Origin of the sequence: Pseudomonas sputi, assembly GCF_021603585.1 — a bacterium.
In the GTDB taxonomy this organism is placed as follows: domain Bacteria; phylum Pseudomonadota; class Gammaproteobacteria; order Pseudomonadales; family Pseudomonadaceae; genus Aquipseudomonas; species Aquipseudomonas sputi.
Genome location: NZ_BQHI01000001.1, coordinates 448840 through 503261 on the forward strand (window position 1 = coordinate 448840; position 54422 = coordinate 503261).

Annotated in this window: 59 protein-coding genes and 1 pseudogene (2 of these 60 only partly in view); 27 read left to right on the top strand and 33 right to left on the bottom strand. The window is 60.3% G+C overall.

Translation table 11 applies throughout. From position 1 onward, the window contains the following. Positions 1-245 carry the start of an MFS transporter gene (locus tag L6D81_RS02135; protein ID WP_236177716.1) on the bottom strand. The gene continues 1378 nt to the left of window position 1, outside the view, so the window shows 245 of its 1623 coding nt (coding positions 1-245); it begins with the start codon at positions 243-245; the stop codon falls past the left edge of the window. Positions 246-315: 70 nt separating this feature from the next. After that, entirely contained in the window at positions 316-1962 is a 1647-nt protein-coding gene (locus L6D81_RS02140) for a GMC family oxidoreductase (RefSeq protein ID WP_236177717.1), read from the bottom strand. Between the two features lie 133 nt (positions 1963-2095). Between L6D81_RS02140 and L6D81_RS02145 the strand changes: the two genes are divergently transcribed. Then, complete coding sequence (locus L6D81_RS02145) at positions 2096-2983, top strand: LysR family transcriptional regulator (protein ID WP_236177718.1); 888 nt, start codon at positions 2096-2098, stop codon at positions 2981-2983. Positions 2984-3082: 99 nt separating this feature from the next. Next, positions 3083-4345, top strand: a complete 1263-nt coding sequence (locus tag L6D81_RS02150; RefSeq protein WP_236177719.1) for an MFS transporter — start codon at positions 3083-3085, stop codon at positions 4343-4345. 21 nt (positions 4346-4366) lie between these two features. Here L6D81_RS02150 and L6D81_RS02155 read toward each other — a convergent pair whose 3' ends face one another. From L6D81_RS02155 to L6D81_RS02185, 7 genes are read right to left on the bottom strand one after another with little or no spacing between them, the layout of a single operon-like run. Next, entirely contained in the window at positions 4367-5734 is a 1368-nt protein-coding gene (locus L6D81_RS02155; RefSeq protein ID WP_236177720.1) for an ATP-binding protein, read from the bottom strand. Beyond that, entirely contained in the window at positions 5731-6393 is a 663-nt protein-coding gene (locus L6D81_RS02160; RefSeq protein WP_236177721.1) for a response regulator, read from the bottom strand. Before L6D81_RS02160 ends, L6D81_RS02155 begins: the two co-directional genes overlap by 4 nt. An 11-nt stretch (positions 6394-6404) precedes the next feature. Further along, complete coding sequence (locus L6D81_RS02165; RefSeq protein WP_236177722.1) at positions 6405-7049, bottom strand: tetratricopeptide repeat protein; 645 nt, start codon at positions 7047-7049, stop codon at positions 6405-6407. Continuing rightward, positions 7046-7855 carry an SDR family oxidoreductase gene (locus L6D81_RS02170; protein WP_236177723.1) on the bottom strand — a complete coding sequence of 270 codons (810 nt, stop codon included), beginning with the start codon at positions 7853-7855 and terminating at the stop codon, positions 7046-7048. The genes L6D81_RS02165 and L6D81_RS02170 overlap by 4 nt, the downstream gene beginning before the upstream one ends. After that, positions 7842-8516 carry an iron-containing redox enzyme family protein gene (locus tag L6D81_RS02175; protein ID WP_236177724.1) on the bottom strand — a complete coding sequence of 225 codons (675 nt, stop codon included), beginning with the start codon at positions 8514-8516 and terminating at the stop codon, positions 7842-7844. The genes L6D81_RS02170 and L6D81_RS02175 overlap by 14 nt, the downstream gene beginning before the upstream one ends. Then, positions 8513-9994, bottom strand: coding sequence for an AMP-binding protein (locus L6D81_RS02180; RefSeq protein ID WP_236177725.1), 1482 nt, complete (start codon positions 9992-9994; stop codon positions 8513-8515). Before L6D81_RS02180 ends, L6D81_RS02175 begins: the two co-directional genes overlap by 4 nt. Beyond that, positions 9984-10661, bottom strand: coding sequence for a thermostable hemolysin (locus L6D81_RS02185; protein WP_236177726.1), 678 nt, complete (start codon positions 10659-10661; stop codon positions 9984-9986). Before L6D81_RS02185 ends, L6D81_RS02180 begins: the two co-directional genes overlap by 11 nt. A gap of 205 nt (positions 10662-10866) precedes the next feature. On the opposite strand from L6D81_RS02185, the gene L6D81_RS02190 reads away from it, so the two are divergent. After that, on the top strand, positions 10867-11418 hold the full coding sequence (locus L6D81_RS02190; RefSeq protein WP_236177727.1) for a cytochrome b: 552 nt from the start codon (positions 10867-10869) through the stop codon (positions 11416-11418). Positions 11419-11433: 15 nt separating this feature from the next. Here L6D81_RS02190 and L6D81_RS02195 read toward each other — a convergent pair whose 3' ends face one another. After that, positions 11434-12360 (bottom strand): universal stress protein, encoded by a 927-nt coding sequence (locus L6D81_RS02195; RefSeq protein ID WP_236177728.1) that lies wholly within the window; start codon positions 12358-12360, stop codon positions 11434-11436. A gap of 220 nt (positions 12361-12580) precedes the next feature. On the opposite strand from L6D81_RS02195, the gene L6D81_RS02200 reads away from it, so the two are divergent. Then, a complete protein-coding gene (locus L6D81_RS02200) occupies positions 12581-13654 on the top strand; it encodes an NAD(P)-dependent alcohol dehydrogenase (RefSeq protein ID WP_236177729.1) in 1074 nt (357 codons plus the stop codon). A 25-nt stretch (positions 13655-13679) separates the two neighbouring features. Here L6D81_RS02200 and fnr read toward each other — a convergent pair whose 3' ends face one another. Beyond that, positions 13680-14423, bottom strand: a complete 744-nt coding sequence (gene fnr, locus L6D81_RS02205) for a fumarate/nitrate reduction transcriptional regulator Fnr (RefSeq protein WP_236177730.1) — start codon at positions 14421-14423, stop codon at positions 13680-13682. Between the two features lie 321 nt (positions 14424-14744). On the opposite strand from fnr, the gene L6D81_RS02210 reads away from it, so the two are divergent. The 3 genes from L6D81_RS02210 (at position 14745) to L6D81_RS02220 (ending at position 18112) form a co-directional block, all read left to right on the top strand. After that, entirely contained in the window at positions 14745-15665 is a 921-nt protein-coding gene (locus L6D81_RS02210) for a universal stress protein (protein ID WP_236177731.1), read from the top strand. Positions 15666-15855: 190 nt separating this feature from the next. Continuing rightward, complete coding sequence (locus L6D81_RS02215; RefSeq protein WP_236177732.1) at positions 15856-17106, top strand: MgtC/SapB family protein; 1251 nt, start codon at positions 15856-15858, stop codon at positions 17104-17106. 88 nt (positions 17107-17194) lie between these two features. Continuing rightward, a complete protein-coding gene (locus L6D81_RS02220) occupies positions 17195-18112 on the top strand; it encodes a universal stress protein (protein WP_236177733.1) in 918 nt (305 codons plus the stop codon). Between the two features lie 49 nt (positions 18113-18161). Here the strand turns inward: L6D81_RS02220 and L6D81_RS02225 are convergent, their stop codons facing one another. Continuing rightward, complete coding sequence (locus L6D81_RS02225) at positions 18162-18725, bottom strand: GNAT family N-acetyltransferase (RefSeq protein WP_236177734.1); 564 nt, start codon at positions 18723-18725, stop codon at positions 18162-18164. A 204-nt stretch (positions 18726-18929) separates the two neighbouring features. On the opposite strand from L6D81_RS02225, the gene L6D81_RS02230 reads away from it, so the two are divergent. The 6 genes from L6D81_RS02230 to L6D81_RS02255 all read left to right on the top strand — a co-directional run bounded on the left by L6D81_RS02230 (position 18930) and on the right by L6D81_RS02255 (position 23317). Next, on the top strand, positions 18930-19877 hold the full coding sequence (locus L6D81_RS02230; RefSeq protein ID WP_236177735.1) for a universal stress protein: 948 nt from the start codon (positions 18930-18932) through the stop codon (positions 19875-19877). Next, positions 19874-20758: a universal stress protein gene (locus tag L6D81_RS02235; RefSeq protein ID WP_236177736.1), complete on the top strand. Its 885-nt coding sequence runs from the start codon at positions 19874-19876 to the stop codon at positions 20756-20758. Before L6D81_RS02230 ends, L6D81_RS02235 begins: the two co-directional genes overlap by 4 nt. A gap of 89 nt (positions 20759-20847) precedes the next feature. Beyond that, the gene (locus L6D81_RS02240) at positions 20848-21150 is read left to right on the top strand and encodes an ArsR/SmtB family transcription factor (RefSeq protein WP_007950555.1); all 303 of its coding nucleotides are present in this window, start codon (positions 20848-20850) and stop codon (positions 21148-21150) included. Positions 21151-21213: 63 nt separating this feature from the next. Then, positions 21214-22209, top strand: a complete 996-nt coding sequence (locus tag L6D81_RS02245; protein WP_236177737.1) for a zinc-dependent alcohol dehydrogenase family protein — start codon at positions 21214-21216, stop codon at positions 22207-22209. After that, positions 22206-22535 carry an antibiotic biosynthesis monooxygenase family protein gene (locus tag L6D81_RS02250; protein ID WP_236177738.1) on the top strand — a complete coding sequence of 110 codons (330 nt, stop codon included), beginning with the start codon at positions 22206-22208 and terminating at the stop codon, positions 22533-22535. The genes L6D81_RS02245 and L6D81_RS02250 overlap by 4 nt, the downstream gene beginning before the upstream one ends. A 419-nt stretch (positions 22536-22954) precedes the next feature. Next, positions 22955-23317, top strand: a complete 363-nt coding sequence (locus L6D81_RS02255; protein ID WP_074688720.1) for a DUF6124 family protein — start codon at positions 22955-22957, stop codon at positions 23315-23317. Between the two features lie 67 nt (positions 23318-23384). On the opposite strand, the gene L6D81_RS02260 is transcribed toward L6D81_RS02255, so the two are convergent. Beyond that, the gene (locus L6D81_RS02260; RefSeq protein ID WP_085602888.1) at positions 23385-23741 is read right to left on the bottom strand and encodes a hypothetical protein; all 357 of its coding nucleotides are present in this window, start codon (positions 23739-23741) and stop codon (positions 23385-23387) included. A 172-nt stretch (positions 23742-23913) separates the two neighbouring features. Here L6D81_RS02260 and L6D81_RS02265 point away from each other — a divergent pair. Both L6D81_RS02265 and L6D81_RS02270 read left to right on the top strand, forming a co-directional pair. Continuing rightward, positions 23914-24225: pseudogene (locus tag L6D81_RS02265) on the top strand (DUF2235 domain-containing protein); the annotation flags it as partial. A gap of 131 nt (positions 24226-24356) precedes the next feature. Next, a complete protein-coding gene (locus tag L6D81_RS02270) occupies positions 24357-24671 on the top strand; it encodes a hypothetical protein (protein WP_236177739.1) in 315 nt (104 codons plus the stop codon). Positions 24672-24813: 142 nt separating this feature from the next. Here L6D81_RS02270 and L6D81_RS02275 read toward each other — a convergent pair whose 3' ends face one another. The 3 genes from L6D81_RS02275 to L6D81_RS02285 all read right to left on the bottom strand — a co-directional run bounded on the left by L6D81_RS02275 (position 24814) and on the right by L6D81_RS02285 (position 26829). Then, positions 24814-25053 (bottom strand): immunity 63 family protein, encoded by a 240-nt coding sequence (locus tag L6D81_RS02275; protein WP_236177740.1) that lies wholly within the window; start codon positions 25051-25053, stop codon positions 24814-24816. Between the two features lie 64 nt (positions 25054-25117). Next, the gene (locus L6D81_RS02280; RefSeq protein WP_236177741.1) at positions 25118-26221 is read right to left on the bottom strand and encodes a DNA alkylation repair protein; all 1104 of its coding nucleotides are present in this window, start codon (positions 26219-26221) and stop codon (positions 25118-25120) included. 2 nt (positions 26222-26223) lie between these two features. Then, on the bottom strand, positions 26224-26829 hold the full coding sequence (locus L6D81_RS02285; protein ID WP_236177742.1) for a glutathione S-transferase: 606 nt from the start codon (positions 26827-26829) through the stop codon (positions 26224-26226). A 355-nt stretch (positions 26830-27184) separates the two neighbouring features. Here L6D81_RS02285 and L6D81_RS02290 point away from each other — a divergent pair, with 355 nt between their 5' ends. The 4 genes from L6D81_RS02290 (at position 27185) to L6D81_RS02305 (ending at position 31388) form a co-directional block, all read left to right on the top strand. Then, positions 27185-28441 (top strand): hypothetical protein, encoded by a 1257-nt coding sequence (locus L6D81_RS02290; RefSeq protein WP_236177743.1) that lies wholly within the window; start codon positions 27185-27187, stop codon positions 28439-28441. A 392-nt stretch (positions 28442-28833) separates the two neighbouring features. Beyond that, positions 28834-29238 (top strand): TraR/DksA family transcriptional regulator, encoded by a 405-nt coding sequence (locus L6D81_RS02295; RefSeq protein ID WP_039767046.1) that lies wholly within the window; start codon positions 28834-28836, stop codon positions 29236-29238. A gap of 609 nt (positions 29239-29847) precedes the next feature. Then, a complete protein-coding gene (locus tag L6D81_RS02300; RefSeq protein ID WP_373874277.1) occupies positions 29848-31071 on the top strand; it encodes a methyl-accepting chemotaxis protein in 1224 nt (407 codons plus the stop codon). 113 nt (positions 31072-31184) lie between these two features. After that, a complete protein-coding gene (locus tag L6D81_RS02305; protein ID WP_236177745.1) occupies positions 31185-31388 on the top strand; it encodes a hypothetical protein in 204 nt (67 codons plus the stop codon). A 6-nt stretch (positions 31389-31394) separates the two neighbouring features. Here the strand turns inward: L6D81_RS02305 and L6D81_RS02310 are convergent, their stop codons facing one another. Together L6D81_RS02310 and L6D81_RS02315 are read right to left on the bottom strand one after the other, a co-directional pair. Then, positions 31395-31631 carry a DUF2789 family protein gene (locus tag L6D81_RS02310; protein ID WP_236177746.1) on the bottom strand — a complete coding sequence of 79 codons (237 nt, stop codon included), beginning with the start codon at positions 31629-31631 and terminating at the stop codon, positions 31395-31397. A 39-nt stretch (positions 31632-31670) separates the two neighbouring features. Next, a complete protein-coding gene (locus L6D81_RS02315; RefSeq protein ID WP_236177747.1) occupies positions 31671-31934 on the bottom strand; it encodes a hypothetical protein in 264 nt (87 codons plus the stop codon). Positions 31935-32343: 409 nt separating this feature from the next. Between L6D81_RS02315 and L6D81_RS02320 the strand changes: the two genes are divergently transcribed. The 3 genes from L6D81_RS02320 (at position 32344) to L6D81_RS02330 (ending at position 34150) form a co-directional block, all read left to right on the top strand. Beyond that, complete coding sequence (locus L6D81_RS02320; protein ID WP_236177748.1) at positions 32344-32814, top strand: hypothetical protein; 471 nt, start codon at positions 32344-32346, stop codon at positions 32812-32814. Next, the gene (locus L6D81_RS02325) at positions 32811-33008 is read left to right on the top strand and encodes a hypothetical protein (RefSeq protein WP_236177749.1); all 198 of its coding nucleotides are present in this window, start codon (positions 32811-32813) and stop codon (positions 33006-33008) included. The genes L6D81_RS02320 and L6D81_RS02325 overlap by 4 nt, the downstream gene beginning before the upstream one ends. A 128-nt stretch (positions 33009-33136) precedes the next feature. Further along, positions 33137-34150 (top strand): ABC transporter substrate-binding protein, encoded by a 1014-nt coding sequence (locus tag L6D81_RS02330; protein WP_236177750.1) that lies wholly within the window; start codon positions 33137-33139, stop codon positions 34148-34150. 37 nt (positions 34151-34187) lie between these two features. On the opposite strand, the gene L6D81_RS02335 is transcribed toward L6D81_RS02330, so the two are convergent. Both L6D81_RS02335 and L6D81_RS02340 read right to left on the bottom strand, forming a co-directional pair. Further along, a complete protein-coding gene (locus tag L6D81_RS02335) occupies positions 34188-36320 on the bottom strand; it encodes a TonB-dependent receptor (RefSeq protein WP_236177751.1) in 2133 nt (710 codons plus the stop codon). 93 nt (positions 36321-36413) lie between these two features. Then, positions 36414-36800, bottom strand: coding sequence for a DUF2946 domain-containing protein (locus tag L6D81_RS02340; protein WP_236177752.1), 387 nt, complete (start codon positions 36798-36800; stop codon positions 36414-36416). Positions 36801-36894: 94 nt separating this feature from the next. Between L6D81_RS02340 and L6D81_RS02345 the strand changes: the two genes are divergently transcribed. Beyond that, positions 36895-37335 carry a DUF3995 domain-containing protein gene (locus tag L6D81_RS02345; RefSeq protein ID WP_236177753.1) on the top strand — a complete coding sequence of 147 codons (441 nt, stop codon included), beginning with the start codon at positions 36895-36897 and terminating at the stop codon, positions 37333-37335. Here L6D81_RS02345 and L6D81_RS02350 read toward each other — a convergent pair. The 7 genes from L6D81_RS02350 to L6D81_RS02380 all read right to left on the bottom strand — a co-directional run bounded on the left by L6D81_RS02350 (position 37332) and on the right by L6D81_RS02380 (position 44416). Then, positions 37332-37694 (bottom strand): Na+/H+ antiporter subunit G, encoded by a 363-nt coding sequence (locus tag L6D81_RS02350; RefSeq protein WP_236177754.1) that lies wholly within the window; start codon positions 37692-37694, stop codon positions 37332-37334. The genes L6D81_RS02345 and L6D81_RS02350 overlap by 4 nt on opposite strands. Beyond that, a complete protein-coding gene (locus tag L6D81_RS02355) occupies positions 37691-37969 on the bottom strand; it encodes a K+/H+ antiporter subunit F (RefSeq protein ID WP_011334688.1) in 279 nt (92 codons plus the stop codon). The genes L6D81_RS02350 and L6D81_RS02355 overlap by 4 nt, the downstream gene beginning before the upstream one ends. After that, positions 37966-38454, bottom strand: a complete 489-nt coding sequence (locus tag L6D81_RS02360; protein ID WP_236177755.1) for a Na+/H+ antiporter subunit E — start codon at positions 38452-38454, stop codon at positions 37966-37968. The genes L6D81_RS02355 and L6D81_RS02360 overlap by 4 nt, the downstream gene beginning before the upstream one ends. Further along, on the bottom strand, positions 38451-40130 hold the full coding sequence (locus L6D81_RS02365) for a monovalent cation/H+ antiporter subunit D (protein ID WP_236177756.1): 1680 nt from the start codon (positions 40128-40130) through the stop codon (positions 38451-38453). The genes L6D81_RS02360 and L6D81_RS02365 overlap by 4 nt, the downstream gene beginning before the upstream one ends. Then, positions 40127-40471, bottom strand: a complete 345-nt coding sequence (locus tag L6D81_RS02370; RefSeq protein WP_003192163.1) for a Na+/H+ antiporter subunit C — start codon at positions 40469-40471, stop codon at positions 40127-40129. The genes L6D81_RS02365 and L6D81_RS02370 overlap by 4 nt, the downstream gene beginning before the upstream one ends. Then, complete coding sequence (locus L6D81_RS02375; RefSeq protein WP_236177757.1) at positions 40471-43371, bottom strand: monovalent cation/H+ antiporter subunit A; 2901 nt, start codon at positions 43369-43371, stop codon at positions 40471-40473. The genes L6D81_RS02370 and L6D81_RS02375 overlap by 1 nt, the downstream gene beginning before the upstream one ends. 106 nt (positions 43372-43477) lie before the next feature. Further along, positions 43478-44416 (bottom strand): DMT family transporter, encoded by a 939-nt coding sequence (locus L6D81_RS02380; protein ID WP_236177758.1) that lies wholly within the window; start codon positions 44414-44416, stop codon positions 43478-43480. 85 nt (positions 44417-44501) lie between these two features. Between L6D81_RS02380 and L6D81_RS02385 the strand changes: the two genes are divergently transcribed. Together L6D81_RS02385 and L6D81_RS02390 are read left to right on the top strand one after the other, a co-directional pair. Beyond that, the gene (locus L6D81_RS02385) at positions 44502-45065 is read left to right on the top strand and encodes a helix-turn-helix domain-containing protein (RefSeq protein ID WP_236177759.1); all 564 of its coding nucleotides are present in this window, start codon (positions 44502-44504) and stop codon (positions 45063-45065) included. Positions 45066-45269: 204 nt separating this feature from the next. Continuing rightward, positions 45270-46685, top strand: coding sequence for an FAD/NAD(P)-binding protein (locus tag L6D81_RS02390; protein ID WP_236177760.1), 1416 nt, complete (start codon positions 45270-45272; stop codon positions 46683-46685). 64 nt (positions 46686-46749) lie between these two features. Here the strand turns inward: L6D81_RS02390 and L6D81_RS02395 are convergent, their stop codons facing one another. The 3 genes from L6D81_RS02395 to L6D81_RS02405 all read right to left on the bottom strand — a co-directional run bounded on the left by L6D81_RS02395 (position 46750) and on the right by L6D81_RS02405 (position 49283). Beyond that, positions 46750-47001 carry a hypothetical protein gene (locus L6D81_RS02395; RefSeq protein ID WP_236177761.1) on the bottom strand — a complete coding sequence of 84 codons (252 nt, stop codon included), beginning with the start codon at positions 46999-47001 and terminating at the stop codon, positions 46750-46752. A 108-nt stretch (positions 47002-47109) separates the two neighbouring features. Then, positions 47110-47844 (bottom strand): substrate-binding periplasmic protein, encoded by a 735-nt coding sequence (locus L6D81_RS02400; RefSeq protein ID WP_236177762.1) that lies wholly within the window; start codon positions 47842-47844, stop codon positions 47110-47112. Between the two features lie 380 nt (positions 47845-48224). Next, on the bottom strand, positions 48225-49283 hold the full coding sequence (locus L6D81_RS02405) for a polyprenyl synthetase family protein (protein ID WP_236177763.1): 1059 nt from the start codon (positions 49281-49283) through the stop codon (positions 48225-48227). Here L6D81_RS02405 and idi point away from each other — a divergent pair. After that, complete coding sequence (idi, locus tag L6D81_RS02410) at positions 49197-51173, top strand: isopentenyl-diphosphate Delta-isomerase (RefSeq protein ID WP_236177764.1); 1977 nt, start codon at positions 49197-49199, stop codon at positions 51171-51173. The two genes, L6D81_RS02405 and idi, sit on opposite strands and share 87 nt — an antisense overlap. A gap of 131 nt (positions 51174-51304) precedes the next feature. Here idi and L6D81_RS02415 read toward each other — a convergent pair whose 3' ends face one another. Both L6D81_RS02415 and ppnN read right to left on the bottom strand, forming a co-directional pair. Beyond that, positions 51305-52042: a response regulator gene (locus L6D81_RS02415; protein WP_039766999.1), complete on the bottom strand. Its 738-nt coding sequence runs from the start codon at positions 52040-52042 to the stop codon at positions 51305-51307. Positions 52043-52103: 61 nt separating this feature from the next. Then, positions 52104-53477: a nucleotide 5'-monophosphate nucleosidase PpnN gene (gene ppnN, locus L6D81_RS02420; RefSeq protein WP_236177765.1), complete on the bottom strand. Its 1374-nt coding sequence runs from the start codon at positions 53475-53477 to the stop codon at positions 52104-52106. A 210-nt stretch (positions 53478-53687) separates the two neighbouring features. Between ppnN and L6D81_RS02425 the strand changes: the two genes are divergently transcribed. Next, positions 53688-54209, top strand: coding sequence for a DUF3087 domain-containing protein (locus L6D81_RS02425; protein ID WP_236177766.1), 522 nt, complete (start codon positions 53688-53690; stop codon positions 54207-54209). Here the strand turns inward: L6D81_RS02425 and L6D81_RS02430 are convergent. Continuing rightward, positions 54206-54422, bottom strand: partial view of a DUF2784 domain-containing protein gene (locus L6D81_RS02430; protein WP_236177767.1) — the 3' portion only. The gene runs 170 nt beyond the window's last position; 217 of the gene's 387 nt are visible here — the last part of the coding sequence; its start codon lies beyond the right edge, outside the window; the stop codon is at positions 54206-54208. The two genes, L6D81_RS02425 and L6D81_RS02430, sit on opposite strands and share 4 nt — an antisense overlap.

Here is a 54422-nt window from a genome sequence, read left to right on the forward strand (position 1 = left end):
ACCAGCGCCCCGAACGGTCGCACGATGAAGCCTGCGGCGAACGCCATCAGCGCGAAGATGAACGCGGTGGTGTCGTTGACCCCGGCGAAAAACTGCTTGCTGATGACCGCCGCCAGGGCGCCGTAGAGAAAGAAGTCATACCACTCGAACACCGTCCCCAGAGACGAGGCGAAGATGACCTTTCGGGTATCGGGGCTGGCATCCGTGCTGCGCACGGCGTCCAGAGACTGAACGTGTTCTGACATATCGGTATCCCTCACAGTGATTGTTTTTGTTGTTTCCACTGGTGTTGCGTGTCCGGGTGATGCGCGATGTCTACAGGGTGTGGGCCATTTCCGTTTTCGGTGTGATGTTCCTTGGTCCGGGGTTGAGAATCAGCTGTGCCGCTTTTTCAGCAATCATCAGCGTAGGCGAACAGGTATTACCTGAGGTAATGCGCGGCATGATCGACGCATCGGCAATCCGCAGCCCCGCCACCCCATGCACGCGTAATTGCGCATCGACCACAGCCTTCGCGTCGTTGCCCATGCGGCAGGTGCCGACCGGATGGAAAATCGTCGTGCCGATCTTCGCCGCCGCTTGGTGCAGTTGTTCTTCGGTTTGCAGGCTGGCACCGGGCAGGTATTCCACCGGGTTGAAGGCTTGCAGGGCCGGGGCGCTGACGATGCGCCGGGTCAGGCGGATCGCGTCGGCGGCCACGCGCAAGTCTTCGGGATGGCTGAGGTAATTGGGCTGGATCAGCGGCGCGGTTTGCGGATCGGCAGAACGAATCTCGACCCGGCCCCGGCTCTGCGGGCGCAAATCACACACCGACGCGGTGAACGCGGGGAAGCTGTGCAACGGTTCGCCAAAGCGCTCCAGCGACAGCGGCTGCACGTGGTATTCGAGATTGGCCGAGGTCTGTTCCGGCCCGGAGCGGGCAAACGCACCCAACTGACTCGGCGCCATCGACAACGGCCCGCTGCGGTCATACAGATAACGCAGGCCCATGCCCATCTTGCCCCACACGCTGCCGGCGATCTGGTTGAGGGTGCGGGCGTTTTCCAGTTGGTAGATCAGCCGCAGTTGCAGGTGATCCTGCAGATTGCCGCCAACGCCCGGCAGCTCATGCACCACACCGATGCCGAGCTTTTCCAGCAGTGGCCGCGGGCCGATTCCGGAGCGTTGCAGAATGCTCGGCGAGCCCACGGCGCCGGCGCACAACACGATCTCCTTGCGCGCCTTGAAGTTCTTTTGCTGACCCTGCCAACGGGTACTGACCTTCGAGGCACGGCCGTCTTCGAACAGAACACGATCCACTTCGACTTCAGTCAATACCGTGAGATTGGCCCGATTGCGAATCGGCTTCAGAAACGCCTTCGCCGCGTTCCAGCGCACGCCGGCCTTCTGATTGACCTGAAAGTAGCCGCAACCCTCGTTGTCGCCCTGGTTGAAGTCATCGATGCTGGCGATTCCACTCTGTTCGGCAGCGCTGCGAAAGGCATCGAGAATCGGCCACGACAGACGCTGGCGTTCGACGCGCCATTCGCCCTGGTCGCCATGAAACGCCGCCGCGCCGGCGAAGTGGTTTTCACTCTGCTTGAACAGCGGCAGCACATCGTTCCAGGCCCAGCCCGGATTGCCTTCGGCAGCCCAGCCGTCATAGTCGTTGGCCTGGCCGCGCATGTAGATCATGCCGTTGATCGACGAACAGCCGCCCAGGACTTTGCCGCGCGGATAACTGAGCGCGCGGCCATTGAGGCCTGGTTGTTCTTCGGTCTTGAAGCACCAGTCGGTGCGCGGATTGCCGATGCAGAACAGGTAACCCACGGGGATATGAATCCACGGATAGTTGTCGCGCCCGCCGGCCTCCAGCAACAGCACGCGCTGCCGGGGATCGGCCGACAGCCGATTGGCCAGCAAACACCCGGCCGGCCCGGCGCCGACCACGATGTAATCGAATTCATCGAGGGAAGCCTGCATTCCCTGACCTCGCTTATTGTTTTTGTTGTCGGTCATCCTAGTTGTTAGCTTTCGTCAAAAGAATGTTAGTTTTTGCGCAGCCGCTGTGCGTTTTCAAACAGCGCTCCCTGACGATAGCCGACAAGGACACGCCATGTTCGACTGGAACGACCTGCGATTCTTTCTCGAGTTGCAGCGCAGCGGCCGCTTGTTGACCGCTGCCCGCCGCTTGAACACTACGCACGCCACCGTTGCCCGGCACATCGAGGCCATCGAAAAAAGCCTCGGCACCGCGCTGTTCGTCCAGCACGCCCAGGGCTACGAAATGACCCCGGCGGGGGAGGCGCTGCTCAAACACGCCGAAGCCATGGAAAACGTCGCGCTGCTGGCTCAGGAAGAGATCACCCAGTCCACGGCGCCGCTGGGCAAGATCCGCGTTGGCGTCACCGAAGGCTTGGGCATCATGTTTCTCGCCAGTCGCATGATCGGGCTGTTCGAGCGCTATCCGGGTCTGGAAGTGGAACTGGTGGCGGTGCCGCGCTTCGTCAGCATCCTCAACCGCGAGGCGGAAATCAGCATTCATCTGGAACGGCCGGCGGCGGACATGCTGGTCACTCGCAAACTCACCGATTACCGGCTCGCGCTCTATGCCAGCCGCACCTATCTCGACAATGCGCCGCCACTGCGCAGCCGCGAAGATCTAGGCCGGCATGCGTGGATCGGCTACGTCGATGATTTGCTGTTCAGTCAGGAGCTGATGTTCCTCAACAGTTTCTGCCGCAATCCACGGGTGGTGTTTCACAGCACCAGTGTGATTGCCCAGCAGCAGGCGGCGCGCTCGGGGCTGGGGATTGCGGTACTGCCTTGCTACATGGCGGCGTCGGACCCGGAGCTGGTGGCGCTGCTGCCGGATGAAAGCATCGAGCGCAGTTACTGGATCAGTACGCGGCGCGAGTTGCACAAGTCGGTGCGTTTGCGGGTGGTCTGGGATTACGTTGTGGGGTTGTGTGAAGGCGAGCGCGAGTTATTGATGGGGCAGTAACGGACGGCTGTTTCATGCAACTAAAACGCCCGGCAAAAGGTCATTCGATTTGCGGAGGTTGAGTCATCTCGCAGAACCTCGACAACGAAGACGTTACCCGTGGCCACTCACCTCGATCGCCGTAACAACCTGTCTCTCGACAGCCTGAATTTCTTCCTCGCCGACGTGCGTGACGGGCTCGGTCCCTATCTGGCGATTTACCTGCTGGCGGTTCACCACTGGGAGCCGGCGAGCATCGGACTGGTGATGACGATGGCCGGGATCGCCGCGCTCATCACGCAGACCCCGGCAGGCGCGCTGGTCGACAGCACGCGCTTCAAACGGGCGCTGATCGCGATTGCTGCGCTGGTGGTCACCGGGAGTTGTCTGCTGCTGCCGTTTGTGACGTCGTTCAGTCTGGTGGCCCTGACGCAAGCCATCAGCGCCGTTGCCGCTTCGATCTTCGCGCCCGCCATCTGCGCGATCACGCTTGGCATCACCGGGCCGCGCGCCTTCACGCGAAGGACCGGGCGCAACGAAACCTTCAATCACGCCGGCAACGCCTGCGCCGCGTTGCTGGCCGGTTTGTCCGCGTACCTGTTCGGTCCGGTCGCGGTGTTTTATTTGATGGCGGTCATGGCGCTGGCCAGCGTGATTGCCGTCTCGTTCGTATCGGCCGACGCCATTGACCATGATCTCGCCCGAGGCCTGGAACCCAGCAAAACGGGGCAGGGCAAGCAGCCTTCGGGCTTGTCCGTATTGCTGACCAACCGGCCGCTGCTGATGTTCGCGATTTGCTGCGCACTGTTTCATCTGGCGAACGCGGCGATGTTGCCGCTGGTGAGTCAGAAACTGGCGCAGGCCAATCTGCAGATGGCCACGCCGCTCACGTCCGCCTGCATCGTCGCGGCACAACTGGTGATGGTGCCGGTCGCGCTGCTGGTGGGGGCGAAGGCCGATCTTTGGGGCCGCAAGCCGTTGCTGTTGGCGGGGTTTTTGATCCTGCCGTTGCGCGGCGTGTTGTATGTGCTGTCGAACGATCCTTGGTGGCTGGTTTCGGTGCAGTTGCTCGATGGCATCGGCGCGGGGATCTTCGGCGCGCTGTTTCCGGTGGTGGTGAAAGACCTGACACAGGGGACCGGGCATTTCAATGTCAGCCTCGGGGCGATTTCGACGGTGTTTGGTTTGGGGGCGGCGTTGAGCAACAGCCTGGCGGGTATCGTGGTTCAGGAGGCGGGATACAGCGCTGCGTTTTTGACGTTGGCGGCGGTGGCGATGGCGGCGCTGGTGCTGCTTTGGGTGGCAGTGCCGGAGACGGTGTCGGGCGCCAATGCCCATTCGATGGCACTGCAAAGCGAGGCGCCACCGATGGTTGCGCCTTGACTCAACGGTCGCAGAAGCTGTTCAGCCGACGGGAATCGACAGCGTCGCCCGCAGGCCACCCTCAACCTGGTTCTGCAGTGTGATCCGCCCACCCAGGCGGGTCGCGATGGTATTGACAATGGTCAGCCCCAGACCCGCGCCCTCGGGATTGCCCCGGCTGTAGAACCGCTCGAACAATCGCGCCCGGTCCGCTTCATCGATACCCGGGCCCTGATCGTCAACACTCAAGTGGTAAAACCCGTCGGCCCGGGTTAATTGCACGCTGATCACCCCATGCTCGGGGGAGAAGTTGGCGGCATTGGTGATGAGGTTGTTCAGGGCAATATCGATGGTGGCGACATCGGCGAGCGCAGGGAAAGGTTGGTCGCTGACGTCGAAGGCCAGTTCCAGATGCTTGCTCAGCAGCCATGGCGTGAGTTGCACCAGACTGTTGCGCACGGTTTCGCCAAGGTCGATACGCTGCCTGGCAGGCGCGTTGGCCGTGGGTTCGAGGCGCGCCATGGTCAGCAGCTGATTGACCAGACGGCTGGTGCGATCCACGCCGGCGATCAGAAACTCGAGTGACTCGCGACGTTCCTGCTCGGTGCCGGCCTCCAGCAGGTTTTGCGCATGCACCCGCAACACTGCGAGCGGGGTGCGCATTTCGTGGGCGGCGTCGGCGATGAAACGGCGTTCACGACCGAGTACTTCCTGGATCTGCGCAAGCATGCGGTTGAGCGCAGCCTGCATCGGTTCGAGCTCGCTGGGCAGGGGGGTCAATTGCAGCGGTTCGAGGGAGCCGCTGTGCCGGGCGCGCAAGGTCGCCGCCATGTTGGCCAGGGGCTTGAGCCCCCAGCCGATGGCCAGCCAGATCATCGCCGCCAGGATCAGGCTGCCGATCACGTTCGGCCACAGGGTATGACGGACGATCCGGTCAACCAGATCCGCCCGCACGTCACCGCGCTCACCCACCCAGATGCGCAAACCGTTCTGTCTGTCTTCCAGGACAAACGCTCGCCAGTGACGCTTGTTCAGATCCACCACATCGCTGAAGCCGGGCTGGATCGGCGGTGCGCTGAAAGAGGGCGCGCTGGCGGTATGCACCAGGACTTCGCCCTTGGCATTCCAGACCTGAAAGGCGAGTTTTCTTTCGTAGGGATGGCCGTCCCCCTTGGGCACGGCTTCTGCCAGTGCCGAGTTGAACGCCCGATAAAGATCCGCGTGTTCCTGCCCCGGCAACGGCATGCGCATCACGCCTTGCAGCAGACGCGCGTTCTGCGCCAGTTGCGCGTCGTAGACCTCGGCGATTTCGTGGTTGCTGTCGTGCAGGTTGAACAGGCTGAGCACCATCAGTCCGGCGAGCATCAGGCCGATGATCAGGGTCAAGGTGCGGCGCCGGATCGAGGTCATCGATGCTCCTCCACCAGATAGCCCACGCCACGGATGGTGCGGATCAGGTCGGTGGAGAATTTCTTGCGCAGGTGGTGAATGTGCACTTCCAGGGTGTTGCTTTCGGCTTCTTCGTTCCAGCCGTAGAGCAGTTGTGTCAGGTGGTCGCGGGTCATGACCCGGCCTGGCGGCGACAGCAGTTCGTGCAGCAATTGATATTCCTTGGGCGTGAGCACCACCGGCTGGCCCAGATAGCTGACTTGCTGGGTCCCGGGGTTGAGGCTGATGCCGGCGTGTTCGATCAGCATCTGCGCGCGTCCGGCACTGCGCCGCAGCAGGGCGCGCAGACGGGCCTTGAGCTCGGCCAGGTCGAAGGGCTTGATCAGGTAGTCGTCAGCGCCGGCGTCCAGCCCGGAGATGCGGTCTTCGGTGGCATCGCGGGCGGTGAGAATCAACACCGGCAGGTTCGAACCGCTGGCGCGCAGCCGACGTAACACCTCGAGCCCGTCCATGCGCGGCAGGCCGAGATCGAGCACCGCCAGATCAAAGGTCTCGCTGAGCAGGGCGTGCAGAGCGCTGCTGCCGTCCTTGAGCCAGTCGACGGTGTAGCCCTCGCGCCCCAGCGCCTGATGAATGCCCTCGCCGAGGGCCACGTCATCCTCGATCAGTAATAAACGCACACGGACTCCTGTCAGTCGAGTTTCTTGTTCACGTCCACCAGCAACGCGGCGATCTCTTTGCGACGCCCGGCATCGGCACTTTCCCGGCCTGGACGCGGCGCGGCCTGCAGGGCTTTTTGCAGCGCTGCCCTGGCTTCAGCGTAGCGTTTTTGACGGTAAAGGTGATCGCCCCAGAAGTACAGGCTGTCGATGCCTTCGGGGTTGAGTTGCAGGGCCTGTTTGAGCAGTTGCTCAGCCTTGTCGCTGTCGCCGAAACCGATCGGCCAGCCCGGCACCCGGTCGTACAGCGCAGCGAGGCTGGTGTAGGCCGAACCTTGCAGTGCCTTGGGGTCGAGGGTCAGGGATTTTTCCAGATCAGCCTTGGCGTCCTTGGCTTTGCCCAAAGCCCCCAATCCGCCCTCGGCACCGGCCCAACTGCTGGTGACGATGCCTTTCCAGATCCAGGCCTCGGCGACAGCCGGACGTTCGGTAGCAAAGTGCGTTGCCTGGGTGGCCAATTGTTCAAACGCAGCAGCCCGCTGTTTTTCCGGGGTCTCGTATTGGATGTGCGCCCAGCTCTGCTGGATGCTGTTGAGGCGTTGCTGATCGGCGGCGTCCAGCGCCCAGACACTTTGACTGAGGGCGCCCAGCAGCAGGCAGTCGAAGAGTTTTTTCATGGTTTTGGCGTCTCGTTTGCGGGTTTTTCACTCAGGCGACGGATCAACGGCAATTGTTTGCGCAGACCGCGATCCACCAGATTGGGCAGCAGGCTGTTGAGGCGCACGAAAAAACGCTCAGGCCAGCCCAGATAAAGGTCGCGTCGATCACCGGCAATCGCATGGATCACAGCGGCGGCGACAGCTTGCGGGTCGTCGACGCTAGACTTGAGCGCATCGTTCAACGCTTGGGCAGCGGGGCTGTTCATGGTCGTGCGGGTGGCGCGCGGCGCGACGTACAGCACGCCGACCCGGGTGTCCGCCAGTTCCCGGCGCAAGGCCTCGGAAAACCCGCGCAAGGCAAACTTCGTGGCGCAATAACTGGCATAGCCGGGATAACCGATCGAACCGTAGGTCGAGCCGACGTTGACCACCATGGCGCTGTCGGCCTGTTTGAGCAGTGGCAGCAACAGTTTGGTCAGGCAGATCGGTGCACTGATATTCACCGCGAGCATGGCATTGATGTCGCTGTCGTCGAGCTGTTCCAGCATCGCGAAGTGATTGACCCCGGCGGCGTTGATCAGCAGGTTGATGCCGCCGATGGCCTCGGCGGCGGCCAATACGTTGCGCCGGTCGCTGAGGAATGTCAGGTCGGCGGCGACCCAGCACAGGTTCTGCGGGTAACGTTCGAGCAGCGGACGCAGCGATTCCTGGTGCCGCGCCACCGCCAGCACCTTTGCTCCGGCGGCGCACAGGGCCTGAGTGATGGCCAAGCCGATGCCACCGCTGGCACCCGTCAGCACCACACGGGCTTCATGCAGCTGCATGGTGTGCCTCCGCGTCGCGGGGCAGGCCACGGAACATGTCGGTGTAGAGCCGATAGACGACTTTCGAGGCATGGATCACCGCCGCCTGATCGGCCGGATCTTCCAGCTGATTCATCAGCCGGCGATAGGTTTGCATGTGCTCGATGTCGAGCGAACCGTGGGAGCTGAGGTAGCTGAACGCCGTTTCCGGCAGGGCCAGACGATCGCGGATGCTGCCCGCCGCATGGGTGGCCAGCGCGATGCTGGTGCCCTCGAGCACATTGACCATGCCGAACAGGCCGACCGGGTTGCCCCGGGCGATCAGGTCATAGAGGTAGCTGACCATCAGCTCGATCGGCAGCGACGGCTGGCCGTCACGCACTGCATTCCGGTCACCACCACAGGCCTCGATGTCGTCGAGCACCCACTGCTCATGGCCGTATTCGTCCTCGATGTATTCGCACACGGCTTTGCGCAACCATTCCAGGTGCGTCGGCAGGCGCGCGCCGCAGGCCATCATCAACGGTACGGTGTGACGAACGTGGTAGTAGGCCTGGGCGAGAAACGCGCGATAGCTTTCAAGGCTGACCTTGCCTTGCAGTGCATCGAGGATGATCGGCAGGTTGAACAGCTCGTGGCGTTCCTGTTGTGTGGCTTCTTGCAGGGTGTCGAAAAAACTCATGGTGCGGATTCCTCGCAAAGGACGGATTCGGTGAGCACGGTGCGGTACTGCGCAACGATGGCATCGCGGCGCGGGCGACCGTTGGCGGTGAGCAGGCCGTTGGCGGCGGTAAAAGGTTGTTGCAGACGTGTCCAGTGATGCACCTGGGCGTAATCGGGCAAGGCCTCGTTGGCAGCGGCGACAGCGGCGGCCAGCTGTGCATCGGTGCAGTCCGGACGGTGCGGCCAGAGCAGGGCGTGGTTGTGCGGCAAGGCCTCGCCATACACAAAGGCCTGGGCAATGTGCTGGCGCTGGGTCAGTTCGGACTCGACCCATTCCGGGTTGACGTTGCGCCCGAAACTGGTGACGAACTGATGCTTCTTGCGGCCCTTGAGGTAGAGAAAACCTTCCGGGTCGAACTCCCCCAGATCGCCGCTGGGCCACCATTCATCGCTGAACGCCGGTTCGCCAAGGTAACCGAGCAGGGTCGAGCCTTTGATCAACACCTCTCCGTCTTCGGCCAGGCGCACGTCGACGTGGGGCAGGGGTCGCCCGACACTGCCCGGACGCCGGGCCCCGGGCCGGTTGAGACAGACCACCGAGGCGCACTCGGACAGGCCGTAGCCTTCGTAGACCGGCAGACCGACCCGTTGCGCGCGGTGCAGCAGATCCTCGGAAACCCGTGCGCCACCGACGGCGGCAAATCGCAGCGATTGCGGATCGAAGGCTTTCTGTTCGGCGGCGCTGACCAGCAACAACAGCAATTGCGGCACCAGAATCAGACTCTCGGGCGCTCGGTTGGCCAGGCAACCGAGCAAGCGCGGCAGATCGACGCCGCTGGCGCCCTGGATGCCCAGGGTTTTCTGGCTCGGCACGCTCAGCGTCGCGCCGGCGTACAGCGCCGCGTAACAGCCGAGGTTTTCCAGCAGGATCGCCAGCGGCAGCAACGCCACGTGATGTTGGGGCGCTGTCGGTTTGCTGGCCTCTTCCAGCTCCCGAGCGACCCGTAGCAGACTGTCGGCGCTCAGACACACGCCTTTCGGTGTGCCGGTGGTGCCGGAGGTGAACGTCAGTTTGGCGGTGCCGGCGGGCAAGCGGTCGGGCCCTTCGAAGGCGCGGCACCAGAATTCACCGCGTTGTTCATAACCGGCGGCCAGCAATTCTGGCTCCAACTCCGGTTCGGCGATCACTCGCTCGGCCTGGCTTTGCTCTAGGCAATGGGCACGCTGCGCGGGGCTGAAAAAGGGCGGGAGCGTCACGCAGGCCAGACCTTCAAACAACGCCGCCAGATCCCAGAGTATGGCTTCGATGCCGTTGTCCAGCGCCAGGGCGATAACCTTCACGTTTTCATCGCGCAAGCGCTGCTGGCGGTACATCACCTCGGCGTACAGCGTCGTGTAGCTGATTTTCAGCGTGTCGCCCCACAACGCCAGCGCGTTGTCATTGCGCCCTGCATGGCTGCGCAGGGTTTCCTGGAATCGTTGCCGTTCAAGCGACATGGCAGGCTCCTTCGACAGACGTCGGCAATCCCAGCCGGCTGAACAGACCGATGTTGCGCAGATGAATGAAACCGGCGCGGATATTGCCGACGTGCACCCAGGGTTTGCTTTCGTAGTAACTGCCCCAGTGGTGACGGTCATCGCCCAGGCGTTCCGGGTCGGCGGCGCACAGCGTTACCGGTTTCAGACCCAGGCGATGGAAGCTGTTGACCAGCCCGATATTGCCGGTGAAGGTCACCCACTCCAGGCCACCCATGGCCAGCAGGTAAGTGATGGCAATGATGCTCAGGCGTGCGCTGCCCGTGTCGCTGGCGGCGAGGTTGCCGACTTCGACAATCGCGCTGCGCTCCACCGGACGGTCGGCCGCGGCGCTGATCACCGGCTCGATCGACTCGTCCAGATAGCGTTCGAGAAACAGCGGCTCAAGGTGCGCACGGCGTACCCCGGCCACCGCGCACAGTTCGCCGCGGTCGTTGTGCACACCAAACAGTTCGGGCATGAAATGGCGGATATCGGCGCCGTGGGCCTTGCGAAAACGTTGTTGAATGAACGCTTCGAACCCCGCCCGTTGAGCGTCACCCGGCGGGGCGCTCGACAGTTGCATCTGCGGTGTTTCGCCGTGGCCAAAGCGCAGGGGCAGGGGGATGTTCCAGTCAGAATCGGGCATGGGCTGAACGCCTCCCTCAATAGGTTTGAGTGGAGTATCCGGGCCATTTCTTAACGAAGTCTGAAGGTGAAAAAAGGTTAACGAATGACGGATCTTCAGATTGTCTTAAGACTGTCACGGCAGGGTGACGTCGTCGGTTCGCCCGGCAACCGGATCGAGACAGCCGAACGAATCGGCCGTCGCTCACCACAATCACGAGGCACCTATGACCCGCGACATGGCCGCACCCCGTTATGGAAAACTGTCGATCACCTTGCACTGGCTGATGCTGGCGCTGTTCGTCGGCGTATACGCCTGCGTCGAAATCAAGGGTTTCCTGCCCCGAGGCAGCGAAGCGCGAGGCCTGTTAATGGGATTGCACGGGGTGTTCGGCGCGAGCATTTTCGTCCTGGTGTGGGTCCGCCTGCTCGGCCGCCTGACGCCGCGTCCGCCCATTACCCCGAAACCTCCCGCCTGGCAGACCGCAATCGCGCACCTGATGCACCTGGCCCTGTACGGGCTGATGATCGCTACGCCGGTGCTGGCCTGGCTGATGCTCGCCGCCGGCGACAAACCGTTTCCGTACTTCGGCTTTCATGTGCCGGCGCCGTTGGCGCTGGACACCGACATGGCCAAGCCGCTCAAGTACTGGCACGAGTCGATCGGCAATGCCGGTTACTGGCTGATTGGCCTGCACGCCGCCGCCGGACTGTTTCATCACTACTGGGTGGGCGACGACACCCTTGACCGGATGCTGGGAGGTCGCACTCGTTCCTGAGGCGCGGGAGCCTGCTCAGTCAGGCAGGTGCTCCGGCGACACCACCCAGACGCTGCACGGAATCTTGTACAGCAGGTGTTCGACCGTACTGCCGATCAACCGGCCTGCGCCACGATGGCCGACACGCCCCATGACGATCATGTCGATGTCATACCCGCTCGCATAGCTGCAGAGCACCTTCGCCGGGTTGCCCATGACCATGTGCTGACGCTCTTCTGGAATGCCGTTGCGCTCGGCCAGTTCGCGGAAAGCGTCGGCCTGGGCATCGAACAGTGATCTGGCGGCGCTGGACGAGAAGAACGCCGAGGCATTGTCGAAGCCGAATTCATTGGCGCTGATCGATGACAGATCATGGGCATAGAGCACGTCAAGTTCGGCATTGCACAGGCTGGCCAGTCGGGCGGCCTCGCGCAGGATTCGGTCGTTGAAGCCGGCGTACTGCCCGTCACGGTGGAACGGGTCCACGGCGGCCAGGATCTTGCGCGGCAGGGCATGCCCGACATGGCTGACGAAATGCAGCGGTACCGGGCATTCGCGCAGCAAGTGAATATCCAGCGGGGTGAACATCAAGCGAGACAGAAACGATTCCGGCTCCAGCGCCTTGATCAGCGCCGCCATGGGCTGTTCCCTGAGGTGAATGAGGATTTCCTGTAACGGCCGCTCCACCCACACCACTTCCGTGGTGACGGTGACCCCGAGCTTGCGCATCGAGTGTGCCCGCTCTTCGAGCCACTGACGATGACGCTCGATATAGCCGATCCGCATCTGCTCCAGTGCCTGCTCGTTGACCATGCTGGCTGTTGCCAGACCTTCCAGGTAATCGAAAGCCACGATGTGCAGGGCCGCGCCCGCCGCTTTGGCCAGTGCCGCTGCGCGATCGAAAGCCGGGCTGTTTTCCATCAGGGGTGAGGCGACCAGCATGTAACGCGGTTGTTCTGACATGACGACTCTCCTTGGGCAGGAAGCTTTGAACCGATGGTCACAGGCTGCGCCGGCCCTGGGGTGGGCGCTTGATCTTTGTCAAACAACCGGTGACTGGCAGAACCCCGACAGACGGGTGGTCAATCGGCCTGGATGTCGTCGATTGTTGATCATTGTCAAGTGCCGGTCAGACCGTGCGGCGCAGGCTGGGACACGAGTCGAATCCCTCAGGAGAATGCTCATGGCCACCATGAAAGCCGCCATTTTTGTCGAAAACAATCGCATCGTGCTGGATGACAAACCGATCCCGGAAGTCGGCCCGCTGGACGCCTTGGTCCGAATAACCACCACGACCATTTGCGGTACGGATGTGCACATCCTGCGAGGCGAGTACCCGGTGGCAAAGGGTTTGACGGTCGGTCACGAGCCGGTGGGCATCATCGAGCGTCTGGGTTCGCAGGTGCGCGGGTTCGCAGAGGGGCAGCGGGTGATTGCCGGCGCCATTACTCCCAGCGGCCAAAGTTACGCGTGCCTGTGTGGTTGTGGTTCCCAGGACGGGCCGGACACTCGCCATGGTTTCCGGGCCATCGGCGGGTGGAAATTCGGCAACACCATCGATGGCTGCCAGGCTGAATATGTGTTGGTGCCTGACGCCATGGCCAATCTGTGTCCGATACCGGACGGCCTCAGTGATGAACAAGTGCTCATGTGCCCGGACATCATGTCCACCGGCTTCTCCGGTGCCGAACGGGGCGAAGTGAGCATTGGCGACAGCGTCGCCGTGTTCGCCCTCGGCCCCATCGGACTGTGTGCGGTCGCCGGCGCCCGGCTCAAAGGCGCCAGTACGATCATCGGGGTCGATGCGGTGGCCGAGCGCATGGCGGTGGCGCGTCGATTGGGAGCCACTCATGTCGTCAACTTCCGGGACGGGGATGTGGTGGAGCAGATCATGGCCCTGACCGACGGGCGCGGCGTCGATGTGTCGATCGAGGCGCTTGGCACACAAGGCACCTTTGAGTCGGCGTTGCGCGTGCTGCGTCCGGGCGGCCGCTTGTCGAGCTTGGGTGTGTACTCGAGCGATCTGCGCATACCGCTCGATGCCTTTGCCGCAGGGTTGGGCGATTACAGCATCGTCACCACCCTGTGCCCCGGAGGGAAAGAGCGCATGCGGCGTTTGATGGCGGTGGGGCAGAGCGGCGTGGTCGACCTTTCACCGCTGGTGACCCACCGATTCAAGCTTGATGACATTGAAGCGGCCTATGACTTGTTTGCGCACCAGCGTGACGGTGTGATGAAAGTGGCAATTACACCGTGAAGCTGCGGCCAGCCTGTCGGCAGGCTCATCGCGGGTGACGATGGCAGCCGACGATCAACTGCTTGAGCCCGTCCATGTTCTCAATGGTGACGTCGCGGCCGGTAATCTGCACCAGTCCCTGGTCGCGCAGGTGGGCGATGCCGCGACAGATGGTTTCGAGGCGCAGGCCGAGGTAGGAGCCGATTTCCTCCCGACGCATCTTCAACACAAAGCTGCGCGACGAATAACCACGAGCGTTCAAGCGTTGCGACAGGTTCAACAGGAACGCCGCCAGACGTTCATCCGAGCTCATGTTGCCCAGCATCATCAGCATGTCGTGATCGCGAACGATCTCACGGCTGAGGATCTTGTTCAGGTTGTGCTGCAGTGAAGGCAGCTCCCGGGCCAGTTTTTCCAGGTGGGCAAAATGGATGGGGCAGACTTCGCTGTCCTCCAGCGCGACCGCATCGCAGGTGTGCAGATCCGAACTGATGGCGTCCAGGCCGAGCATTTCACCGGCAATCTGAAACCCGGTGACTTGTTCGCGACCGTCGATCGACAGCACGCTGGTCTTGAATGAGCCCAGCCGCACGGCATAGAGCGAGCGCAAAGGATCACCGGCACGATAGAGTGCAGCGCCTTTCTTGACCTTCAGTCGCTGGGCGATCAGCGTGTCCAGGCGCTCGATTTCCCCACCGCTCAAACCGAGCGGCAGACACAACTCCAGCACGCTGCAACTTGAGCACGCCGTTTTGAGTTGTTGATTGCGATACGAGCGAGTTTCTGCCACCGGGAAGCCCTCACTTTCAGCCTGTTGAGCATAGTTCCCGGGTCGCCATTGACACGGAAAAAGCGTTGTGAACCCTGGATAAACGACGAATGGATCCAGACTGTCAGACATTCACGCGCCTCAGAAACGAGTCATGAATCACTGTGGTGACGTATCTCTGATTCAGTTGATAAAAATCAGTGATCCAGACGTGCGCTGCCAGATACTTGAACGGCAGCATTTCCTGATTGTGGTCACACGCGGAGAAATCCCCGCTCATGTCGCTCTTCAGGAAATCAGCTTTTCAATCATCCAGGTAAACGTTTCAGGGAGAGGCACGTGGTGCTCAAACTCAAACGCATTCTATTGATAGCCCCTGGCGAAATGACCCTGACCCCGGCATTTGAACGCGCCTGTGCGCTGGCCTGTGCCACAGGCGCGCTGTTGCACATCGTCGCGTTCGATTATGTCCCGGCGCTGGCAGCGGCCGGGCTGTTTGCACCTGAGGCGATGGCTCAGGCGCGGGAAGGGTATCTGCAAGTGCATCGGCACTGGCTGGAACAGCAGGCCCGCTTCAAACGATGCATCGGTCTGCAGGTGACCACTGAAGTGGTCTGGGCCAGATCAAACCTTGCTCACGTGCTTGAGTACGTGAATGACTTTCATCCGGATCTGGTTATCAAGGATACCCATTACGTTCCGGCGCTCGACCGCGCCTTCCATCGCCCGCTGGACTGGCGCTTGCTGCGCGAATGTCCGGCACCCCTGCACCTGGTGACCCGCGCCGGGCAGGCCAGGCCAATGAAAATTCTTGCAGCGGTCGATCTGTCGCATCTGGAAGAACTGACGCAAGGGTTGAACGACCGGATACTTGACCTTGCTTGCACACTGGCGGCCGGTTGCGGCGCGGCGCTGCACCTGCTCAATGTGGGTTGCTGGGCGGTCATCGACGATGGGGCCATAAGCGTGCCGACAGGCAGCCTGGACGGCAGTCTGAAAGATGCCATCGAGGACGCCCAGCAAGAAGCGTTCGACGCACTCGCCGAACGCTATGGCATCCCGATTTCATGCAGACACTTGCTGACCGGCATCCCGCAAAAGGTCATAGGGCTGTTTGTCCGCCAGAATGCTTTTGACATGGTGGTGCTGGGCACGCTGTATCCCGACGGCAAACACCGCTACATCGGCAGTACCGTCGAGAGCGTGTTGAACCGGGCTCCTTGCAGTCTGATGATCGTCAAATCGCCGCAGCCCTCCGATTGAATGGGGGGCACTGCCGAGTTTTGCACTGGATGAGAAACAACGGTTGTTGCGGCTGGAGGAGGTATTTCAATGATGTTGTCGATCAACTCACGTCACGGATCGATGCGCCCGACACATGGCCAGCGACTGTCGATACAGCGCGGGTCAAAAAGCATCCTGGGATCACGTATGCCGATGGTTCCATCCTGTTATGAGTGACGCACTGGGCCTGGCGGGGGCCGCCGCAGCATTGGGCATCGGCATGCTGGTCGGTCTGGAGCGCGAGCGCCACAAAGGGCGGGGTGACAGCCGTGCCTGTGCCGGGTTGCGCACGTTTGCGATCACGGCGTTGCTCGGTTACGTCGCGATGCAAGTGGGCGGCGCGCTGCTGGTGGGCATTGTGGGCGGCGGTCTGGCGGTGCTGATCAGCGTGGCTTACTGGCGCAGCCTGAGCGGTGATCCGGGGGTGACCAGCGAAGTGGCCTTGCTCACGGTGCTGGTATTGGGCGCGCTGTGTGGCACCGCTCCGGAATTGGCAATCGCCATCGGCGTGGTCATGGCGGGGCTGCTGGCTTACCGGCAGAAACTCCATCACTTCGCCCGCAGCCAGTTGAGCGAAGCGGAGATGCGCGATGGGCTGGTGCTGTTGACCGCAGCGCTGGTGGTGCTGCCGCTGACGCCTGACCGGTTCATCGGTCCCTACTCGGCGCTCAACCTGCGCACGCTTTGCACATTGACCGTGTTGCTGATGGCCGTCGGCGCCATCGGGCATATCGCCGTGCGCACGCTGGGTGTGCGCTACGGCTACGCAGTCAGCGCCATCGCCTCCGGTTTCGCCTCCAGCACCATGACGATTGCCGCCATGGGGCATATCGCCCGTAAAGAACCGGAGCACCTCAAGGTCCTGAGTGCGGCGGCCCTGCTGTCGAACCTGGCTACGACTGCGCAGGTGGCGCTGATCCTCGGCACGGTCGACACCGCGCTGTTGCCGCACCTGTGGGGGCCGTTGCTGGCCGGATTCGGCGTTACGCTGCTGTTCAGCCTGGGCCTGCTGTTCCCCAGACCTGCGGCCGCTGCGAACCAGCCGATCAAGGTCGGCGGGGCGTTCAATCTCAAGCTGGCGCTGGCGGTCACGTTGACCATGGCCGGCGTGACGTTTTTGTCTTCGCTGATGCTCGACCACTTTGGCGAGGCGGGTGTGATGCTGACCGCCGTACTCAGCGGATTCGCCGATGCTCATTCTTCCACGGCTTCGATTGCCACACTTGCCAAGGGTGGGCTGCTGGATTACGGCGCCATTGCGCCGCCCGTGCTGCTGGCGGTCAGCAGCAACGCGGTGAGTAAATGCCTGATGGCCTGGATCAGTGGCGGGCGACGTTTCGCCGCGTATGTCATCCCCGGTCAGATTCTGCTGACCGCTGCCATGTGGGCCGGCCTGCTGGTGGATCAAGCGACGATTTGACCGAACACTGACAAAAATCAAAATGGTCATCGGTGGAAGGGGCACCCTGAGATCCATTCCCTGTCATCGCTCAATGCCGAGGTGCACCATGTCACAGGAACCCCGCCTGCTGCTGATCGCTCCGCCCGCCATGAACCACACGCCGGCATTCGATCGTGCCTTGGCATTGGCGCAGGCGCTGCAAAGACCGCTGCATATCGTGGCATTCGATTATCTGCAGGCGCTGGCAATGGCCGGGCTGTTTGCCCCCGAACAGGTGGCCGTGGCCCGTGACGCCTATCTGGAGAAACATCGCCACTGGCTTGAAGAACAGGCGGCCCGGATGCGTGGAAACGGGATCGTCGTCACGAGTGAGGTGGTGTGGGTTCAGGATCCGTACGCGGAGATCCTGCATTTCATCAATGAAATGCCGCTGCTGCTGATCATCAAGGATGCCCACGAAGAATCGGCCCTCAAGCGAGTGTTTTTTACCCCGCTGGACTGGCAACTGCTGCGCGACTGCCCGATCCCGGTACACCTGGTGACCAATGCCTTGAACCCGCGCCCCCGTCATGTGCTGGCGATCATCGACGTGCTGCGCAGCGAAGATCAGGATCTGGTGTTCAACGACCAGATTATCGACGCCGCATCGAAACTGGCCGAGGTGTGCAATGCCCGACTGCAGTTATTGCACGTCTACGATTGGACCGCCGCCTATGCGCAGGACTTCGGGTTTGGTGCGTTGCCGCTGGCCACCGGTATCTACGAGGCCCGGGGGACGGCGCAGCATGAGGCGTTTGCCGCGACGGCTGAGCGCCACGGCGTGTCGAACGACTGTCGCCATTTCATCGAAGGTGTGCCGGTGCCGGCCATTTGCCGATTCGTCGAAGAGCAAAATGTCGACGTGATCGTGGCAGGTACGGTGCAGCACAAAGGGATGAGCAAACGGCTGGGCACCACCGCCGAGCAACTCCTGCACCGGGCACCGTGCAGCGTGTTGGCGATCAAGCCGGGCAGGGGGCTCTAGCGCCGGTGCGTCGGCGATCGCCCGTACGGACTTTCGCCGGCAGCAGTGGCTACAAGTGCAGGCTGTGAATGACCTGGCGGGGATCGTCAGGGTCATTGTGCCGTTCGAATTCCAGCGTCCGGGCCAGATCACGCATGGGGGCATTGCTGGCGGCATCGATCGAGTACATTCGGTGCATTCCATTCTTGCGCGCCGCGCTGATCAAGTGCTCCATCAACAGTGTTCCCAGTCCCAGGTGCGTCCATTCATCAGCAACGGTAACGGCGCATTCGCACTCGTGTTCACCCGTGGCGGCATAGCGGCTAACGCCGATCTCGATCAGTTGACCGTTGTCGTGCACCAGCGCCACGTAGGCCAGGCGCCGGCGATTGTCGGTGTCCATCAATTGGTCCAGCATCGTGCCCGACGGTTCGTTGATCTGCGCCAGAAAACGCATATGCCGTGACTCCGGGGACAAGCGTTTGATGAACGCATACTCGCGTTCCCGATCCTTCTCCGAGAGGGGGCGGATCAGCACATGGCGACCGTCCTTGAGTGCTTCGATCCAGTGTTGGCCGGTGATCGAGGCATAGGCCGTGGCGGCTCGTTCGTTGTGGTCTTTGACGGTAAGCATGAGGAAATCCTCCCTGCGGTTTTAAAGACGGATGCAGGACACAGCGCCCCGCAGTCGCTTTCTTTCTACGCCGCTCGACGGGCAGGAATCTGATCTGGGTCAGAGACCGGTGATGTTGAATCGTCCGAAGTTGATGTAAATCAACTGCGCACCGGCAGCGCAGGCTCAGTCTCAAAGCCTGCGGTTGTCTTGCGGAGGTGTGTGATGGGGCAATATCAACGTTTGCTGCTGGTCGCCGACCCGACCCTGCATCAGACGCCCGCCATGCTGCGCGCGGTGGCGCTGGCCAAGGCGAGCGCAGCGGCCCTGGACATTCGGGTCTTCGCCGAACCGGCACCGGTGGTTCGTCTGTGGGAAGACAAAATCGATGAGGCCGGGTATCAGCGGTATCTGCGCCACCACCGTCGCTGGGTAGCCGATCAGCTTGAGCAATGCTCGGAACAGGGACTGAAAGTGACGGTGGACGTGGTGTTCACCACCCACGCGCAGCTGGACATCCTAAGGGCTGTCGCAGACCTCAAACCTGATTTGCTGATCAAGGACGTGACGCTCGAGCCCCTCCTTAAACGGGTTTTCATAACGCCGCTGGATTGCCATTTGCTGCGCGAGTGCCCGGTGCCCGTGCATCTGGTCAACGAGGTCCGTTACAGCCTGCCGCATCGCATCGTGGCGGCGGTGGATCCGTTCGATCCCGAGACCCAGATCAGCGGCCTGAATGACTCCATCATTCAGACCGCCAATTCGCTGGCCATGCAATGTGACGCACCGTTGCACCTGCTCTACGCTTATGACTTGTCACCGGCGTTCAATGGCGATGCGCCGCTGGTCGGTGCCGGATGGGGAGTGGATTTTGTCGAGGAGCTGCGCCAGTCCCTGCACCAGGCTTTCATCAACCTCGCCGATCGCTACGGGATTCCGCCCGAGCGACGCCATTTTGTGATGGGGTTGCCGGTGCCGGTCATCGGAGAGTTCGTCGAGCAATACCTGGCGGATGTGGTCGTGATGGGCACGGTGCACCGCACAGGTATTGATCGGTTGATGGGCAGCAATACCGAGCGGGCGCTGTATTCGCTGCCTGGAAGCATTCTGGCGGTGGGGCCGGGCGTTCGAGCCCAAGTGCAACGTCCTGCATCTGACGAGAGGTCTTCATGAGCCAGTATCAACGGTTGCTGCTGATCATCAATCCGCTCCTGCGCGAGTCCGCTGCGATCAACCATGCAGCGGCGCTGGCCAAGACCAGTGGCGCGCGCTTGCACCTATTGGCGCTGATTCCCTCGCTCGACGGTTTGTCGCTGCTTGAAACAGGTGACCGGCAACAGGCGCGCGAGGCATTGCTTCAGGATCATCGCCAGGCGCTGGAGGCCCGGGCGGTCAAGCTGCGCGACAGGCGGATCGAAGTGACCATCGAAGTGGACTGGGCCGCTGATGTTGAGCAGCGCATCCTTGCTCATGTCAACGCGTACGCGCCCGATCTGTTGATCAAGGAAATCGAACAGGTGTCGGCCCTCAGGCGCGCGTTTTACACGCCACTGGACTGGCAATTGCTGCGCGATTGTCCGGTACCTGTCTACCTGGTGGGCGGAAGCGGCTATGTGTTGCCTCGCAAAGTGCTGGCGGCGGTCGAGGTGTCGGATATCGAGTCCGCCGACAACTCGTTGAACGAACAGATCATCCGGCAGGCCAGTGCGCTGGCCATCCAGTGCGACGCCGAGTTGCACCTGCTCTATGCCTGCGACATTTCCGCCGCGTACCTGGCGAACATGGGCGAGTTGCCCCTCGCCGAACTGACCCGGTCACTGCGCGAGGACCTGCAAAAATCGTTTCTTCGACTGGCCGGGCATTTCGGTGTGGCCTCCAGTCAACGCCACTTCATTGAAGGTCGCCCAGTCACCGTGCTGAGCGAGTTCGCCGACGAGCAGCATGTCGATGTCATCGTGATGGGCAGGGTTCGCAAGCGGGGCCTGAGCAAATGGTTGGGCAGTACCACCGAGCACATTCTTTACCAGGTGCCTTGCTGCGTTCTGGCGGTTTGACGGGGTTTGCTGAGCGGTCGGCAGGCGGGAAGCTTTCCGTTGGTCAATCCGCGTATTGACATATCGAATAATCTCGATATTCTCGCGACATGGACCTGATCGAAGTATTCAAAGCACTCTCAAACCCGGTACGGCTTGAAATCCTGAAAGGCTTGAAGGACCCCGTAAAGAACTTCCCCCCGCAGGATGAGGGTGACGTTCACACGGTGGGTGTGTGTGTGAGCAGCATTCAAGAGGGCATCGGACTCTCGCAATCAACGGTGTCCGGTTATCTTGCAACGCTGCAGCGCGTGGGCCTGGTTGAAGTCAGGCGCATCGGTCAGTGGACCTACTACAAGCGCAATGAAGCCAACATCAGCGCTTTGGCCGAGGTCATAGGGAAAGAGCTGTAAAAAATTTTACCGCAGTATATCGAGATATCTCGATATCCCTTATTGTCGATACGAGGATTCACCATGAAAGCGATGCTGCTTGAATCATTTGGCAACCCTGAATCGTTCAAACTTTACGACGTACCCAAGCCCGTACCGGGCGCCGGGCAAGTCCTGGTCCGGGTACACGCCACCTCCATCAATCCGCTGGATTACCAGGTTCGACGTGGCGACTATCCGGACCTGGTGCAACTGCCGGCCATCACCGGACATGACGTCTCCGGCGTCGTCGAAGCGGTCGGCCCCGGCGTGACGGCGTTCGCCCCCGGAGATGAAGTCTGGTACACGCCGCAAATCTTCGACGGCCCTGGCAGCTATGCCGAGTACCACGTGGCGTCTGCCAGCATCATCGGCAAAAAGCCGCGCTCGCTGAGCCATCTCGAAGCGGCCAGCCTGAGCCTGGTGGGCGGGACGGCGTGGGAAGCCCTGATCGTGCGGGCAGCGCTCAGAGTCGGGGAGAGCATCTTGATCCATGGCGGCGCAGGCGGCGTCGGACACGTCGCCATCCAGCTCGCCAAAGCGATGGGCGCCAAAGTGTTCACCACCGCGCGCGAAGCAAACGCCGAGTTCGTCCGCCGCATGGGCGCCGATGTGATCATCGACTACGAAAAGCAAGACTACGTCGACGCCATCCTGCGGGAAACCAAGGGCCTCGGAGTGGATGTGGTGTTCGACACCATCGGCGGCGATACCCTGTCGCGCAGCCCCGACGTCCTCGCACAACTTGGCCGGGTGGTCTCGATCGTCGACATCGCCCAGCCACAAAACCTCGTTCAGGCCTGGGGCAAGAACGCGAGTTATCACTTCGTGTTCACCCGCCAGAATCGCGGCAAGCTCGATGAATTGAGTGCCCTGGTGGAGCGCGGTCAACTGCGGCCCCATGTTGGCGCGGTGTATTCGCTTGCGGAGATTTCGCTGGCCCATGCGCGGTTGGAGAGTCCCAACAATGGTCTTCAAGGGAAGATTGCCATTGCGGTGGCGCCCTCGCTTAGTGCGGGTTCGGTGGGGGAGGCGTCATGATTTATGAGATCGCTTTGCTACCCGTTCACGCAGAACGCGTTGATGAGTTCAGACGTGCATTTGCCGAGGTAGCGCCTTTGCTCCGCCGCGCGAAGGGTTATGGCGGGCACATGCTTGCGCAGGGGATCGAAACGCCGGAGCGGTTCAATCTGATTGTGCGGTGGGACTCGCTTGAGGCTCACACGGATTTTGAGGCGGGGGAGGATCACAGGGTCTTCATGTTGGGGCTAGAGGCGTATTTTTCGGAGGAGCCGCAGGTTTATCACATTGAGGGGGCGGCTTTTACTGCCCGCGAAGGTGATGGAGCGCTTTGGTCCGGAAACTGAAACACGCTTTTGTGGGGAAGCGAGCCGGACTGGGTGACAGTCCGGCTTTTGTCCGGAGTTAAACGCGGTGAGCATTGGTTGTTTAAATCAGTCCTACAGTCACACCCGGATGCCCACAGCGCCTTGCGCCGTCCCCTACACCTAAGACAGAATCCGCCGGCTTGTGCGTCTGGACCTCCGACCGTAACTTGATTCCCGTCACTGCCCATCAGTGATCGGGTCTGCAAGCCCGCCGGAAAAACCAGTCGCACAGCCTGCCAAAAGGACGCTCGTTCGCGTCCGCTCAATGGCGGCTTTGTGCGGGAGACCCTCGGGTCTGCCGGGTGCCTGGTTTCCCGGTCTTGCAGACCCGCACATGGCTGCCACCCATCATCTGCAAGTGATGCTGGTAGCTCCTAATCAAAATCAGGAGTTTCACCATGATCAAACCGACACCGAATCCCCCGGAAACCGATCCGGTTTCCCCCTACAAATTCCCCGACTCCCGAACCCTGAACGAGGCAGCCGAACGCGCGCTCGACCATTACCTCACTCCGCAGCAACGGGTCATGGGTAGTCACCACAAACACGATCCGATGTACCTGGCTAATCCAGCGTACGACACTGAATCCCTGCTCGCCAATGCCAGCGAATCCCTAGGCTCGGCCAGCGAAATGCTCAACAACTTTGCGGCCACGCTGGAGCCCGCTCACCGTAAGACTGCGATAGGAATTGCGCAGATTGTGATGCTCGGGGAATTGGCGGTGAATCAGGCGTTGGATAACGTCGAACTGAAGACTTAAGGCTGTCCTTCAGTAAAAAGGGAGCAGATTCAATACCTGAATCTGCTCCCTTTTTTGTTCGTTGAGCTCAACCGTTGGCGTTTGCTCTCTTTTCCGCCGTCACGATGCAAGCCTTGTAGAAATTGGAATGGAAATCGCTGATCGCTTTCTGCTGCAAGCTCTCGCTTGAGTATTGAGGAATCTCGTACGCCTCGCGGATCAACGACTTGAACACCTCACCCACATACTCGTTCTGCTTACCTGCCGCTTCGGCCAGTTCCAACACTGATGCCATGGGCACGCCTTGCTGCCTGGTTTTCATGACCTGTTTGGCCGAGTTTTCTATTCGTTGGCACTCTTCGAGCTCTTCCTGCGGTACGGGAGAGGCAAGAGCGGAAAAACTGATGGCGAAGGTTACTGCTGCTGCCAGACATTGTTTGTACACGAGGTGTCGTCCCTGGTTTTGAGGCTGAACCTTATCATTCGTGGCTCGGCGCCACCATTGCAGGCAGGGAGAAAGAGCGCCAGGTGCTGGCACGCGGCCACGCCTTGCGCCCCCCGATTTCCGCTGTCACCCTTCAGCCCGTTCTTCAAGGATCAGAAGAAGGAATCAAGGATTGAGTGGCTACATTCCCAACCCGCCTAAAAACTATCGCAACAAAGGAACCGACCCCGTCGATATTCATGCCCAGCGTTGGGCTGAGTATGAGAAACACGGGAAGGAACCGGCATCGGCTCGTGAAAAAATCGGCATTGCCCTGCGGATCGGAGTGTTCTTCGATGGGACGGGGAATAATGCCAATAATGCTGCTGCGGGTTTACTTTGCGGTGCCCATCATCCCATTGCTGCTCAAGACATTGATGCCAGTTGCAAGCCGTTCGTGAAAGATCCGGACAGCCGCTACGGTAATGACACCCGCAACGTTCAGAATGGCAGTTGGTCATTCTAGGAAAAAACGGGGGCGAATCGGAAAAGATAGGGCGGATTTTTCGATAAATAGATGCGCTCCCCATTTTCATTTTCTGCATTTCTTTAAAACGATCCTTCTATGGTGATCGAATGATGGATGCCACTTTGAAAATAATAAAAGCTACTCGCTTTGATGATGTCGACCATGACCTTGGCTATGAATACCGTGGTTATAACTACGATATACAGAGCGAAGAGGATATGTTTCTGATCAGAATTTACGATGACCAACCCGGACGGGCAACGGTAGTACGTCCGACGTCAATGTCTAAAAACAAAAAACTCAGAACGCTAGTCGAACTCCTACAGTCCGAGCTGGGAGTGACCAGGGTCTCGCTTTACATGGGGGGCATAGGGTGTTACGCCGAGATCAATCTTGACAGTTTGACATTTATTCCCGTCTGAAGCCGGCTGTGGAGGAGTGCCAAGCGTGTTTAGATACTTTTGGTCAAATCATTCAGAAAGTAAATTCGTAAATATTTGATAGGTTGCGAAGAGTTGAAAACGTCCAGCTGGATCAATCGGAATAATGAAAAGGTGTGAGGTTTTATCCCTTGTTGAACATTGCATACACCCATTTAGCCAGCTCATCTGGTGATGTCGTCTCTTTTCTCAATACTTCATAACCACGATCTCGCGCAACGATAGCCAGCTTTCCTGAATCGGAAATTTCAATATATGGCCCGCCAAACTCATCGGCTTCAGTAGTGAGGGGGAAGCTGTTGTACGGATTTCTCTGTTCAATCGCATATTTAAAAAAATAATCGATTGTATATTTAAGCTTCATGGCCAGGTCCTCTTGTTATTTTGTTGGCGTCCGAGAGCAACGTCAGAGATAAACTTTCAGTTTGTCAGCAATTGATGTCAACCGCTGTACTCCCCAACCGCTCCCCATTAACCACCACATGCACCGCATGCACCCCCGAATAATGCTTGCGCGTCGTGAAATCCTTGATCACCTGCCGCCGCGCGACAATCTCACGCCCAAACCCCGCCAACTCCAGCGTCTTCAACTTGAAAACCTTGGCCGACGTCCCGCCATTCGCCTTCACATAGTCAATCGCATAATCAATCACCAACCGCTGTTCAACTGGGACCAACGATCGAACGGTAAACGACAGAGTGATCGTCTCCCCAAGCCGCACAACCGCCGGTTCCACCTTCACATCCAGCAACTCAACCTCAGCCTTCGCCCCCGCGCCTATAACCGTAAGCGCCCGAGAATTCCCCTGTTTGATCAAGCTCCGCAACGCATGTTTGGCAATCCAAGCTGTGTGCTTGTTGTCCAGCGACCACCCCTCAATCGTATCCAGCACCCACTCCGGATGTTCTTTCGTCACGTCATTCAAATGATTCGCCACGGACTTGCGCACGTACAAACTTTCATCGGCCTTCAACCGATCAAGTATCCCGGCAGCCAACAGCGGATCAGCCTGCACTGGTTCCAGTCGAAACGACCACGGCAGGCGAGGGCGGCTGCCTTCGCTGGCGAGTCTTCGGACGTGGTGGTTTTCGTCTCGGGTCCAGTCGTGCATCAGTTCCAGCGAGCGTTCCAGGTCGCTGCGCAGGAAGTGGCGGATGGCGAATTCGGAGGAGCCGAAGGTGGTGAAGTACTTCAGGGCTTCCATGGAGGTGTCGAACGCGTGCGCGCCGTAGCGCGCGACGTAGTGCGGCAGGCACATGCTGACGAAGCCGCTGTTCAGGCGTGGGGCAAGTTCGCGCAGCACAGCGAGGGAGTCTGCGTAATCCAGCGGCAGCACCGCGTGCAGGCTTTCGCTGACGCGGGCCATGCGTTGCATGACGGAGAGGTCGGCGAGGCCGTCGTTGGCATGCCTGAGAAAGGCCTTGGCCTTGAACGCCGGGTACACGGCGCTCATTTCTGTGGCGATGTGTTGCAGGCGTTCGGCGTTGAAGATTTCTTTCAGCGCCGGCGCAGCCGTTTCAGATGCGCTCATGATCAGGTCATCGGGGTGCTGATGAACGCCTGGGTGCTTTCGGCGTACGCGGTGTACTGGGCGATGCGCGGGAAACGTTGAGCGTCGATCTGGTCGGGGACGACTAAGCTGGTGAAGCTCCAGGCGACGGCGAGGGTGATGCCGTCCTGATGGAGGGAGCCGTCGGTGGGCAGCGGGTGCTTTTCGAGTTGGTGTTCGAGGGCGGTGAAGGCGGCGGCGAGTTGGCCTTCGACGCGTTCGACCCACGGCTGGTATTGAATGTCGGCCGGGCGCAGGTTGCGTTCGTAGTAGAGCTGCACGGCTTTTTCGCAGGCGGCGAGACCGAAGCCGATCAGGCGCAGGGCTTTGGCGCGTTGCGGCAAGTCGGCGGGCAGCAGGGTTTTGCCGGACAGGGCTTCGAGGTAGTCGAGGATCAGGGTCGAATCGATCAGCACGTCGCCGTCATCAAGGACCAGGGTCGGCGCCTTGACCACCGGGTTGATCTGCTGGAAACGCTCGAAGTGGCGGAACACCGAGACCGGGTCGTGTTCCAGTTCGATCCCCAGGCATTTGGCAGAGATCGCCACGCGGCGGACATAGGGTGAGTCGAGCATTCCGATCAGTTTCATGTGCACTTCCCTTGAGGCGACGATCTGGTGATGTGGGTGACGAATGTAGCGGCAAAGTCTGTGGGCTGACTACCTCGTGACAACGGGTCGACGGTCGTTGCTGAGCGTATCACCGATGAAACACCCGAAAATAAAGGCCGGGACGGCCCTTGCGGAGGTCTTCGACGGATCTATAGTCAAAGTGCCAGCACCGACCAGGGATGGAAAAGTTAAGCGAGTTCAGGCCCTCTGACTCAGTACTCGTTTGTATTACTCCCTTGTAGTCCATGACCCCTCGATCGTTGAGGCGCCGACGTCCGCGCGCCAGTAAAAGTCAGCGGCGTAGGCCACACAGGAAGGGCACGAGGGTTTTGTCATGAATACGCTTCATCGATTGATGATCGGGATTTTGTGTATAGCGTCAGTGGGGTGCAGTAACCGTCCGGAAAGAGGTGCGGTTGTGCAGCAGTGGTCGGCCAATACGGAACAATTGAATTTCAAACCGATTTTTCCGCCGCGAGGTAACTTCGAAGTCGGCGATTTTTACGTGGTTCGGGCAGCAAAAGCCGGCGCCAAGATGAAAACCGTCGATTACTACATGGGCTCGGTCTGGTTTGACCGGATGCGGCTCGATGCAGAGTTGAAAAAAGCTGCGCCCTACATCACGGCAGCTAAAACACCGGCTGACAAGTCCGGTCTTGTGGCGACCACGAGCGTACCGGATCTTTATTTACCCAATAGCTCAGTGAAAGTAAACGCGTTGGTAGCGTTTCCCGGTTTTACCTTTGCCTCCCTGGCAGAAAGCGATATCGGATTGGGAGTCAGCAACAGTTCGATTGGTGCACTGTTGGGTGGCGCCCGTAAGTCAGCGTATTCCGTCGCCTACTCGGTCCCCGTGGCGGAAACCTACGGAGTGCTTTATGGGGATGCTCATATTGCGGCAGATAGGCACCTTGGCAAGTACACCAAGAGCCAGCGCGAAAAACTGCAGGAAGCGGTCGTTTCGTTGAAAAACGACACCAAAGCCGATGACAGGAACGACACCACTTCGGTGCTTGTGCTGGTGACGCAAGTTTATTTGGCGCGTTCATTGGATGTCGTGATTTCTTCGACCGAAAGTAACGGCGCTCAGTTTTCTGCCGTCACGCGGGCGCTGACGGATCTGGATGAGCGCAAGACGGCCATTGAAACTCAGCTTCGAGCATTGAAGCCAGCTGCCAAAGGTGAGGCTGCTACTGACGGAAAGGGTGTCGAGGCGAAGGCGGGCGATACAGCCAAAGAAGATGCCGGGAAGGCGGCGTCAGACAAGGCCGGAGCGCAGAAGCCAGAGGTTGTGCCTGCCACGAATCAGGCGATGATCAGACAGAAGGAGGCGGAACTGGCTCAGGTCAATGCCGATATCCGCAAGCGAGTGGAGTCCGTAACCCCGGCAATGCCGGGTGTAACTGGATCGGTGGTGAAATCTTCTGCGTCGGGTCTGACATTGCGGCAGGTGTTTGATACACCGGTCGCCATTGGTTACTCCGGTATCAACATTGATATCGACAAATTGATTGCGACGGGAAAAGTCGTTGAAGCGCCGAACATCGATACATACCCGCTGAAAATGCAAATCAAGATCCCACTCCAATGATTTTGCAGATCCTGTCACCAACCTGCCTGGGCGGGTTGGTGATGGGGGGAGAACCACAGCATCGAGCCACGATAGTGAAATCGTGAAATATGCGACAAAGCGCCGCTCGTCCACCGTTTGTCTTCTATATACAGCCGCTCGACTGAATTTCTTGCTATAAACGCACTCCGATGAGCGCTGTGAAGCCTGTGTCAGAGCAGTTTCCGGGCCTTGTCGGACAAATTCCCGGTATTTACAGTTGCTGAGCCCTCAAACGGGCCTTAGACTGCCGCCCCTTCGTAAATTGAGTGCCGGGTGGCGTTTGCAATAAACGATGCCTTTCCGATGACCGCAGGCGGTTCGCCGGAACGCTCCCTAATTCGCCTTAATGCACGTTTTTTATAGAGATATCAATGACAAAGGACAAGTTGCTGGCCATGCCGGCAGATGACTACATGAATGCCGAGCAACACGCTTTCTTTCAAGAGCTGTTGCAGAACATGAAAGTCGAAACCCATGAGCGCATTGAGCAGAACCGTATTGCCATCGAAAGCCTGGACACCCCGGCTGACCCGGCGGACGCCGCATCGGTGGAAGAAGAGCGCACCTGGCTGGTAAACGCGATCGATCGCGACCAGCGCATGCTGCCGCAACTCGAGCAGGCCCTTGAGCGTATCAAGGAAGACAGCTTTGGCTGGTGCGACGACAGCGGCGAGCCGATCGGCCTGAAACGCCTGCTGATCAGCCCGACCACCAAGTACTGCATTGAAGCTCAAGAGCGTCACGAGCAGATCGACAAGCACCAGCGTCAGGCCTGATTCCTGAGGCGACCCCTTCAATCCGGGTCGTCGCGAAAAGATCGCAGCCTTTTGCAGCTCCATCGGGAACTGCAAAAGGCTGCGATCTTTGCTTTTTCTCGTCTGCCGGAAAATCCCCGCACTTTTCCATTGACCTGCCACAGACCCACGACTAACGGACCATGGATAATGGCGTTGTAGTGGCGTTTAATGCAGCCACAACAATGAGAACAAGCGTGGGGTAACGAAATGACGAGAGATGGATCTCTGGTTGCGGCTCTGCCTGCACCAGTTGTTTTGCCGAAGAATCGCTGGCTGACGCCGACCTTGCAAAGCATCGCCCTGATGCTGTTGCTGGCCGGGATGAGCCTGGGCGAATGGCCCTTGTACGTCAGCATGCCGCTGGCGGTGCTGATCGTCTGGCTGCCGCGCCTGCGTTCTCGGGCAGTCCCCGATGCTCTACCGGTCGATAGCAGTACCGCGATGTCCGAGCTGACTCGCGACCTTTCCTACACCACCAGCCATAACGCGCTGTCCGCCGCCGGCGTGGCGTTTTCCGTCAAGGAACTGGCCGGCAAGCTGCAATCGCAACTCGACGCCGCCGCGCAAATTGTCAGCAACGCTGAAGTGATGATTGCTACCGAACAAGCCACCTCGCAACTCAGCCGTGAAGCCTTGGGCGCTGCCAGCGAAGCCCATCACAGCAGCGCGGCGGGGCGCACCGAATTGGTGGATTCGATTTCGCGCATGCATCAGCTCAGCCAGCGCGCCAATGCCAGCCGCGAACTGATCGAAGCCTTGAGCCAGCGCAGCGATGACATTCAGCGTGTGACGCTGGTCATTCAGTCCATCGCCAGCCAGACCAACCTTCTTGCATTGAACGCCGCGATTGAAGCGGCCCGGGCCGGTGAGCACGGGCGCGGTTTTGCGGTAGTGGCGGATGAAGTCCGTGGTCTGGCGGCGCGTACCGCGACGGCCACTGGCGAAGTCGGCGAGATGGTCGCCGACATCCAGCAACGCACGGCGCAGGTGGTGGAGCAGATCCGCCAGCTCTCCGACGATTTGCACACGGGCGTCGAGCAGGTCGAACACACCGGTCAGCACCTGGAAAACATCGCGCGACTGGCGGCCGGGGTGGAAACCCAGGTCGGCGAAATCGCCCGAGGCGCAGAAACCAACCGTGAGCAGCTCGACAGTCTGTTCACCGCCATCGAACAGATGCGCAGCGATCTGGCAATCAGCGACCAGCAGACACGGCGTCTGGCCGAGGCCGCCGTGCAGATGGAAGGGCAGGCGGAAACCATCAGCGAACGTCTGGCCGAAGTCGGGCTGGATGACTATCACCAGCGCATCTACGACCTCGCCCGTGAAGGGGCCAGCCAGATTGCCGCGCGGTTCGAGGCCGATGTCGAGCAAGGGCGCATCAGCCTCGAGGACCTGTTCGACCGCCAGTATCAGCCGATTCCCGATACCTGGCCCGCCAAGTTCCAGACCCGTTTCGACCGCTATACCGATCAGGTGCTGCCGGCGATTCAGGAGCCATTACTGCCGCGCCACGAAGGCCTGGTGTTCGCCATCGCCTGTACGCAGCAGGGTTATGTGCCGACGCACAATCAGGTGTTCAGCCAGCCACTGACTGGAGATGTGCAGGTCGATACCGTCAACAATCGCACCAAACGCAAATTCGCCGATCGCACCGGCATCCGCTGCGGCAGCCATCAGCAACCGGTGCTGTTGCAAACCTACACCCGAGATACCGGTGAGCTGATGCACGACCTGTCGGTGCCGATCATGGTCAAGGGCCGCCACTGGGGCGGGTTGCGTCTGGGCTACAAACCGGAGAATCCGCGCTGAGGTATTGTTGCCGGAACTGCAATTAAGCTGTGCAGCGGCGTCGCTGTTTCCTCTTGATCCAAATCATTAACATACCTACATAGTTAGGTTGCTAATGAAGTGGGGAGGTCAGCATGCAATGCAGAGTCGATGTCGCGGTGATGATCGGCAGCGGTGTGCCCGCCGGTCTGCGCGCGATGGGGCAAAGTGTCTGCTGGGTGGTGCTGCTCAATGGCGAACGCCGGGGCACCGCTTTTGCCAGTCGTAACGAGGCGGAAGAGTGCAGGGCCGCATGGCTGGCGCAACTGAGCGCTGAAACCGGTGACAACCTGCACTGATCAAGATTACTTGCCTCGGTGCAGGCGCACATTCAGCTCATCGACCATGATGGCTTCCTCGCCATCGGCCCGCAGCCACTCCTTGAGCATCTGCGCCTGTTGCGGGTTCCAGAAGTCGGCGTCGATCAGCTTGGTATCGGCGTCCAGCGGATGGGCTTCGATGAAGTCATCGATCGCCGTTTCCTCCGAAGGCAGCCCTAATTGGTCAAACAGGGTTGTCAGATTGTAAGCAGGCAATTCCATGGTTTACTCCTTGAAGGATGGCGGGGGCGATCACTCTCTTCATCTGAGGTGCGCGCTCGCCAGGAGTTCGATTCGCGATTCAAGTGAACGGGCAAGGGCACAGGCGGCGTTGTGATTCTCGCGGAAACCTCTGACAAGCCCCGTCGATTTTTCCCTGATATGGAAAAAGGCGTTGCCCGCCGGAATCACTTGAAACAACGGTTCCCGTCCGCAAGGCTCCCTTGTAGGAGCAGTCTCGAAGGCAGGAGCGTTCAAGTCAAAGGCGGGTTCGTGAGTCACGGCAAAATGCGTCATAGTGCACATATGAAGTCCTTTTCATGGATTGACCTGCATTTACAGGGTGTTGCGGGTAGTCGCGAACAGCATCGCTGCTCTAGAATCGCCCAAACCGGTTGACGGCATGGCGCTATCTAAAGCAATTTTTTGCGTGCGATATGTCGGAAAAGTGATTTTCTTGGCGAGTTTTTTCCCTAAAGTTCGTAGTCAGTTTTCTCTGGCCGACCTTGATGCGTTTTCCTTCAACATTTGGAGAACGTCTTTGCAAGTTTCGCGAGTGGCATTCCAGTAGTCTTGTGCAACTCGCGGTGAATGAGCACTTCGCTCGCTCAGGCGTATATTCGAGTCATTGAGCAATACCTTCGGCCGGGCCGATATTTTCTGCCGTGCGCGCTTTTCGCGTACGGCACTCTTTTTCAAGTGTGGGGATGTTTCTTTGGCAGTCAGTAACCTCGATATGCATGCTTTGTTCGTGCTGGGTGATTTGCGGGCAAAGCTGGTCAAGCAGTTTCAATCGCGTTTTGTTTACATCACCGAGCAAAACGCCGAAGGCATTTATGTTGCCGAGATCGACACCGAAAGCGCATTGGTGGTCGATGACAAACCTGGCCTCAAGCTCAAGGTCGGCGATCATTTCAGTGCGTCGGTGCTGCCGAGCCGTGAAGGCGGCAAGATGGACATCCGCTTTCGTGAAATCAAAATGACTGTGTACGGTCTGGGCGACTATGCGTTCGTCACCACGGCCGACGGCCATGCCATTGTGTTCAAGGAGGGCCACAGCGCGGTTACCGTGTTTGCCGCCCATGAACAACTGCAGGAAGGCCTGACCAAGACTTTGAAGGCCGTTACCGCCAAAGCCGCCAAGTGGCGCAAGGGCGAACTGGTGACGTTCAAGGCCAGCGAGTGAGCCGCGCCGATTTCCATTTGCAGAACCTCGACAGTGCCCGCGACGAAGCGCATCGGTTGTTCGCTGCAAAGGCCGAATTGAAAGGTGCCTGGCTGGGTTGGGTCGCCTCGCGGATCTACGCCTTGCAGCCTGCCGAGTACGCCAGCATGGTCAGGCGCGAGCTGCAGAGCTTGCAGGAAATGTCTGAAAAGTAGCCTCGTGCGTGTCATGCCCCTGAAAAAGCAGGAACCTCGTCTACAGTCAGTTGACTGAGTATTCAGAGGCTTGCGGTCTTCTGCCAGGCCATCCTGCTATTGCTGTGAACAGCACGAGGTGCAAAAGCATGAACGGATTTCGACGGTTGCTGGCCGCTGGGTTGACCACATTCGGTTTGATGACGGCGGTGCCTGCGGTGAGCGCGGCACAGGCGCCAATCCACTTTGCCGACCTGAACTGGGAAAGTGGCAGCCTGATCACCGATGTCCTGCGCATTATTGTCGAGAAGGGCTACGGCCTGCCGACCGATACCTTGCCGGGCACCACCATTACCCTGGAGACCGCATTGGCCAACAATGACATTCAGGTCATTGGCGAAGAGTGGGCCGGGCGTAGTCCGGTATGGGTCAAGGCCGAGGCCGAGGGCAAGGTCGCCAGCCTGGGCGACACGGTCAAAGGCGCCACCGAAGGCTGGTGGGTGCCGGAATACGTGATCAAGGGCGACCCGGCCAAGGGCATCAAGCCCTTGGCGCCGGATCTGCGCAGTGTCAGCGATCTGAAGAAATACAAGGATGTGTTCAAGGACCCGGAAAACCCGAGCAAGGGTCGGTTCCTCAACAGTCCTATCGGCTGGACGTCAGAGGTGGTGAATAAGCAGAAGCTCACGGCTTATGGCTTGCAGAATGACTTCACCAATTTCCGCAGCGGCTCCGGTGCGGCACTCGATGCCGAGATCAGCTCATCGATCCGTCGGGGCAAGCCGGTGTTGTTCTATTACTGGTCGCCGACGCCGTTGCTCGGCAAGTTCAAGCTGATTCAACTGCAAGAGCCGCCGTTCGACGCTGAAGCCTGGAAGACCCTGACCGACGCCGATAATCCCAATCCGAAACCGACCCGTTCGCTGGCCTCGAAGCTGTCGATCGGCGTGTCTACACCGTTCCAGAAACAGTACCCGCAGATTGCCGAGTTCTTCAGCAAGGTCGATTTTCCGATTGATGACCTGAACAAGGCATTGGCCGAGATGAGCGAGAAACACACGGCGCCCCGGGATGCGGCGGTGGCGTTCATGAAGGCGCATCCGGATGTGTGGCAGGCATGGCTGCCGAAGGATGTGGCGCAGAAGGTTCAGGCAGGTCTGTAGCGGTTTGGCGAGGGCACTTGGCCCTCGCCAAGTTGAATCAGAATCGCGTTTGCACAGCCAGCTCGAAAGTACGCGGTGTGCCGAGGTAATACGCCGGCGACACATGGGCGAACTCGGCATACACCTCATTCGTCAGGTTGCGCACCCGCCCGGTCACGGTGGTGTGCGAATCCACCTTGTAGCTCAGGAAGCTGCCAAACAGGGTGTACGACGGCACGGTCATGGTGTTGGCCGTGTCGGCGAATACCGATGCCACGTACCGGGCATCGACCCCACCTTGCCATTGCGGCGAGAAATCATAGGTCAGCCACAGATTGCCGACCCGGTCCGGCACGTTGGTCGGTGTGTTTCCCTTGCGCGAAACCACTACGCCGGCGGCGTTCTTCTCGTTGAACTCATCGTATTGCGCATCGACCCAGGCGAAGTTGCCTTCGGCCAGCAACTTGTCCGAGATCCGCAGCGAGCTGGCAATTTCGATGCCGTTGGAAGTCTGCTGACCGACCGCAATGCTGCTGGTCGGGTCCTGTGGATCCGTCACAGCGAAGTCCTTGCGCTCGATGGTGTAGGCGGCCACGGTCGCCGAGCCGCGTCCGTTCAGGTAGTCGAACTTGCTGCCGATTTCCCATTGTTTGCCGGTCGAGACATCGAAGTCCTGGGTGCCATTGGGTTGCTCGGCGGCGGTGCTGTATTGCACATACACATTGGCTGACGGAATGAACTGATACGTCAGGCCGATACGTCCGGTGACCGGCTCCCAACTGCGCCTCAAGTGACGCGGGTTGCTCGCCGTCACCGTGCGATGGTTGGTCACGTGTAGATCGATGTCGTCATAGCGCAGACCGGTGAGCAGCGAAAGCTTGTCGGTCAGCGCCAGGCGGTTTTCGGCGAACAGCGCTTTGGTCGTGACTTCGTTGGTCTTGTCGCTGACGAAACCCGGCATCGTCCCGGGAATATCATAGAAATGCCCCGGTCGGTAGCTGTTCGGGTTCACCCTGCTCGCGCCTTTGACGTTCAGCGGCGAGTTGGTGGTCTGGTTGACCTTGTACTCGAAGCCGCCGGACCAGGTGGTGTCGAGGCCGAACAGGGTGTTGTCGTGACGCAGTTCGAACTGGTTGCCGTTCTGCTCACCCTGGTGCCGCACTTGATACGCGGTGGAGCGGTTCACGGCGCTGTTGTCGGCGTTGTATTGATAGGTTTCCAGGTTGCGGTAGTCACGCTGGCTGTCGAGGTGATAGAGGGTGTTGCGCAGGGTGGTGCTGTCGTTGATCCGGTAGTCGATGATCGAGCGCGCCCAGATCGTCCGCTGCTCGTAGCGGCCGTCCTCGACGTTGTAGTTGTTGAAGCGATTGTGCTTGTCGATCCTCACTTCGCCGGCCTTGGGGTTAAGCACCGGCGTGCCCCAGTACGGGCTGTCCTCGTGTTCGTCCTGATATTCCAGGGCCAGGGTGTGCGACAGGTTCGGCGTCAGGTCGCTGAGCAGCGAGAACGCCATGCTCCAGGCATCGCGCTCCTGGCGGTCGATGTAGCCGTTGCCAGTGTTGTGGCTGACGTCGAGTCGCGCGTAATGCTGCACGTCGGCGCCGGGCTTGGTCAGCGCGTGGTTGAGGCCGAACGCGGTTTCGGTGGTGTCGTAGGTACCGTAGCTGACTCGACCTTCGATGGCTTGCTCGTCGCGGGTGGCCAGTTTGGTCACGTAGTTCAGCGAGCCACCGACCGAGCCGGCGCCGTTGATCAACGACGACGGGCCGCCAACCAGTTCCACGCGGTCATAAATCCATGAATCCACTGGCCGTGCCAGTCCCCCGGAAACGTTGACCCCGTTGAACATCTGGGTGATCTGGCTGCTGGTGAAACCGCGATAGGAGACGAACCCGCCAAAGCCCGGCGGCGCACTGGCGTTGACGCCCGGCAAGGTGTTGGCCGCGTCCTGAAAGTTTTGCGAGCCGTGACGTGCGATGTCATTGCGGTTGGCGATCGCCACCGAGGCCGGGGTGTCGCGCACGCTGAGGCCGAGGCGCGAAGCCAAGCCGCTGGACTGATCGAGGCTCAGGCCGGGTTCGGCGCCGGGCTCGCCGTCAATGGTAATAGGCGCCAGATCCACGGTGGATTGCGCCCAGACGTTGACGGACAGGCAGCCGCACAGGCTCGCCAGCAAGGTAAGTTGTTTCATCGATTGAATCCTGAATGCTTGTCTAGGCGTCAGCGCATAGCCAAACGCCGCGCGTTGGCGCAGTGGGCTGACAGATCAAAAAGGCAAGGGCACTCAGGCGAGCGGCGGGGCGCGAGGATTGGCCGAAGGCCAGATGAAGCGGGCAGGAAGGTCAGCACTGACGACGGCTGGCAGCGGTGGACTGTGTTGTTCCGGCAGAATCGCCAGGGTCAGGCTGGAGTTGAACGCCGGGCCCATGCCGCCGGTGGAGCAGAGCGGACAGCCGAACGCCTTGGCCAGGGTCGGCAGTTTTTCTTCAGCGGGATTCGAGGCGAGCGGCGCCCGGGTGCTCGGGTCGACGGCGCAGAACTGGCCACCGATACCGTTGAGCTGCATGCCGACCATTTGTCCGTGACCGATGCTGCAGGCGAACACATTGAACAGGACGCAGCAATAGAGCATCCAGGCCAGCAGTGAGCGATCAGTACGGGTGAAATTCATGGGGCGGCACTTTACCGCACCGCCGACCGGTCGTGCACATGGAAAAATGCCGACTAGGATGTTTTGTTCAAATCCCTTTCAAGGATTCTCGACCATGACCTTTGTGTTGGCTCAATGGCTGGTGACGATATTTGCGCTGATCAGCCTGATGCATGTGTATTGGGCAATGGGTGGGCAGTGGGCGGCGGTGGCGGTGGTGCCGCAGGTTCCGGTGGACAACGGCGGGCTGACGCTCAGGCCGGCGTTCAAACCTTCAGGCTGGATCACGCTGGTGGTGGCGGCAGCCCTGCTACTGATTGCCGCACTGGTGTGCATGCGGGTGGGGTGGTGGCTGCCTGCTGTGCATCACTGGGCACTGCAATGGGTGATCAGCGCGATTGCGCTGCTGATGTTTGCCAGGGCGATTGGCGATTCGGAATTGGTGGGTTTTTTCAAGGAAGTGAAAGGGTCAAGGTTTGCCCGGCTCGACACTTGGGTTTACTCGCCGTTGTGTCTGATATTGGGAGCCGGGTTGTTGGCGGTCGCCTGGATCTAGCTGCCGGTTTCAGTGCGCCGGCTGCTGACCTCGGCCGGCACGTCATCCCCGGCCATGCGTTTACGGAACAATGCCGCCCGCGCCAGCAGCAGGGTGGTCACCGGCACGGTGATCGACAGCAGAATCGGGATCAGCCACGCGTGCAGCACCGGCCCGGACTTGAGCGCGGAAAAACAGAGGATCGAGGCCAGCGCCACGCACCAGGCACCGAGAGTCGAGGCCAGCGCCGGCGGGTGCATGCGCTGGAAGTAATCCTTCATCCGCAGCAGGCCGGTCGCGCCGATCAGGGCGAAAACACCGCTGAGCACCAGCAGGATCGCCACCGGGATTTCCACCCAGAGAGACAGTTCAGCGTTCATTCGATCACCTCGCCACGCAGGAGGAATTTCGCCAGGGCAAACGAGCCGACGAAGCCGAACAGCGCGATCAGCAGCGCCGCTTCGAAGTAGGTGTCACTGGCATAACGAATCCCCAGGGTCAGCATCATCAGCATGGCGACGATGTACAGGTAATCCAGCGCCAGTACCCGGTCCTGCGCCGACGGGCCTTTGAACAGGCGTACCAGCGTGAGGACCATGGCCAGGGAAAACAGGAACAGCGTCAGCAGAATCGCGTTCGACAACAGCGGGCTCATTCGAAAATCTCCATCAGCGGCCGCTCGTAAGTGACCTTGAAGTGCTGGATGAATTGCGCCTCGTCATCCAGATCCCAGACGTGCAGCAACAGAACGCTGCGATCCAGCGCCAGCTCCGACCACACCGTGCCGGGCACGACCGTACAGATCATCGACAACGCCGCCAGACCGTTGGCATCGCGCAGGTCCAGCGGTACCTTGATGAATCGCGAACGAGGCGGGCGGCGACCGGCGTTGAGTACGCCCCAGGCCACCGCCAGGTTGGAAACCACCACGTCGCGTCCGACCAGCAGAAACAATCGCAGGACAGTGCCCGGGCGACGGATGTGAATCCGCTGCGGGCGCAGTTTGCGCATCATCAGCGGGGCGCAGAAACCGAGTGCGGCACCCAGCAGCAGGTTGCCCGGGCTGACCGACAGATTCAGCACCAGCCACAGCAACCACAGCGCAAGCGACAACCACGGCGCCGGAAACAGACGTTTCATGGTTGCACCTCCAGCAGCGCAGCCTTGGCTTCCGGGCTCGGCACGGCGCGAGTGCCGAGCACCGCCATCACGTATTGCTGCGGATTGTTCAGGGCATCAGCCGCTGCCTGGGTGTAACGCAGCAGCGGTTCAGCCTTGAAGGTCAGCGCGATGCTCAGGCCGAGCAGCAGGAAAATCGGTGTGCATTCCAGTTTGCGCAGCAGGGGCGACGGGCGCTCCTCTGGCGACCAGAAACGCTGGATTCCCAGGCGCGAGAACGCCATCAGCGAGCCGAGTCCCGTAAGAATCAGCAGAGCCAGCAACGCCCAGGCGGCATTCGAGATCGGTTCGCCGGCACCGAGACCCAAAGGATTGAGCAGGGCGCCGATCAGGCTCAGCTTGCCGATGAATCCTGACAGCGGCGGCATGCCGATAATCAGCAGCGCGCAGGCAATAAAGCTCAGCCCGAGGAACGCCATGGTCCACGGGATCACTTGACCGACCACGGCCTTCTGATCGTCATCGAGGTTGATGCCCTTGGTCGGCCGTTGCCATTCTTGTGGCCTCGGCAGCAGTTCGTTTTCGTCTTCCAGTGGCACTTCGATGGCGGTGCGTGAGCGCTCGATCAACTCGGCCAGCAGGAACAATGCGCTCAGCGCCAGGGTCGAGCTGACCAGATAGAACAGCGCTGCACCGATCAGGTTCGGCTGGGCGAAACCCACGGCCGACAGCAGGATCCCCGCCGACACCAGAATGCTCAGGCTGGCCATGCGTTCCAGGCGTTGCGCGGCAATGATCGCCACGCCCGCGCCGGCCATGGTGGCCATGCCGCCGTAGATCAGCCAGTCACCGCCGAAATAGGCCGAAGCGCCAGCCTGGCCCGAGAACAGCAGCGTCCACAGACGCAGCAGGGTGTAAACGCCGACCTTGGTCATGATCGCGAACATCGCCGCCACCGGCGCGCTGGCCGACGAGTAGGCCGGCACCAGCCAGAAGTTCAGCGGCCACATGCCGGCCTTGGCCAGGAACGCCACGGCCAGAATCCCCGCGCCGGCGTGCAGCAAGCCACGGTCGGCTTCCGGCACCAGCGGGATCTTCAGGGCCAGATCCGCCATGTTCAGCGTGCCGGTCACACCGTAGATCAACGCCGCGCCGATCAGGAACAGCGATGACGCCAGCAGGTTGATCGAAATGTAATGCAGCCCCGACGACACCCGCGCCCGGCCCGAACCATGCAGCAGCAGGCCATAGGACGCGGCCAGCAATACCTCGAAGAACACGAACAGGTTGAACAGGTCTGCCGTCAGGAAGGCGCCGTACAAACCCATCAACTGAATCTGGAACAAGGCGTGGAAACTCGAGCCGGCGCCGTCCCAGCGGGCCATGGCGAACAGCAGGGCGCTGACGCCGATAGTCCCGGTCAGGACCAGCATCAACGCCGAGAGTCGATCGACCACCAGTACGATGCCGAACGGGACCTGCCAGTTGCCCGGCAGGTACACGCCGATCGAGCCGGGCACGCCGGTGGTCTGGGTCCATTGCAGCAGCATCACTGAGATGCCCAGGCCAAGCAGGCTGGAGAACAGGTTGATTTTCGCCTTCAGCGGACGGTGCTTCTCGCCGAGCATCAGCATGATGGCGGCGGTCAGCAGCGGCAGCAGGATCGGTGCGGCGATCAGGTGAGTCATCGCCGTCATTCCTTGGGCTCCCTTCCATCAACGTGGTCGGTGCCGGTCAGGCCCCGTGAGGCCAGCAGCACCACCAGGAACAGTGCGGTCATGGCGAAGCTGATGACGATGGCCGTCAGCACCAGCGCCTGGGGCAGCGGGTCGGTGTAGTTGAGCAGGTCCTGCGGCACGCCGTCCTTGATGATCGGCTCCTTGCCAATGAACAGGCTGCCCATGCTGAAGATGAACAGATTGACGCCGTAGGACAGCAGGCACAGGCCCATTACCACTTGAAACGTCCGTGGCCGCAGGATCAGCCAGACCCCGGATGCGGCGAGCACGCCGATGGCGATTGCGATGACTTCTTCCATCAGACGGCTCCTTTGGCAGCAGCGGTTTTGTGGCCCCGGACCGATTGGTGGGCGAGGGCGGTGAGGATCAGCAAGGTCGAGCCGACCACCACGGCGTAGACGCCGATATCGAAGAACAGCGCGCTGGCGATATGGATGTCACCCAACAGCGGCAAGCTGAAATGCCAGGTGTGGGTGGTCAGGAATGGATAACCCACCGCCATCGCGCCGAGGCCGGTGACGGTGGCGAACAGCAGACCGGTGCCCATCCAGCGCAGCGGTCGCAGGCTCATTTGCGCCTCGACCCACTGAGTGCCGGCGACCATGTATTGCAGGATGAACGCCACCGACATCACCAGGCCGGCGACGAAACCGCCGCCCGGCTGGTTGTGCCCGCGCATGAACAGGTAAAACGACACCACCAGCGCAATCGGCAGCAGCAGGCGCACCAGCACCGCCGGCACCATCATGAAACCGAGCGCGGTGTCGCTGGCCGAACGCGGGTTGACCAGATCGGTGACCACGTCGGGGGCGAGCAGGCGTTGCTGGGCCGGCAATTGCAGGCTTTCTTTGGGTGGGCGGAAACGCCGCAGCAGGGCGAACACGGTCAGCGCCACGGCGACGAGCACCGTGATTTCGCCAAGGGTGTCGAAACCACGGAAGTCCACCAGCATCACGTTGACCACATTGCTGCCGCCGCCTTCAGGCAGGGCGCGACTCAGGTAGAACGAGGAAATGTCATTCGGCGTCTGCCGGGTCAGCATCGCGTAGGACAGCAGCGCCATGCCGCCACCGACGGCAATCGACAGCAGCAAGTCGCGCAGACGCCGAACCCGCGCCTTGCGCAAGCTGCTTGGCAGCGGCGAAACCTCTTCGATCCGCCGTGGCAGCCAGCGCAGGCCGAGCAGGATCAACACCGTGGTCACCACTTCGACCACCAGTTGTGTCAGGGCCAGATCCGGTGCCGAGAACCAGACGAAGGTTACGCAGGTCATCAGGCCGCAGACGCTGACCATGGTCAGGGCGGCGAGTCGGTGATACTTGGCCTGCCACGCAGCGCCGAGGGCGCAGGCGATTGCCAGCAACCACAGGGTCACGAACACGATCGAGCCAGGGATCTTCGGCCGGTCACCCCAGCTAAGGCTGCTGTGCAGCATCGGGATCAGCCCGGCCAGCACCGCCGCCAGCACCACCAAGAACAATTGCGCTTGCAGGCGCCTGGTGCCGATTCGCCGCTCCAGGCGCCGGGCCAGACGCATCATCACCACCAGACAGCGTTCGAACATGCGCTTGCCGTTGAGGCGGCCCGCCAGCGGCGGATACTTGAAGCGGCCGCGCTTGAGCTGGTTGCGCAGCAGCAGATACAGCACGATGCCGCCGGACACGGCGATCAGACTCATGATCATCGGTGCATTGAGGCCGTGCCAGATCGCCAGGCTGTATTGCGGCAGCACGCCCCCGACCACCGGCAACGCGGCAGCGGCGAGCAACGGGCCGACGACCTGGGCCGGGAAAATCCCCACCAGCAGGCAGGTGAACACCAGCAGTTCCACCGGCGCACGCATCCAGCGCGGCGGTTCGTGCGGGGTATGCGGCAGGTCGGTGGCAGTCGGGCCGAAGAACACGTCAACGGTGAATCTCAGCGAGTAGGCCACACTGAACATCCCGGCAATGGTCGCGACGATCGGCAGGCTGGTTTCAACCCAGGCAGTGGCGTTGATGAACACGGTTTCGGCAAAGAACATTTCTTTCGACAGGAAACCGTTGAGCAGCGGTACGCCGGCCATGGACGCACTGGCCACCATCGCCAGAGTGGCGGTGAACGGAATCAGTTTGAACAGACCGTTGAGCTTGCGGATGTCGCGGGTGCCACTTTCGTGGTCGATGATTCCGGCGGCCATGAACAGCGACGCCTTGAAGGTCGCGTGGTTGAGAATGTGGAACACCGCCGCCACGGCGGCCAGCGGACTGTTCAGGCCCAGCAGCAGTGTGATCAGGCCGAGGTGGCTGATGGTCGAGTAGGCCAGCAGCCCCTTGAGATCGTTCTGGAACATCGCGCAGTACGCGCCGAGCAACAGCGTGGCAGCGCCGGCGCCGCTGACGATGTAGAACCATTCTTCGCTGCCGGACAGCGACGGCCACAGGCGGGCCAGCAGAAAAACGCCGGCCTTGACCATGGTTGCCGAGTGCAGGTACGCCGAAACCGGTGTGGGTGCCGCCATGGCGTGGGGCAGCCAGAAGTGGAAGGGGAACTGGGCGCTTTTGCTGAGGGCGCCGATAAGAATGAGGGGAAGCAGGATGGGGTAGAGGGCATGTGCGCGAATCAGATCGCCGGCGGCCAGGACCTTGTCCAGGTCATAGCTGCCGACCACATGGCCGAGGATCATGACCCCCGCCAGCAGGCACAATCCCCCCGCGCCAGTAACCATCAACGCCATGTAAGCACCACGGCGCGCATCGTGGCGGTGGTGCCAGTAGCCGATCAACAGGAACGAGAAGAGGCTGGTCAGCTCCCAGAAGAACACGATCTGGATCAGGTTGCCGGAGATCACCAGCCCGAGCATGGCGCCCATGAACGCCAGAAAGAATGCGAAGAAACGCGGCACCGGATCGTCCGGCGACATGTAATAACGGGCATACAAGGAAACGAGAGTGCCGATGCCCAGCACCAGCATCGAGAACAGCCAGGCGAAGCCGTCCATGCGCAGAACGAAGTTCAGGCCCAGGCTGGGCAGCCACGTGAACTCCTCGCGGATCACGCCGCCGTGGGCGATCTGCGGATACAGCATCGCGACCGAGACAGTCCCGATCAGTGCGACCAGGCCTGCCAGCAAAGATTCGGCGTTACGTGCGTTGTGCGGCAGCACGGCTGCCAGACAGCTGCCCAGAAAAGGCAGAAGCAGTAGAACTATCAGGGACATAGGCTTCTAATCTGCGGAAGTTTGTGAAGCATCATACGTGCCAGCTCCCGGATCACCAAACGCGAGGATGTCTCTGAATCCTACAAAATAGCCGTAAAAACCCCGTTCAGCTTTCGGTCTCGTGCTCCAATTCTTGCGTGACCGTTTGTGTGCCTTTGCCTTTGGTCTTCAGTTCGCTGACGATCACCGCCGCCACGATCAGTCCCGCACCCACCAAGGCAATCGCCGGCAGACGCTCTCCCGCGATGCGCCCGACGATCCCGGCCCACACTGGTTCACCGGCGTAGATCAAGGTCGCGCGGGTGGGCGAAACACTTTTCTGCGCCCAGTTCATCGCGACCTGAATTGCTGCACTCATCGCGCCCAGGCCCAGAGCCGTACTCAGCAGCAGCCAAGAGAATTCCGGAAGCGCTTCGCCGGTGGGCACCACCATTAAAAACGACAGCACCGACGTCGTCGCCAGCTGCACCACGGTTACGCGGCGCACGTCGACCTGCCCCGCATAGTTGCTGATCAGGATGATTTCGGCCGCTATCGCGATGGCGCTGATCAGCGTGGCAATTTCACCGGGGCTGAAATTCAGCGAAGCGCCGGACGGCCCGGAGAGCAGCATCAGCCCGGTAAACGCCAGCATGATGCCGATGCTCGGCATCAAACCCGGGCGCCGACCGAGCACCAGCCATTGCAGCAGCGGCACGAACGGTACGTATAGCGCGGTGATGAACGCGGACTGACTGCTGGGAATACTCTGCAAACCGACGGTCTGCAAGCCATAACCGAGCATGATCGCCACGCCGATGAAGGCGCCGGCCTTGAGTTCGAACAGGGTCAGTTCACGCAGATGTTTCCAGGAGAACAGCGCAACGATGCTCGCGGCGGCGGCAAAGCGCAGGCCGACGAAAAACATCGGGCCGCTGACGGTCATGGCGTGCTGCACCAGCAGGAAGGTGCCGCCCCAAAGCATGGTGATCAGCACCAGCACGCACTCGGCTTTGCTGAACCGGGAAAACCGCAGGGGAGATTGAGAAGGATTGGCTGACGTCATGACCTTGCGCACTTTTAAGGAGGAGACGCACAATGCGCCAAATGTTGCGCAGTATACTGCCCAACTCCAGCCAGTGAGCAATATAGTGCACAAAGATTCTGTACAGCGGGCTTCAGTCCTGCAACACGTCAGCCAGAATGTCCGGCGCCTGCGCCACGCCGCCGATATGAGCCAGACGGCCCTCGCGGAAAAGTCCGGCGTCAGTCGGCGGATGCTGGTGGCCATTGAGGCCGGCGAAAAGAATGTCAGCCTGACCACCCTCGACCGTGTTGCCGAAGCCCTCGAAGTGGCCTTCAGCGATCTGATCCAGGCCCCGGATAATCGCGATCCCGGCCGTATCAACGAACTTGCCTGGGCCGGCAGCATCCCCGGCAGCAAAGCCGTTTTGCTGTCCAAGGCCAACGCCACCCGCGCGGTGGAACAGTGGGAATGGTGCCTGCAACCGGGCGAGGTCTATCCTTCACAACCGGATGCCGAGGGCTGGAGCGAGCAGATTTTCGTGTTTGAAGGCTGCCTGACGCTGATGCTCGGCGATCAGCCCCAGTACATTTCAGCAGGCGAGTTTTTCATGTTCGCCAGCAACCAGCCGCACGGCTATCGCAATGATGGGGAAGTGGCGGCGCGGTTCGTGCGTAATGTGGTGATCTGACTGTCGCAGCGGAACCACTATTCGGCCGGCGTCTGTCGATCCTCAAAAATCTGATCAAGGTCCGGAACTGCGGCCAGCAAACCAGACCGAACATCAAACACGCGGCGAGTCGCATCGGCATGATAAAAAAATGGCGTCCGTCTAGACGCCTTCGCGGCGTCTGAATGACACTGGCCCGAGCACATCCTCAGTTGCGAGAACGGCATGACTCAAACCGATACGACCGCTATCCGCCACACCGACATCCTGATTGTCGGCGGCGGCCTCAGCGGCACGATGCTGGCGGTGCAATTGCTGCGTTTGCCGGAGCGCAGAAAGATCCTGGTGATCGAGCCTCGGGCCGAGTTGGGCCGGGGCGAAGCGTACAGCGCGGTGGAGTTGGGCCATACGCTCAACGGCAACGCGGCGCGGATGAGCGTTGATCCCGACAATGCCGATGATCTGACCCAATGGCTCACCGATCACATCGCTGGCGGTGGCTGGCCGGAGTCGGATGAGCAACATGTGCCGGTCAGCGAACTGTTTCCGCCACGGGGGTTGTTCGGCGTGTACGTGCAGCAGCGTCTGACTGAAGCGCAGCAGGTGGGCGCGCAACACGGCTCGACGGTCGAGCATGTACGGGCCGAAGTGGTCGATTTGCAGGCCTGCGACGATTCCGTACAGCTCACCCTGAGTGACGGCCAGCAACTTCAAGGCGCTTTCGCAGTGCTGGCGACCGGGATGTTCCCGGCAGCGCGCACCCCGCAAAAAGAATCCAGCGGTCTCAACGCGGCGGCGCTCGATCCGTGGGATGTCGCGGCCATGCGCCAGCTCGATCCACAATCCACGGTGCTGATCATCGGCTCCGGCCTGACCATGGTCGATGCCGTGGTGTCGCTGGAGCAGGCCGGGCATCGCGGGCCGATCGAGGTGTTTTCCCGGCACGGACTGCTGCCCCATGTGCGTCGTCAACCGCCCGCGTGGGTGGACTTCCTCGCCGAGGATCACAGCGTCCGCACGCCACGCCAGTTACTGCGCGAATTGCGCCGGCATTGCCGCGACGCCATCGCACAAGGCATCGACTGGCAGGCGCCGCTGGACACCGTGCGTGCGCACATCGGTCGGTTGTGGAGTCAGGCCAGCGATGTGCAGCGCCGGCAATTCGTCCGACATGTGCGGCCGTGGTGGGAAAGTCATCACCATCGTTCTCCGCCGCTGAGTGCGGAATTGGTCGAGCGCCTGCACCGGGAAGGACGATTGCGCATTCATGCGGCCTCTTACAAGGGGCTTGAACCGGCGGCGGGCGGCGGCGTGAGTATTCGCATTCGCCCTCGAGGTGAGGCGCAAGCCCGCGTGGTGCAGGGCGCGGCGTTGATCAACTCCAGCGGCATCGAATACGACTGGCGCCGGGTCGCGCGTCCGTTGCCGCAGCAGTTGTTGGCGCGTGGTCTGATTCGACCGGGGCCATTGGCGCTGGGCATTGCGGCGGCTGCGGACGGCGCAGTGCTGGATGCGGAGGGCCGGGTCTCGCCCCGCCTGTTCGCCATGGGCCCGCCGTTGCGCGGCATGTGGTGGGAGAGCACGGCTGTCACCGACGTGGCGTTGCAGGCCAAGGCACTGGCAGCGCGATTGGTGCGCTGACGCCCAAATGCAAGAAACCCCGCTTCGGCGGGGTTTCTTGTTTCTGGCAGCTCAAACCGGTCACTCAGTAGCGCTGATATTTGGAACCGAATTCCGGGCGGTTTTCCGCGACGTACAGTTTGGTCTGTTCGGCATTCTGCTGCAGTTTGAGGCTGCCTTGGTGTTCGGCGTCGTTGCTGACGGTGTCGACGTTCAGCGTGCCGGACTGGCCGACGGTCGCCGCCGCGACAACCGGGGTGCTGGCGTGTGGGGCCGCGATGGCGGAGGTGGCGCCGATCAGGGAAACGATGAAGCCGAGGGCGATGATGTCTTTCATGATGTTGCTCCAGAGAGTGGGGAGAAGATGGGGCCCACTGTAGTGCTGGAGGGTTTTGATGTGAAAACACCCTTGCGCATAGTTGTTATCGAAGGCGTTGATGCCCGATCAACGCGGCAGGGTATCGGCCAGCCAGCGCTGGCGCAGTTGCTCCAGACGGCCGTCGGCCCGCAATGTATCCAGTGCCTGCTGCCAGCGTGCGACCTGTTTCGGATCGGTCTGCGGCGAAAAGGCAATGTAGGTGTTCTGTTTCATCAACGGGATCTGGTACTGCAGGCGTCCGGGCTCCATGCCTTGTTCGCGGGCCAGGACGGCCTTGGACCAGGTATCGGTGACCACGAAATCGGTACGCCCCAGGCTGAGCAGTCGCATCATCTGCTCCGGGGTTTCCACGCCGTAAAGGTTGTTCAGGTCTTGCCCTTGCAGGTAGCTGTAGACCAGCCATTTGCGCGGCACAGTGATCCGTCCCAGGTGATCGGCTTCACGCAGGCTGTGTACGGGAGGCTGAAGATTGTCGCGAGCGTACAGCGCGGTTTCGACTTCGATCAGCGGCCCGACCCATTGATAGCGGTTATCGCGGTCGTCGGTACGCAGCACGGTGAATACGCCGGTGTCGGGGGTGTCGCTGGCCATGCGCAGGGCGCGCAGCAGTGGGACTTGCTGCAGGTGGATGCGGTCGCCGGTCTGGGTCGCCAGGGCCTGCACCACGTCCACACCGAATCCCGCGAGCTGATTGCCTTGCATGAAATGCAGGGGCGGGTGGTTGTCGGTGAGCAGGTGCAGATCCGCCGCAGTGGCCGTCAGGGCCAGCATTGACAGCAGACAGGCGGCAAATCGTTTCATGGATCGTCCCTGAACAAATCAATCGCGCAGCTTAGTACGAGCAGTGATGACTGTCGTGGGGAAACAGCGGGGCTTTTGTGTCAGAGAACAAGGCTTATCGGTAGTAGCGAGGGGCCCAGGCTACCTGATTAATGACTGATAGTAGTTATCCTGTGGTTCTTGCTCAAAGTGCACGTTCCGCAGGAACGTGTGTAGAGAACCGAAGTTTCGTTCCCCTGCTAGGCACCGGGCTTGCTCAAAATGAAGCTCAATGGTCTTGAAACTGTCTTCCATGATGTTCATCGCTCGGGTGAAAACTCCGGCATCACCCCAGTCAGAAATGATTCTGCGCTTCTGCAAGTCCGTTCTTTTACTTTTGATTAATGGACTGTTGGCCAGGATCATGAGAAACGTTTTCGGACCTCCTTCCAAATCAGGGGCAAAGCCTTTTTTCTTGAAGTGGGCGTGTGATTTATGTCGCAGTAGTCATTGATGTAGCGGTAATAGACGGCAAGTTCCAGCATCAAGTCCTGCAATGCCAAATAAACTGCTACCGGCATCGGATTGAGGCTTTGGCATGAGTCCAGGATAAACATGAAAAAGCATCCGGTATTGGCTTGTGCAATAAAACGATATTGATCCAGCGTCGGTAGGCTGTCGCCTGCACTCAACTGCGTGTCGAGGTGCTGACCGATGTGCAACGCCTCGAGACTTCCCAGGGCTGCGTGAATAAGATTCGGATCCCCCAAAGCGTTCAACTTTTGCAGGCCTTCAATGTAGCCATACATACCGGATACCAGTGCGCTGGCGATACCGAATTTCACCCAGACGGACGGGGCACCACGACGTGTAGGGTCTTCGTCAATGATGTCATCGTGTACCAGAGACGCCGTGTTGAAGAGCTCGACAATCTGGCAAAGCGTTTGCGCATGCATCGGCGCTAATTGGTAAATGTCCGCAAGCGCGAGCGTCAGTGCTGTCCTGACTTTCATGCCGGCGTGCTGTTCTTGATAGTTAAAGGCCAACGTCCAGAGTTCTCTGGCTTGCGCGTAGGTTGAGCTGGTTGATTGCAACATTGCAGAAGACTCTTTGGGCGGGTTGCCAACAGCGTACTTCTGGCAAGGGCGGGTTATACGGGAGTGACAGTTGAAACGTAGCGTATTTTTTTGTGGCGATTCATGCTCAAGTAAAAACCGATTGGTTATCGACTGTAGAATTTTCAGATATATCCAGATGTTGTCTGAAGAGAGGTTGAGTGCCGAACTTGTCACTTGCTCAAATTTGTCTAGTTTTAGAATGAAGTTTTCACCCCACATGCAAAGTGAAGCCTGGTCCGACGTATCGTCCAGTCTTGAAGGGCGACGGTGACGAGAATGGAAGAGCTGATTCTTGTAGATGAATACGATCGGGAAACCGGAACTGCCGAAAAAATGCAGGTTCACCGCGACGGACTTTTGCATCGCGCCTTCTCCATCTTCATTTTCGATTTGAAAGGCCGACTGCTCCTGCAAAAACGGGCGCTGGGCAAATATCACTCTCAAGGATTATGGACTAATACGTGTTGTGGTCATCCTCGAGCCGGCGAACCGATCCTTGCGGCAGCCAGACGACGATTGTTCGAAGAAATGGGACTGGACTGCCCAGCGCTGATCGAGGTCGAGGCCTTCGTTTATCGGACACCGGTTTCGAATGGTTTGATCGAGAACGAGTATGACCACATCTTTGTCGGGCTCAGTCGAGTGGATCCCAAGGTGAATTCCGATGAAGCGATGGATTGGAGATGGTCAAGTCTGCATGCGGTTTTTGGCGAAATCAGGCGAGATGCAGCACAGTTCACCGTCTGGCTGCAGTTAATTTTCAGGCAGCACGACATCTCGACCGTACGCGGGTGGCACAAGCAGCTTCGTGACCGTGACGCGTTAATCAAACAGCATCGAAAAGACTTCGCTCTTCCACCTCGGCTGCAACGGCTTTCATTTGCGCTGAGCCCCCATGCTCAGGCAGCGGAACTGCATACTCGCCAATGGCTGATTCGACTGGGGCTGGAGGATGGGCCGCATGCGCGTCATCAACTTGATATATACCAGCCAGGGCTCTACGCTGGTTATATGTGGCCCGATGCAGGCTGTGAGGACCTTCTGTTGTTTGCTCACCTCACCGGGTGGTTCAGTTGTCAAGACGATCTGGCCGATGAGGATTTGAGTCAGGCACCTGAGTTACTGGAGCAGAGCATCCGTGACGTGCATGAGATGGCAAGCCGCGATGGACAACCGTTTTGCACCGGTCTGGCGGGCGGTCTGGCGGACATCATTCAGCAGGCGGGGGCGCAGATGCCCGCGCAGTGGCGACAACGAACGCTTGAGCAATATGAAAGTTATCTCTATCCCTGTTTGCGCGCAACGATGCATCGGCTTGAAGGTTCGCAGCCGGCCGAACAGGATTTTGAAAGTGTCTGGCGCAATGCCGGCGGGTTTCAGGTGTGTGTGGAATTCAATTACTTCGCCGATCGTGTACACCTGCCATCTCGTGTTTATTACAGCGACATCTGGCAGGCGCTACGCAGGCTGAGCTTGAACCTGCTGAAGGCTGTTAATGACTTGTTGTCTTTCTCCATCATGAAAAACCCCATGGAGGACGTGTACAACCTGCTGACTCATCTCATTCATCATCGACAATGTTCCCCGCGTGAAGCTGCCAGCGAGGTTCGCCGTCGAATCGATGTGTGGGCCGGTGAGTTTTTCAAGCTGCAACGGCGCTTGCCGCGCGAGCTGGATCGACTTGAGTGCGACGATGTTTTACGCGAACAAGTCTTGCGCAGTGCCCGGACGCTCGAGGTGCAATGGCACGGCAATATTGCATGGTATCTGACAGTGCCTCGTTACCGGGAAGTCGTGATCGCTGCGGGGGGGGGGACACCCCCGGCAGGAATCGAGTACGACGGGTACAGCCGATCAGTAGCGCTGATACTTGGAACCGAACTCGGGACGGTTCTCGGCGACCAGTACGCTGCGGGCCGAGCGCTCGCGCAGTTCCTGCAAGCGGTCGGCGCCACCTTCAGCGACGCGTTCGCGCAACTCTTGCAAACGGTCAGCACCGCCTTCGGCTACGCGTTCACGCAGCACCTGCAAGCGATCGGCACCGCCTTCAGCCACGCGTTCACGCAGTTCCTGCAAGCGATCAGCGCCACCTTCAGCAACGCGATCCTTCTGCAGGTTTTCCGAACCGTATTCGGCAACCAGCGGTTGGGAGCTGGCGGATGCCAGGTCGGCCATGGCCAGGCCACCGAGCAGGCTGAGTGCGAGTACCAGGGATTTCGAGGACTTGAACATGGTGCTTCTCCTTGCGTTTGATGATGAGTGAACCAGTGCTGTCTGGTGGGTTCATTCAAACGCGAGGGTGTATCGCTGATATGTGGTGATGCCGCCCGAAAACACGGGTTACGTATCTGCGCGGCGAATTTATACAGAGCGATACAAATCCATCAGGATTCGGCGAGCATCTCCACGGCGAAGGAGAACACATAACCTTCGTTGCGCACGGTCTTGATGTAGGTCGGCTCACGGGAGTCGTCCAGCAGACGCTGACGCAATCGGCTGACCAGCAAGTCGATGGAGCGGTCGAACAGATCGGCGTCGCGACCCTGGGTCAGGTTGAGCAACTGGTCGCGGCTCAGGACCCGCTGCGGATGATCGAGAAATACCCTGAGCAGGCGATACTCGGCGCCGCTGAGGGCGACCATGGTGTCGTCTTCATCGAGCAGGTGGCGGGCGGTGGTGTCCAGGCGCCAGCGGCCGAACGCGAGCAGGCGCCCGGTTTCGGTGATCAGCAGATTGGGCGGCAGCATTCGTGTACGGCGCAGCACGGCGTTGATCCGCGCCAGCAGTTCGCGGGCGGCGAAGGGTTTGGTCAGGTAGTCGTCGGCGCCCATTTCCAGGCCGAGGATGCGGTCGGTCTGATCGTCGCGGGCGGTGAGCATCAGGATCGGGATCGCCTTGTGCTTGCCGGCGCGCAATTCGCGACACAGCACCAGCCCGTCATCGCCGGGGAGCATGATGTCGAGCACGATCAGGTCGACGGTGTTGGCTTCCAGAAAACTGCGCATCTGCCGGCCATCGGCGACCACCGTGCTGCGCAGGCCGTTTTTTGTCAGGTAGTTGCCGACCAGCTCGCGGATCTCGCGGTCGTCGTCGACGATCAGGATGTGGTTGATGTGATCCATGGTTCGCTCTTTTTATAAAGAGTGCCCGAAGCGTTGCGCTTCGGGCACTGGTCTTTTCGGGTCAGGACACCACGCGATAGCACGGCACATATGCCGCGCCGCCCGGCAGTTTCATCCGGTGCTGGGCGACGAAGGCTTTGAGCAGCAGGTCGAGCGGCTGCATGATCGCGGCGTCGCCACGGATCTGATACGGCCCGTGTTCCTCGATCAGGCGAATACCCTTGTCCTTGACGTTGCCGGCGACGATTCCGGAGAACGCGCGGCGCAGATTGGCCGCCAGTTCATGGGGCGGCTGATCGCGGTGCAGCTTGAGGTTGGCCATGTTGTCGTGGGTCGGATCGAACGGGCGCTGAAAACCTTCGTCGATTTTCAGCAGCCAGTTGAAGTGGAACGCATCGTTGCGCTCGCGGCGGAACTGCTTCACGGCCTTGAGGCCTGCGGTCATCTGCCGCGCCACTTCGGCCGGGTTGTCGATGATGATTTCGTAGTGCTTCTTCGCCGCTTCGCCGAGGGTGGCGGTGACGAAGGCGTCCAGTTGTTCCAGGTACGGCGCGGCATGTTTCGGTCCGGTCAGGATCACCGGGAACGGCAGGCCGGCGTTGTCCGGGTGCATCAGGATGCCCAGCAGGTAAAGGAACTCTTCGGCGGTGCCGGCGCCGCCCGGGAAGATGATGATGCCGTGGCCGACGCGGACGAAGGCTTCCAGGCGTTTTTCGATGTCCGGCAGGATCACCAGCTCGTTGACGATCGGGTTCGGCGCTTCGGCGGCAATGATGCCCGGCTCGGTCAGACCGAGGTAACGGCCGCCGTGAATGCGCTGCTTGGCGTGGGCGATGGTCGCGCCTTTCATCGGGCCCTTCATCACGCCGGGACCGCAGCCGGTGCAGATGTCGAGGCTGCGCAGGCCCAGTTCGTGGCCGACTTTCTTGGTGTATTTGTATTCTTCGGTGTTGATCGAGTGGCCGCCCCAGCACACGACGATCTTCGGCTCGACGCCCGGACGCAGGGTGCGCGCGTTGCGCAGCAGGTGGAACACGTAGTCGCTGATGCCCTGGGAGGTGCTGAGATCGATGCTCAGGGCATCGAGTTCGTTTTCGGTGTAGACAATGTCGCGCAGGGCGCTGAACAGCATTTCCCGGGTGCTGGCGATCATTTCGCCGTCGACGAAGGCGTCGGCCGGGGCGTTCAGCAGTTCCAGGCGCACACCGCGATCCTGCTGATGGATGCGGATTTCGAAGTCTTTGTAGGCTTCCAGAATGGTTTTTGCATTGTCGACGTGAGCGCCGGTGTTGAGGATGGCCAGGGCGCACTGGCGAAAGAGGGTGTAGGTGCTGCCGGTTCCGGCCTGGCTCAGTTGCTGAACTTCACGTTGGGAAAGGGTTTCGAGACTGCCTTTCGGGCTGACCGAGGCATTGATTACGTGTCGTTGGGTCATGCAGTGATCCTTAAAACGATGTCATTGCCGGCCTGGCCAATGGCATCCGAATAGTGTGTATCCATGAATGAAGATGGCACGATCTGCGTGGTATCGCCATGTCCCCGTTGGACGTTGAAAAGATGAAAAGGCGCTCCAGCATAGCTAAATCCGCCTCAGAGGCGATAATGCGCAGCCTCTTTTTAACTCAAGCCATGGAAGCCTGTCGCGATGTTCGAGATTCAACCGATCGATGCCATCACTTATCGCCAGCAGACCCGGCGCAGCACGCTGATCATTGCAGTGCTGTTTCTGGTGCTGGCGATGGTGTTTTCGACTGTGGCGGTGGCGCTGTTCGGCGAGCCGGGCGGGGATAATCTGCGGTTCAATGTTGGCGGGGTGTTTGGCGCATTTCTGCTGACGGCGGCGTTGCTGCGCGGGCGTTTCTGGAACCAGACCTGGATGGCCCCGGCGGTGTACGGCTGGCGGCTCAAGCGCAGCCTGATGAGCGTGACCAACGTGATGCATCAGGTGACGGCGGCGGTGGAGAAGGGCGACCCGGTGGCGATGAAGGTGCTGCGTTTCTATCACCTGGGCCTGATCCAGATGCATGAGCTGGATGGTAACTCCAGCGATCACGCGCAATTGCACCGGGAAGTCGAAGCGCACAAGGTGCGGATGGAGGCGCTCGGTCTGGACACCGAGCAGACGCGCCTCGATCCGGCCTGGCTGGAAGCCTTGAAAGCGCGCTAAAACGGAATGCGTGCGGCGCGCCGCAGTTTCCAGCGGCGAATCAGGCGCCCGTAGACCAGCAGGTTTATCATCAGCACCACTCCCCCCAGCACAAGCTGAATCTGTGGCGTCAGCCCGGCCGGGTAGATGATCGGCCAGACGTAATGTTCGATGAAGCCGCCCGCGTATTCGGTTTGCCCGGCGGCGTGGCGCATCAGGTTTTCCCAGTCGGTC

Bases quoted from the DNA above. Each gene is read 5' to 3' on its own strand.
- L6D81_RS02290 (WP_236177743.1), top strand. From the start codon at position 27,185: ATGAATACGCTTCATCGATTGATGATCGGGATTTTGTGTATAGCGTCA.
- L6D81_RS02240 (WP_007950555.1), top strand. From the start codon at position 20,848: ATGGACCTGATCGAAGTATTCAAAGCACTCTCAAACCCGGTACGGCTT.
- L6D81_RS02285 (WP_236177742.1), bottom strand. From the start codon at position 26,829: ATGAAACTGATCGGAATGCTCGACTCACCCTATGTCCGCCGCGTGGCG.
- L6D81_RS02340 (WP_236177752.1), bottom strand. From the start codon at position 36,800: ATGAATTTCACCCGTACTGATCGCTCACTGCTGGCCTGGATGCTCTAT.
- L6D81_RS02365 (WP_236177756.1), bottom strand. From the start codon at position 40,130: ATGACGGCGATGACTCACCTGATCGCCGCACCGATCCTGCTGCCGCTG.
- L6D81_RS02195 (WP_236177728.1), bottom strand. From the start codon at position 12,360: ATGTCAGAACAACCGCGTTACATGCTGGTCGCCTCACCCCTGATGGAA.
- L6D81_RS02345 (WP_236177753.1), top strand. From the start codon at position 36,895: ATGACCTTTGTGTTGGCTCAATGGCTGGTGACGATATTTGCGCTGATC.
- L6D81_RS02250 (WP_236177738.1), top strand. From the start codon at position 22,206: ATGATTTATGAGATCGCTTTGCTACCCGTTCACGCAGAACGCGTTGAT.
- L6D81_RS02335 (WP_236177751.1), bottom strand. From the start codon at position 36,320: ATGAAACAACTTACCTTGCTGGCGAGCCTGTGCGGCTGCCTGTCCGTC.
- L6D81_RS02350 (WP_236177754.1), bottom strand. From the start codon at position 37,694: ATGAACGCTGAACTGTCTCTCTGGGTGGAAATCCCGGTGGCGATCCTG.
- L6D81_RS02270 (WP_236177739.1), top strand. From the start codon at position 24,357: ATGATGGATGCCACTTTGAAAATAATAAAAGCTACTCGCTTTGATGAT.
- L6D81_RS02140 (WP_236177717.1), bottom strand. From the start codon at position 1,962: ATGCAGGCTTCCCTCGATGAATTCGATTACATCGTGGTCGGCGCCGGG.
- L6D81_RS02255 (WP_074688720.1), top strand. From the start codon at position 22,955: ATGATCAAACCGACACCGAATCCCCCGGAAACCGATCCGGTTTCCCCC.
- L6D81_RS02175 (WP_236177724.1), bottom strand. From the start codon at position 8,516: ATGAGTTTTTTCGACACCCTGCAAGAAGCCACACAACAGGAACGCCAC.
- L6D81_RS02425 (WP_236177766.1), top strand. From the start codon at position 53,688: ATGTTCGAGATTCAACCGATCGATGCCATCACTTATCGCCAGCAGACC.
- ppnN (WP_236177765.1), bottom strand. From the start codon at position 53,477: ATGACCCAACGACACGTAATCAATGCCTCGGTCAGCCCGAAAGGCAGT.
- idi (WP_236177764.1), top strand. From the start codon at position 49,197: ATGGAAGAGCTGATTCTTGTAGATGAATACGATCGGGAAACCGGAACT.
- L6D81_RS02245 (WP_236177737.1), top strand. From the start codon at position 21,214: ATGAAAGCGATGCTGCTTGAATCATTTGGCAACCCTGAATCGTTCAAA.
- L6D81_RS02280 (WP_236177741.1), bottom strand. From the start codon at position 26,221: ATGAGCGCATCTGAAACGGCTGCGCCGGCGCTGAAAGAAATCTTCAAC.
- L6D81_RS02180 (WP_236177725.1), bottom strand. From the start codon at position 9,994: ATGTCGCTTGAACGGCAACGATTCCAGGAAACCCTGCGCAGCCATGCA.
- L6D81_RS02305 (WP_236177745.1), top strand. From the start codon at position 31,185: ATGCAATGCAGAGTCGATGTCGCGGTGATGATCGGCAGCGGTGTGCCC.
- L6D81_RS02230 (WP_236177735.1), top strand. From the start codon at position 18,930: ATGGGGCAATATCAACGTTTGCTGCTGGTCGCCGACCCGACCCTGCAT.
- L6D81_RS02330 (WP_236177750.1), top strand. From the start codon at position 33,137: ATGAACGGATTTCGACGGTTGCTGGCCGCTGGGTTGACCACATTCGGT.
- L6D81_RS02315 (WP_236177747.1), bottom strand. From the start codon at position 31,934: ATGTGCACTATGACGCATTTTGCCGTGACTCACGAACCCGCCTTTGAC.
- L6D81_RS02370 (WP_003192163.1), bottom strand. From the start codon at position 40,471: ATGGAAGAAGTCATCGCAATCGCCATCGGCGTGCTCGCCGCATCCGGG.
- L6D81_RS02225 (WP_236177734.1), bottom strand. From the start codon at position 18,725: ATGCTTACCGTCAAAGACCACAACGAACGAGCCGCCACGGCCTATGCC.
- L6D81_RS02295 (WP_039767046.1), top strand. From the start codon at position 28,834: ATGACAAAGGACAAGTTGCTGGCCATGCCGGCAGATGACTACATGAAT.
- L6D81_RS02400 (WP_236177762.1), bottom strand. From the start codon at position 47,844: ATGAAACGATTTGCCGCCTGTCTGCTGTCAATGCTGGCCCTGACGGCC.
- L6D81_RS02145 (WP_236177718.1), top strand. From the start codon at position 2,096: ATGTTCGACTGGAACGACCTGCGATTCTTTCTCGAGTTGCAGCGCAGC.
- L6D81_RS02395 (WP_236177761.1), bottom strand. From the start codon at position 47,001: ATGAAAGACATCATCGCCCTCGGCTTCATCGTTTCCCTGATCGGCGCC.
- L6D81_RS02415 (WP_039766999.1), bottom strand. From the start codon at position 52,042: ATGGATCACATCAACCACATCCTGATCGTCGACGACGACCGCGAGATC.
- L6D81_RS02190 (WP_236177727.1), top strand. From the start codon at position 10,867: ATGACCCGCGACATGGCCGCACCCCGTTATGGAAAACTGTCGATCACC.
- L6D81_RS02185 (WP_236177726.1), bottom strand. From the start codon at position 10,661: ATGCCCGATTCTGACTGGAACATCCCCCTGCCCCTGCGCTTTGGCCAC.
- L6D81_RS02215 (WP_236177732.1), top strand. From the start codon at position 15,856: ATGAGTGACGCACTGGGCCTGGCGGGGGCCGCCGCAGCATTGGGCATC.
- L6D81_RS02165 (WP_236177722.1), bottom strand. From the start codon at position 7,049: ATGAAAAAACTCTTCGACTGCCTGCTGCTGGGCGCCCTCAGTCAAAGT.
- L6D81_RS02405 (WP_236177763.1), bottom strand. From the start codon at position 49,283: ATGCAAAAGTCCGTCGCGGTGAACCTGCATTTTTTCGGCAGTTCCGGT.
- L6D81_RS02275 (WP_236177740.1), bottom strand. From the start codon at position 25,053: ATGAAGCTTAAATATACAATCGATTATTTTTTTAAATATGCGATTGAA.
- L6D81_RS02235 (WP_236177736.1), top strand. From the start codon at position 19,874: ATGAGCCAGTATCAACGGTTGCTGCTGATCATCAATCCGCTCCTGCGC.
- L6D81_RS02220 (WP_236177733.1), top strand. From the start codon at position 17,195: ATGTCACAGGAACCCCGCCTGCTGCTGATCGCTCCGCCCGCCATGAAC.
- L6D81_RS02390 (WP_236177760.1), top strand. From the start codon at position 45,270: ATGACTCAAACCGATACGACCGCTATCCGCCACACCGACATCCTGATT.
- L6D81_RS02310 (WP_236177746.1), bottom strand. From the start codon at position 31,631: ATGGAATTGCCTGCTTACAATCTGACAACCCTGTTTGACCAATTAGGG.
- L6D81_RS02380 (WP_236177758.1), bottom strand. From the start codon at position 44,416: ATGACGTCAGCCAATCCTTCTCAATCTCCCCTGCGGTTTTCCCGGTTC.
- L6D81_RS02200 (WP_236177729.1), top strand. From the start codon at position 12,581: ATGGCCACCATGAAAGCCGCCATTTTTGTCGAAAACAATCGCATCGTG.
- L6D81_RS02355 (WP_011334688.1), bottom strand. From the start codon at position 37,969: ATGAGCCCGCTGTTGTCGAACGCGATTCTGCTGACGCTGTTCCTGTTT.
- L6D81_RS02375 (WP_236177757.1), bottom strand. From the start codon at position 43,371: ATGTCCCTGATAGTTCTACTGCTTCTGCCTTTTCTGGGCAGCTGTCTG.
- L6D81_RS02155 (WP_236177720.1), bottom strand. From the start codon at position 5,734: ATGACCTCGATCCGGCGCCGCACCTTGACCCTGATCATCGGCCTGATG.
- L6D81_RS02360 (WP_236177755.1), bottom strand. From the start codon at position 38,454: ATGAAACGTCTGTTTCCGGCGCCGTGGTTGTCGCTTGCGCTGTGGTTG.
- L6D81_RS02300 (WP_373874277.1), top strand. From the start codon at position 29,848: ATGATTGCTACCGAACAAGCCACCTCGCAACTCAGCCGTGAAGCCTTG.
- L6D81_RS02170 (WP_236177723.1), bottom strand. From the start codon at position 7,855: ATGCAGCTGCATGAAGCCCGTGTGGTGCTGACGGGTGCCAGCGGTGGC.